The 57,671-nt window shown below is 58.3% G+C and carries 48 protein-coding genes and 9 pseudogenes (1 of these 57 cut by a window edge); 26 read left to right on the plus strand and 31 right to left on the minus strand.

From position 1 onward, the window contains the following. Positions 1–108: 108 nt before the first annotated feature. A pseudogene (locus PYH37_RS29690) lies at positions 109–1,196 on the minus strand (transposase). A gap of 443 nt (positions 1,197–1,639) precedes the next feature. Between PYH37_RS29690 and PYH37_RS29695 the strand changes: the two are divergent. Beyond that, positions 1,640–2,536, plus strand: coding sequence for a hypothetical protein (locus PYH37_RS29695; RefSeq protein ID WP_280736382.1), 897 nt, complete (start codon positions 1,640–1,642; stop codon positions 2,534–2,536). Positions 2,537–2,804: 268 nt separating this feature from the next. On the opposite strand, the pseudogene PYH37_RS29700 reads toward PYH37_RS29695, so the two are convergent. Beyond that, positions 2,805–3,379 (minus strand): annotated as a pseudogene (locus PYH37_RS29700) (IS701 family transposase); the annotation flags it as partial. Positions 3,380–3,765: 386 nt separating this feature from the next. Between PYH37_RS29700 and PYH37_RS29705 the strand changes: the two are divergent. The 4 genes from PYH37_RS29705 (at position 3,766) to PYH37_RS29720 (ending at position 9,546) form a co-directional block, all read left to right on the plus strand. Next, on the plus strand, positions 3,766–5,496 hold the full coding sequence (locus tag PYH37_RS29705) for a two-component system VirA-like sensor kinase (RefSeq protein WP_280736381.1): 1,731 nt from the start codon (positions 3,766–3,768) through the stop codon (positions 5,494–5,496). A gap of 932 nt (positions 5,497–6,428) precedes the next feature. Beyond that, positions 6,429–6,644 (plus strand): hypothetical protein, encoded by a 216-nt coding sequence (locus PYH37_RS29710; RefSeq protein WP_280736380.1) that lies wholly within the window; start codon positions 6,429–6,431, stop codon positions 6,642–6,644. A 965-nt stretch (positions 6,645–7,609) separates the two neighbouring features. Next, positions 7,610–8,344 (plus strand): response regulator transcription factor, encoded by a 735-nt coding sequence (locus PYH37_RS29715; protein ID WP_280736378.1) that lies wholly within the window; start codon positions 7,610–7,612, stop codon positions 8,342–8,344. Positions 8,345–8,355: 11 nt separating this feature from the next. Next, on the plus strand, positions 8,356–9,546 hold the full coding sequence (locus PYH37_RS29720) for an EAL domain-containing response regulator (RefSeq protein ID WP_280736376.1): 1,191 nt from the start codon (positions 8,356–8,358) through the stop codon (positions 9,544–9,546). A gap of 51 nt (positions 9,547–9,597) precedes the next feature. Here the strand turns inward: PYH37_RS29720 and PYH37_RS29725 are convergent, their stop codons facing one another. Further along, positions 9,598–11,925, minus strand: coding sequence for a PAS domain S-box protein (locus PYH37_RS29725; protein WP_342394762.1), 2,328 nt, complete (start codon positions 11,923–11,925; stop codon positions 9,598–9,600). Positions 11,926–12,315: 390 nt separating this feature from the next. Between PYH37_RS29725 and PYH37_RS29730 the strand changes: the two genes are divergently transcribed. The 9 genes from PYH37_RS29730 to PYH37_RS29770 all read left to right on the plus strand — a co-directional run bounded on the left by PYH37_RS29730 (position 12,316) and on the right by PYH37_RS29770 (position 19,875). After that, entirely contained in the window at positions 12,316–12,972 is a 657-nt protein-coding gene (locus PYH37_RS29730; RefSeq protein WP_280736374.1) for a GntR family transcriptional regulator, read from the plus strand. 206 nt (positions 12,973–13,178) lie between these two features. Next, positions 13,179–14,198, plus strand: a complete 1,020-nt coding sequence (gene bioB / locus PYH37_RS29735) for a biotin synthase BioB (RefSeq protein WP_280736372.1) — start codon at positions 13,179–13,181, stop codon at positions 14,196–14,198. After that, positions 14,195–15,340, plus strand: a complete 1,146-nt coding sequence (locus PYH37_RS29740; RefSeq protein ID WP_280736371.1) for an 8-amino-7-oxononanoate synthase — start codon at positions 14,195–14,197, stop codon at positions 15,338–15,340. Before bioB ends, PYH37_RS29740 begins: the two co-directional genes overlap by 4 nt. Further along, positions 15,337–15,975 (plus strand): dethiobiotin synthase, encoded by a 639-nt coding sequence (gene bioD / locus PYH37_RS29745; RefSeq protein WP_280736370.1) that lies wholly within the window; start codon positions 15,337–15,339, stop codon positions 15,973–15,975. Before PYH37_RS29740 ends, bioD begins: the two co-directional genes overlap by 4 nt. Beyond that, positions 15,972–17,240, plus strand: coding sequence for an adenosylmethionine--8-amino-7-oxononanoate transaminase (locus PYH37_RS29750; protein WP_280736368.1), 1,269 nt, complete (start codon positions 15,972–15,974; stop codon positions 17,238–17,240). The genes bioD and PYH37_RS29750 overlap by 4 nt, the downstream gene beginning before the upstream one ends. Next, on the plus strand, positions 17,237–18,226 hold the full coding sequence (locus PYH37_RS29755) for a beta-ketoacyl-ACP synthase III (RefSeq protein ID WP_280736367.1): 990 nt from the start codon (positions 17,237–17,239) through the stop codon (positions 18,224–18,226). Before PYH37_RS29750 ends, PYH37_RS29755 begins: the two co-directional genes overlap by 4 nt. A gap of 221 nt (positions 18,227–18,447) precedes the next feature. Further along, positions 18,448–18,900: an aspartate 1-decarboxylase gene (gene panD, locus PYH37_RS29760; RefSeq protein ID WP_280663485.1), complete on the plus strand. Its 453-nt coding sequence runs from the start codon at positions 18,448–18,450 to the stop codon at positions 18,898–18,900. Between the two features lie 206 nt (positions 18,901–19,106). Further along, complete coding sequence (locus PYH37_RS29765; RefSeq protein ID WP_280736366.1) at positions 19,107–19,373, plus strand: hypothetical protein; 267 nt, start codon at positions 19,107–19,109, stop codon at positions 19,371–19,373. Further along, complete coding sequence (locus PYH37_RS29770) at positions 19,291–19,875, plus strand: hypothetical protein (RefSeq protein WP_280736365.1); 585 nt, start codon at positions 19,291–19,293, stop codon at positions 19,873–19,875. Before PYH37_RS29765 ends, PYH37_RS29770 begins: the two co-directional genes overlap by 83 nt. Positions 19,876–20,016: 141 nt before the next feature. Here PYH37_RS29770 and PYH37_RS29775 read toward each other — a convergent pair whose 3' ends face one another. Next, the gene (locus PYH37_RS29775; protein ID WP_026617575.1) at positions 20,017–20,226 is read right to left on the minus strand and encodes a hypothetical protein; all 210 of its coding nucleotides are present in this window, start codon (positions 20,224–20,226) and stop codon (positions 20,017–20,019) included. A 577-nt stretch (positions 20,227–20,803) separates the two neighbouring features. Here PYH37_RS29775 and PYH37_RS29780 point away from each other — a divergent pair. After that, positions 20,804–21,043 carry a PLP-dependent transferase gene (locus tag PYH37_RS29780; RefSeq protein WP_280736646.1) on the plus strand — a complete coding sequence of 80 codons (240 nt, stop codon included), beginning with the start codon at positions 20,804–20,806 and terminating at the stop codon, positions 21,041–21,043. 200 nt (positions 21,044–21,243) lie between these two features. Here the strand turns inward: PYH37_RS29780 and PYH37_RS29785 are convergent, their stop codons facing one another. Both PYH37_RS29785 and PYH37_RS29790 read right to left on the minus strand, forming a co-directional pair. Then, positions 21,244–21,411 (minus strand): hypothetical protein, encoded by a 168-nt coding sequence (locus tag PYH37_RS29785; protein WP_280736364.1) that lies wholly within the window; start codon positions 21,409–21,411, stop codon positions 21,244–21,246. Positions 21,412–22,551: 1,140 nt separating this feature from the next. Continuing rightward, positions 22,552–22,824 (minus strand): annotated as a pseudogene (locus tag PYH37_RS29790) (beta-barrel domain-containing protein); the annotation flags it as partial. A gap of 572 nt (positions 22,825–23,396) precedes the next feature. On the opposite strand from PYH37_RS29790, the gene PYH37_RS29800 reads away from it, so the two are divergent. Together PYH37_RS29800 and PYH37_RS29805 are read left to right on the plus strand one after the other, a co-directional pair. Further along, on the plus strand, positions 23,397–23,615 hold the full coding sequence (locus PYH37_RS29800; RefSeq protein ID WP_280736645.1) for a hypothetical protein: 219 nt from the start codon (positions 23,397–23,399) through the stop codon (positions 23,613–23,615). Positions 23,616–23,666: 51 nt separating this feature from the next. Beyond that, positions 23,667–24,257, plus strand: a pseudogene (locus PYH37_RS29805) (glycoside hydrolase family 19 protein); the annotation flags it as partial. A 139-nt stretch (positions 24,258–24,396) separates the two neighbouring features. On the opposite strand, the pseudogene PYH37_RS29810 reads toward PYH37_RS29805, so the two are convergent. The 3 genes and pseudogenes from PYH37_RS29810 to PYH37_RS29820 form a co-directional block, all read right to left on the minus strand. Then, positions 24,397–24,788 (minus strand): annotated as a pseudogene (locus PYH37_RS29810) (Hsp20 family protein); the annotation flags it as partial. 49 nt (positions 24,789–24,837) lie between these two features. Next, positions 24,838–26,073 carry an acyltransferase family protein gene (locus PYH37_RS29815; protein ID WP_342394763.1) on the minus strand — a complete coding sequence of 412 codons (1,236 nt, stop codon included), beginning with the start codon at positions 26,071–26,073 and terminating at the stop codon, positions 24,838–24,840. Next, on the minus strand, positions 25,976–26,464 hold the full coding sequence (locus PYH37_RS29820) for an acyltransferase family protein (protein ID WP_280736363.1): 489 nt from the start codon (positions 26,462–26,464) through the stop codon (positions 25,976–25,978). The genes PYH37_RS29815 and PYH37_RS29820 overlap by 98 nt, the downstream gene beginning before the upstream one ends. A gap of 1,119 nt (positions 26,465–27,583) precedes the next feature. Between PYH37_RS29820 and PYH37_RS29825 the strand changes: the two are divergent. Continuing rightward, positions 27,584–27,836, plus strand: a pseudogene (locus PYH37_RS29825) (hypothetical protein); the annotation flags it as partial. Between the two features lie 313 nt (positions 27,837–28,149). Here PYH37_RS29825 and PYH37_RS29830 read toward each other — a convergent pair. From PYH37_RS29830 to PYH37_RS29860, 7 genes are all read right to left on the minus strand, one after another. Then, entirely contained in the window at positions 28,150–29,544 is a 1,395-nt protein-coding gene (locus PYH37_RS29830) for an amidohydrolase family protein (RefSeq protein ID WP_280736362.1), read from the minus strand. A 31-nt stretch (positions 29,545–29,575) separates the two neighbouring features. Beyond that, the gene (locus PYH37_RS29835; protein WP_280736360.1) at positions 29,576–29,785 is read right to left on the minus strand and encodes a hypothetical protein; all 210 of its coding nucleotides are present in this window, start codon (positions 29,783–29,785) and stop codon (positions 29,576–29,578) included. Between the two features lie 61 nt (positions 29,786–29,846). Continuing rightward, positions 29,847–30,842, minus strand: coding sequence for a substrate-binding domain-containing protein (locus tag PYH37_RS29840; protein ID WP_280736359.1), 996 nt, complete (start codon positions 30,840–30,842; stop codon positions 29,847–29,849). Between the two features lie 20 nt (positions 30,843–30,862). After that, a complete protein-coding gene (locus PYH37_RS29845) occupies positions 30,863–31,645 on the minus strand; it encodes an ATP-binding cassette domain-containing protein (RefSeq protein ID WP_280736358.1) in 783 nt (260 codons plus the stop codon). Beyond that, positions 31,645–32,670, minus strand: a complete 1,026-nt coding sequence (locus tag PYH37_RS29850; protein ID WP_280736357.1) for an ABC transporter permease — start codon at positions 32,668–32,670, stop codon at positions 31,645–31,647. The genes PYH37_RS29845 and PYH37_RS29850 overlap by 1 nt, the downstream gene beginning before the upstream one ends. 29 nt (positions 32,671–32,699) lie before the next feature. After that, positions 32,700–33,719 (minus strand): inositol 2-dehydrogenase, encoded by a 1,020-nt coding sequence (iolG, locus tag PYH37_RS29855; protein ID WP_280736356.1) that lies wholly within the window; start codon positions 33,717–33,719, stop codon positions 32,700–32,702. After that, a complete protein-coding gene (locus PYH37_RS29860; RefSeq protein ID WP_280736355.1) occupies positions 33,712–34,632 on the minus strand; it encodes a sugar phosphate isomerase/epimerase family protein in 921 nt (306 codons plus the stop codon). The genes iolG and PYH37_RS29860 overlap by 8 nt, the downstream gene beginning before the upstream one ends. Before the next feature lie 160 nt (positions 34,633–34,792). On the opposite strand from PYH37_RS29860, the gene PYH37_RS29865 reads away from it, so the two are divergent. From PYH37_RS29865 to PYH37_RS29880, 4 genes are all read left to right on the plus strand, one after another. Continuing rightward, positions 34,793–35,812 carry a substrate-binding domain-containing protein gene (locus PYH37_RS29865; RefSeq protein ID WP_280736354.1) on the plus strand — a complete coding sequence of 340 codons (1,020 nt, stop codon included), beginning with the start codon at positions 34,793–34,795 and terminating at the stop codon, positions 35,810–35,812. A 670-nt stretch (positions 35,813–36,482) separates the two neighbouring features. After that, positions 36,483–37,844, plus strand: a complete 1,362-nt coding sequence (locus PYH37_RS29870) for a carbamoyltransferase C-terminal domain-containing protein (protein WP_342394764.1) — start codon at positions 36,483–36,485, stop codon at positions 37,842–37,844. A 500-nt stretch (positions 37,845–38,344) separates the two neighbouring features. Beyond that, complete coding sequence (locus PYH37_RS29875) at positions 38,345–38,524, plus strand: shikimate kinase (protein ID WP_280736352.1); 180 nt, start codon at positions 38,345–38,347, stop codon at positions 38,522–38,524. Between the two features lie 58 nt (positions 38,525–38,582). Then, on the plus strand, positions 38,583–38,960 hold the full coding sequence (locus PYH37_RS29880) for a shikimate kinase (protein WP_280736350.1): 378 nt from the start codon (positions 38,583–38,585) through the stop codon (positions 38,958–38,960). A gap of 236 nt (positions 38,961–39,196) precedes the next feature. Here the strand turns inward: PYH37_RS29880 and PYH37_RS29885 are convergent, their stop codons facing one another. The 5 genes and pseudogenes from PYH37_RS29885 to PYH37_RS29905 all read right to left on the minus strand — a co-directional run bounded on the left by PYH37_RS29885 (position 39,197) and on the right by PYH37_RS29905 (position 42,236). Further along, complete coding sequence (locus PYH37_RS29885) at positions 39,197–39,436, minus strand: DUF4158 domain-containing protein (RefSeq protein ID WP_280736349.1); 240 nt, start codon at positions 39,434–39,436, stop codon at positions 39,197–39,199. A 2-nt stretch (positions 39,437–39,438) separates the two neighbouring features. Beyond that, positions 39,439–39,703 (minus strand): annotated as a pseudogene (locus tag PYH37_RS29890) (cytochrome P450); the annotation flags it as partial. Then, on the minus strand, positions 39,670–40,902 hold the full coding sequence (locus PYH37_RS29895; protein WP_280736348.1) for a cytochrome P450 family protein: 1,233 nt from the start codon (positions 40,900–40,902) through the stop codon (positions 39,670–39,672). The pseudogene PYH37_RS29890 and the gene PYH37_RS29895, both read right to left, overlap by 34 nt. Before the next feature lie 648 nt (positions 40,903–41,550). Next, a complete protein-coding gene (locus PYH37_RS29900) occupies positions 41,551–41,988 on the minus strand; it encodes a type II toxin-antitoxin system VapC family toxin (protein ID WP_280736346.1) in 438 nt (145 codons plus the stop codon). After that, entirely contained in the window at positions 41,988–42,236 is a 249-nt protein-coding gene (locus tag PYH37_RS29905) for a type II toxin-antitoxin system VapB family antitoxin (protein ID WP_280663494.1), read from the minus strand. Before PYH37_RS29905 ends, PYH37_RS29900 begins: the two co-directional genes overlap by 1 nt. 386 nt (positions 42,237–42,622) lie before the next feature. Here PYH37_RS29905 and PYH37_RS29910 point away from each other — a divergent pair, with 386 nt between their 5' ends. Further along, complete coding sequence (locus PYH37_RS29910) at positions 42,623–44,014, plus strand: ISNCY family transposase (protein WP_280736345.1); 1,392 nt, start codon at positions 42,623–42,625, stop codon at positions 44,012–44,014. On the opposite strand, the gene PYH37_RS29915 is transcribed toward PYH37_RS29910, so the two are convergent. From PYH37_RS29915 to PYH37_RS29925, 3 genes are all read right to left on the minus strand, one after another. Beyond that, on the minus strand, positions 44,001–44,732 hold the full coding sequence (locus PYH37_RS29915) for a hypothetical protein (protein ID WP_280736344.1): 732 nt from the start codon (positions 44,730–44,732) through the stop codon (positions 44,001–44,003). The two genes, PYH37_RS29910 and PYH37_RS29915, sit on opposite strands and share 14 nt — an antisense overlap. 246 nt (positions 44,733–44,978) lie before the next feature. Further along, positions 44,979–45,251, minus strand: coding sequence for a hypothetical protein (locus PYH37_RS29920; protein WP_280736342.1), 273 nt, complete (start codon positions 45,249–45,251; stop codon positions 44,979–44,981). A gap of 6 nt (positions 45,252–45,257) precedes the next feature. Next, positions 45,258–46,490, minus strand: coding sequence for a metal-dependent hydrolase family protein (locus tag PYH37_RS29925; RefSeq protein ID WP_280736341.1), 1,233 nt, complete (start codon positions 46,488–46,490; stop codon positions 45,258–45,260). 240 nt (positions 46,491–46,730) lie between these two features. Between PYH37_RS29925 and PYH37_RS29930 the strand changes: the two genes are divergently transcribed. The 3 genes and pseudogenes from PYH37_RS29930 to PYH37_RS29940 all read left to right on the plus strand — a co-directional run. Beyond that, on the plus strand, positions 46,731–46,871 hold the full coding sequence (locus PYH37_RS29930; RefSeq protein WP_280736340.1) for a hypothetical protein: 141 nt from the start codon (positions 46,731–46,733) through the stop codon (positions 46,869–46,871). A gap of 139 nt (positions 46,872–47,010) precedes the next feature. Continuing rightward, on the plus strand, positions 47,011–47,898 hold the full coding sequence (locus PYH37_RS29935; RefSeq protein WP_280736339.1) for a hypothetical protein: 888 nt from the start codon (positions 47,011–47,013) through the stop codon (positions 47,896–47,898). A 315-nt stretch (positions 47,899–48,213) separates the two neighbouring features. Further along, a pseudogene (locus PYH37_RS29940) lies at positions 48,214–48,789 on the plus strand (IS30 family transposase); the annotation flags it as partial. Here the strand turns inward: PYH37_RS29940 and PYH37_RS32570 are convergent. From PYH37_RS32570 to PYH37_RS29970, 7 genes and pseudogenes are all read right to left on the minus strand, one after another. Continuing rightward, positions 48,787–48,921 (minus strand): annotated as a pseudogene (locus PYH37_RS32570) (type IIL restriction-modification enzyme MmeI); the annotation flags it as partial. The pseudogenes PYH37_RS29940 and PYH37_RS32570 overlap by 3 nt on opposite strands. Positions 48,922–49,454: 533 nt before the next feature. Then, positions 49,455–50,777, minus strand: coding sequence for an HlyD family type I secretion periplasmic adaptor subunit (locus tag PYH37_RS29945; protein ID WP_280736338.1), 1,323 nt, complete (start codon positions 50,775–50,777; stop codon positions 49,455–49,457). Positions 50,778–50,884: 107 nt separating this feature from the next. Beyond that, the gene (locus tag PYH37_RS29950) at positions 50,885–52,663 is read right to left on the minus strand and encodes a type I secretion system permease/ATPase (protein ID WP_280736337.1); all 1,779 of its coding nucleotides are present in this window, start codon (positions 52,661–52,663) and stop codon (positions 50,885–50,887) included. Between the two features lie 27 nt (positions 52,664–52,690). Beyond that, positions 52,691–55,705 carry a beta strand repeat-containing protein gene (locus PYH37_RS29955; RefSeq protein ID WP_280736336.1) on the minus strand — a complete coding sequence of 1,005 codons (3,015 nt, stop codon included), beginning with the start codon at positions 55,703–55,705 and terminating at the stop codon, positions 52,691–52,693. A 234-nt stretch (positions 55,706–55,939) separates the two neighbouring features. Continuing rightward, on the minus strand, positions 55,940–56,221 hold the full coding sequence (locus tag PYH37_RS29960) for a hypothetical protein (RefSeq protein ID WP_280736335.1): 282 nt from the start codon (positions 56,219–56,221) through the stop codon (positions 55,940–55,942). A 283-nt stretch (positions 56,222–56,504) separates the two neighbouring features. Beyond that, positions 56,505–57,239, minus strand: a complete 735-nt coding sequence (locus PYH37_RS29965; RefSeq protein ID WP_280736334.1) for a hypothetical protein — start codon at positions 57,237–57,239, stop codon at positions 56,505–56,507. 218 nt (positions 57,240–57,457) lie between these two features. Further along, positions 57,458–57,671, minus strand: partial view of a calcium-binding protein gene (locus tag PYH37_RS29970; protein ID WP_280736333.1) — the 3' end only. The gene runs 1,262 nt beyond the window's last position; 214 of the gene's 1,476 nt are visible here — the last part of the coding sequence; its start codon lies off the right edge, out of view; it ends in the stop codon at positions 57,458–57,460.

Consider the following 57,671-nt stretch of genomic DNA (forward strand, 5'->3'; position numbering starts at 1 on the left):
CACTATCTCGCTTCCGACGGGCAACGGCTCAGGAGAACGGGACCATTCTTCGGGGCTGTTGAAGCTAATGTGCCAGTCGGTCCGTTCACCCCGATCCGACAGCACTGATCAGGTCCCGAGGATTGGTAGAATTTGGATGCGGATAGCCTCCGGCAGCCTTCTGACCGCGCCTTCGATGACTATGCCTGCCGTAACATACTTCCAGAGCGCGACGAGGAGTTTGCGGGCGAGCGTCACGATCCCTGCCTTCTTGAGCCGCCCGCTATTACGTGCGACCCGTTCATGAAACCAGCGGGTCAGCATCGAATCTGGCTCGGTGTGTAGAGCGACAATTTGGATGAGATCACGTCTCACCTTGTTTGTCGGGCTTCATTGGTGACGCAGCCATAGCCAAGCAAGCTGGACCGTGTGTCATTCGCAGCCGCGGATTGCACGCTTTATACGGCCTGCTCACGATCAAATGTACCGCCCTGCCATGGCGACGGGAACGAGCCCCGCATAGGCGGCGACCTGCCTTAATGCCCGCCAGTAGGGCCAAGGGCGCGAGGGTTCTCTGTCGCCGCCGAGGCCACCAAGGCATCTCGCTCAACTTCCACAGCCATGATCTGTTCGAGCGGCAACTCGAGACGGGCAAGTTCGCGGCAAATCTGCGCCCTGGGAAGCTGGAGAGAATGCGGCCACCTCCCGTCTGAAGCTCTTCTACGCGCTTGCGGCGATCGTGATGCATGGGTTCGTAGCCTTGAATGACTTGGCTCAAGAGCTGTCCTGATCGAGTTGACGTGCAGAACCCGCTCGGCGACCAGCGCTTCACGCTCTCGGCAAATCCGGCGGTGATCCTCTTCTTCGGGCGTTGGCGCCCTCACCATAGAGCAAACCCGTGGCTCTGTATGCCATCAACGTGCGGATCAGCGCCTCGCCATCAATTCGATCGGTCTTTGCCCGTCGGTGTCGGCGCGACACCGCAAACGACGCGGCATCGACAACGTGACTCTCGATCCAGCCTTCACGATGCAGAATCCGCGGATCCAGAACCCGTCAAGCCCCGCTTCCTCGACGACCACAAGAGGATAGAGCTTCCCCAGTCGTGCTTGTGCCCTCATCCGCAAATCAGTGAAGACGGTGAGGCCGAATATCACCGCCCGCGATCGAAGGGCGGGGGACATCTTGTCGCTTCCCGGAGCGAGCGACGTCGCCAGCGAGGTCTATTTACTCAGTTTCAACGAAACGAAAATTACGCCAAGATCGACACGGACAGCGGCCGGCGCCTTAGGTTCAACTGATACCTTCTCCAACGCCATCTCCTGTTGAGGGAGTGTTTCGACTGCAGCCACACTCTGCCAGAGCACTGACCGCTGTTCACACCTCATGCACCTTCGCGCAACGCCGATTGCGGCAAGGGTTATAGGAATGTAGAGCGTTGCGCAGCCTTGGCGTTGTTGGGCATGCCCCCCAGCCGAGCCGCCCGGAACTCTCAACTGCACGCACCACCAGGCGACATGCCCGAGATCGACGTCGCATGGTCGACGCTCTGGAGTTGGAAGAAGCCTCTTCAGATTACAAATGTAACGCTACATCGGTTTGGCAGACCAGGCTTCGATGGTACGCTCATAAAGTAACGAAATAACTTCGGAGTCCTATCATGGATCGCGATAGTAGACGGGTACGTACAGCTGAAAGTTCATCCCGCGCCGCCGCTGGCGTCACACGACTAACTGACCTGCCGACAGACGCACTTTCAGAAGTGGCGAAAGGTCTAACCCCCGATAACCCGCGCGAAGCGGCAATCAACCTTGCCCATTTTAGAATAACGAGCCATGCGGTGCAAGGCGAGTTCGCGAGAGGCAACGCAGCGCAGTTTGAAGCGCGGCTCAATCGGCTCGGCACTTCATTTGCGACTTTGTCTGAGAAGGCGCTGCCCGAATTGCCGGACGGTACTCCCGAGGCCAACTTTAATTTCGCATGCAGGCAAATTCCCGCGATCCAGCCACTACTAAAATTTTACGAGGCCAATGCGCAAACGGCAATAGTCGACCACGTCATCTCCAACGATGACAAATGGCATAAAGCCGCCGCGGCCGCCGTACTATCCACCAACCTGGGGGACTTTTATCATGATCATGATAGAAGGCGCATTATTGATCGAGCGCTGGCTTCTTTCGCGGACGATGACCCAGTAGTTCGCGACAACGGAGCCAGGGCCCTTATAAGGGGACATGACCATTTGAACGCAGGCGACAAGGCGCAACTTGCCGCCATGTTTAATCATACTCCGGAGTTGGTCCCGCTTTATAACCAGTTGATGCAAGATCAGCAGGAGTGGTCCCGCAGGCAGGCTGTACAGCCGCAGAGGTCAGTGGACAGGAGCATCGACGCAATTGAAGCTCAGGTCCAAGGGCTCCCAGCAGGAGTCGGTTCATTGGAGCAAGCGAAGGCGATGCACGACGTCGCGAAATCCATCACTGAAACCTTTGATCGCGCGCGTGCGGAATTCATTAGTTGCGGTAGAAGCAGGGAACGTTCAAGCTCGGGGCGATGAGTTCATCGGGAGCTTGCAGCCGCAGGTAGCCAAGCTTGGACACCACGGAGCGCCCGAACACCCGATGGGCGCTTCCAGGAAGCTCTCTAGCATTACAGTTGCATTTTAGTTCTCAGATGAGCTCGTCGAGCGGCCGCCTGATGGCGCGCCTCCAGCATGACCATGCGATGACGTAGGCGGGGGTTTATGCGACGCTCGGCGAGCCTGAAGGCGATGCGCCGGACTTCCTGGATAGACGAGCGGATCCAAATCCTGATGGTCGGCATCCTGACTTGACCCCAGCAACGTAGCCTTTGCAGGGTCGCCGCAGGGCTCTTTCGACGTCCCCGACGCCATACACCGCATCTGCGGCCACCCATGAAAACGGCACATCGGCTGCCAGCGCACGCCGTATCACAGCCAAGCCCGGCTTGGTAGCGAAGGCTGTAGCCTCAGGAACATGAATTGCTGCCAGCCTTGCCGGATCGTCCAACTCTTGGGCAAGTACATGGCCCGATCGATAAAGGTATGACCGCGAACGGACACATAGGCGGCGAACGCACCGATTTGGCAGTTCGTTATCTTACCTGCCGAACCTGTATATTGACGTGCGACGCGCACGATGTTTACCCTGCTTGAGGAAGCCCGTCTCATCAATGACCAGACCGAATCGGTGGCGCGGTGTCCACTCTCTCACGATGTCGCGAAGTCCATCCGCGTCCCAACGCCCGCGACCCAGAATGGCTTGTTGCCGCCACGGGCCGGGGTCACCGGCACCTCAGCGGGCATCCAACCTGTCTTACGCCGTTGGTCATCGAGCGAGTCGTCCAGGAAAAGGTTCGCAGATGCTGCCACTCGCTCCTGCTCGCTGGTCGCAGGTGAAGCGGCAGCTTGGGGCTTGCCGGTGCAGGTAGCTCTTGCGTTCCGCAGGATGACATCATCGAGATCGGAATGATTATGCCGGGCACCCTGAATCGCCGCGGTTCCTAAGCTCCGGCGATGTCGCAAAAACAATTCCGATTTCAAAAACGTGCTCTGGAGTTAGAGAAGCCCAGATTGCAAATGTAACGCTTTATCGGTTTGGCACACCAGGCTTCGATAGTAGTAGCCTCGTAGGGCAATATACCTTCGGAGTTCGACTATGTTGAAAGTGCACCCCGCCTCTCTGGCCTTTCAGACGGGCCACTGACCAATGCTCAAAGCGCGACTTTGGAAGGCCACGCCTTGTCAAATCTGAGCGAGTGGACGGCATGATTTTCCTGGTCGCGCTTTCGATATTCCTTTGTGTTTCTCTAGTTGCTCTAATTTCAAGGTTGCGTCTGCAGACCAATCGGTTGGCAAGGCACTTGGAGTTTGAAGCGGCGATGAAGGAGATTGGGACTTGCTTTAGAGGTGGTGAAGCAAGTAAGGCGTCGCTAACCTCCTCGACCCAAGCAGCACTTCGAGTTCTTCAGCGCTTTTTCAATGCTGATCAGTGCGCGCTGGCACTCTTGGACGTTCGCACCGGGGGGGAAGCTGAGTGTTTCGCCGCAACCACTCCTGGGCCTATCTGGAAGAATGTTCGGCTGCTTGAAATCGCCTCTCGTGCCAAGGGAGAGGAGAGGAAGCCAGTCTTTGACATCGTTTCCGCGCGAAAAGTTCGCTCCGTTGGTGAGGGGATTTCTGGTCTTTGTCACATGCTCGCCTTGAAGGCTTCCGAGGAGCTAGTCGCGGTTTGTTGCCTTGTCTATGAGCGGGATCGTCCACGGCCCTGTTCCAGTGAGCTCCAATTTCTTGAGAGCGCTACTGATCGCGTCTGCAATTACCTCGATCTTCGACGTAAGGAGACGGAGCGTAATCTTCTGGAGAGGCAGTTGGAACATGCGGAGCGCCTAAAGACTGCCGGCACACTTGCAGGTGGCATCGCTCATGAATTCAACAACATCTTAGGTGCAATCATCGGCTATGCCGAGATGGCCCACAGTCTTCTGCATCGCCCCTCGAGGACTCGAGGTTACATCGGCCAAATTATCTTGGCAGGCTACCGAGCGAGGCTGATCATTGACCAGACCCTCGCTTTAAGCCGAAATCGGGCGCGCATAGCCAAGCCCTTCAACCTCTCCGAGGTGGTTATGGATTTAGCTCCGTTGCTGCGCGTTGCGTGTCCTGCGGACGTAGAGCTGAACTTCAAAATTGACGAAAGACAGAAGGTAGTCGAAGGGAGCCCATTGGAAATACAGCAGATCTTGATAAACCTCTGCAAGAATGCCTCGGAGGCTTTCTCGAATGAAGGCCGCATTGAGGTCAGGGTCTCTCACACTGTGGTCTCACAATCGAAGACACTTGCTCGTTGCACTTTACCGGCCGGAGACTATGTCCTCCTCTCCGTATGCGATGACGGCGAAGGCATTGCTGAATCGGTGCTACCACATATTTTTGAGCCGTTTTTCACCACGCGCTCTCGTTCCGGCGGAACCGGACTGGGCCTCGCTGCGGTGCACGGCCATGTGGGCGCACTTGCAGGATACATTGACGTTGTCTCAAGGGTTGGGCGAGGTACGCACTTCAACATCTACTTACCGCGATCCCCGAAGGAGCCGGTCAGTATTGACCGCTTTTTTGGACCTTGCAATACACCGTTTGGTAATGGAGAGATCGTCGCAGTAGTGGAGCCAGATCCAACGACGCTGGCGGCGTTTGAGGACAAGATTGCCGCGTTGGGCTACGAGCCAGTCGGCTTCAGGACGTTCGAACGTCTTTGCGACTGGATCTTGAGGGGCAAAGCCGCCGATCTTATTGTGGCGGACCATTCGTCACTTCCCGGGCGACAACACGCTGACGAAGTGCGCGCCCCCCTCAAGACAGTGCCCGTTATCATCGTGGGAGGAACTAACCTTAATATGCCACTTGCGGCTGGTGACCGGGCTTCCACCCTTGCAGTGCCTAAACCAGTGTCATCTAGGGTCCTGGCGCATGCAATTCGTACGATGATCAGGACCTGAAATTGAATGGCAAACTGAGACCGCTCGGCATCGCTGCGCTAGAGGATAAGATCGTCCAGCAAGCGGTGACGACGGTCCTGTATGCCTGATCAGCCTGTCCGATGCGGTAAGGATGCAGATGTGGTGCGCGAATTCGACGTTGCCAAGGGTGAATTTGTAAAGGAGGGCTTCGTCCTGCCCGAAGGCAAGCAGTCGGTGACCTGGGTGGACGAGAACACCATGTATGTGACCCAAATTCGAGGGCTGGAAGTCATCGTTTCCCTTCTGGCACCGACGCTCACATGCTCGCCTCCAAATTGGTCGCAGGAAGCTCCCCCGCAAAGACGTTGGCAATTATGGTCCAATCGGAAGAGACGGGGAGTGGGGTCGGGCATGCTTTGGCTATGCATTCTCCGAACCGCGAGAGTGGTGGAACAACGGTTAATCCAGCGGATCCAATTGATGTTAGATCGATAGCAGTTCGCATGGAGTGTTCCAGTCTCCGACCTATGGCGGCCGTCGATGATGAACTCGAGGCAATAGTATCGGCTGCGATAACACGATACAGCCGTATTTTGAAAAGAGTTCCCGGCGCAGGTCATTATTCTGCGCCAGCACACGAGAGGCGGGTGCTCTGGCCGGGACTGCTGCGGAGACCTCAAAGCGGGTGATAGATCCGGAGCAGTCGGCAGGCTTTCCCATGTTCTGCCGAGCCCTCGAACTGGCGCGGGGCGTGTCAATCGGCACTGAACTTTTGCATGCCGGTTCACAACGTGGGCGACGTCCGACGGCGAGCCCCTCTTGAGGCATTCGGTCGCCAACCACGGTTACCGCCAAGAATACCGCCTGGTGCGCGCAGGCCTTTGCCGATGGTTGAGCGGTCAGCCGGGTCAGCAAAGGAAAGGTGGGCCGTTGCTCGCATTCACTTTTGACCGCACCTTCCGGATCGTGGTGTGATTGACGATGTTGAGCTCGAACGAGGGCTTGGACATATGTCGATTTCACAGCTTACGCCTAAGTCCAAAGATGAGGAGCCGGTGCGCCGGTTCGAGGTTTTCACGGGCAGCGGCCGACGGCGCGAGTTGAGCGACGAGCGGAAGGCGCAGATTGTTGCGGAAAGCTATGAGCCGGGCGTCACGGTCTGCGCGGTGGGCGGCGTCATGGATTGACCTCTCAGCAGTTGTTCACCTGGCGTCGGCTCGCTCGGAAACCGCTCGATGCTTTGCCCGTCGCCGAGGACGTTCCGATGTTTGCGCCAGCGATGCTGGATCGGCCCGCGAAGCCTGTAGCGAAAGAGCACGACTTGACGTTTACGAAAGCCGCCGGGTCTCTCTTTCCGAAAACCCCGGGGACCGGTCAATTCCTCATCCCGATCTGTCCACCTCGAGCGGCGCACTCCACATCGGCTCTGATTGACGCGGATTTTTTGCCGGGAAACCCAGCGCGTCGCTCAGCGTAAGCTCCAATTCACTTCTTTTTACCCTTTTTAACATTTGCGAAGCCCCGAGTTAACCGCCGGCATGACACTACCGGGCCAGCTCTTCTCTCTCGCAACGGCGTCTGAGAAGAGCGACTGTCTCCAAAACGGGTTACTGCTCATGGTTGTTGCCGCTCCTCGGAACCGCCTTCACTCGACCTACCTATCCCGAGTGGCCGCCGAAGCCAGAACACGACTGCGGCTAAAGAGAAGCTGCCATTTCATGGTGCGCCTAGTCTATCCGGCCCGGGCTTTACGGAACCTGACGGTGGTCAAGGCTGCCGTTGTCGAGATATCTGAAATCGGTGCCCGAATAAGAACAAACTATTCTGTGGTTCCGGATCACTTTTACATAGTGCTTGGAAACTACGACTACTTTATCGGAGCGACCGTATTTCACCGTTCAAAGAACGAAATTGAGGTGGAGTTCATCAAAGAGCAACCTTCGCGACTTGTTAACATTCTTTCGCGTGTCCAGTTTCCACTCGCGACTATCCATGATCTGAAGAGGGTCCTCGAGACCAATTGATACGCTTCCGCCTCACCTTTAGCCGATGTTGCGGCGCCAATAGCGCGGCTGCCAGCTTTCCTTACGTGAGGGACCATTTCCGGGAGTGTGGGCTTTATCAGGTTTGGCCTAACTGGGAGCCTGACGCATTGGATATCCTATTAATCGAAGACGACGATCTGGTGGCAAAGACGATCATCCACTGCTGGCCGGTGCCGGGAGACAATATTCGTTTGCTTTCAAGCTACAAGCAATGCCTGCGGACGATCCATAGTGCTGAAATTGACTTCTTCGACGGTGCGATCGTTGACGTAAATTTACCGGACGGGAACGGCCTGGAGATACTCCGCACAGTCAGGAGGCACTCGGACATCCCTCTGATCTTGATTTCGGGGACAGGAAGCCCGGAGAGTCGGGCAACCGCCTTGGATGCGGGCGCCGACGACTATGTGATGAAGCCGTTTTCGGTTCGTGAACTTCAGGCGCGCCTTACGCGCGTTGTGGTAAAATCAGGCAGCATGCGCTTCGATGTTCCTCCGGGCGAGTTGGCGATTGGAAGCGTTAACTGCGATCTGGCCAGGAGAGCCTTAATGTGCGGCGGCAAAACGTTGCCCCTTACCGATCTTGAAGCACGGCTGCTGTCAGAACTCAACAGAAACCGCGGACGGGCCTGTAGCAAATCGCAGCTTTCGAAGCACGCCTGCTTCAGGGAATATGACCCTGGCGACAAGACGGTGGATGTGTACATCTCCAGACTGAGAAGAAAGGTCGGGGAGTTGGATTCGAAGAGCGTGGAGTATCTGCAGACGGTCCGTGGTGTCGGATATCGTCTACTTACTTCAGTGGAGAGCAATCGTGCCCCAAACACGCCGACACTCAAGTGAGGAGGTTCGAAGTGAAAGCGGTGATTGTTGATGACGATGAGGAGATCTGCGAGCTTCTGGCATGCCAACTGCAGCACCTGGGAGTCGAGGCGCGCGCGGTTGCAAATGCCAGCGACGTGCTCGACACTGTGAAGCGGGAGAGCCCCGACATTGTGTTTGTCGACTTATCTCTCGGCGATGCCGACGGAATTGATGTTTTTCATGTGCTCCGGGATATCGGGTTTTTGGGGGCTCTCGTCATAGTGAGCGGTCATCCTGATATCGTGCTTCGTCACGCGAGGGACGTAGCCCTCCGCGCGGGCTTGGACGCAAAGGCACCACTAAAAAAGCCGTTCCGGCTACAAGATTTGAGAGGTGTTCTAGACGAGGCGAGGAGTGGCCCAGCGGCGAATCTGGCGCGCGTGTTGAAACGAGTTCCCGACGGGCTCTTGCGGGAGGGGCTTCAGAAGGATTGGATCGAATTCTGGTTTCAGCCGAAGGTTGAGCTCAAGACCGGGCTCATAAAGGGGGCAGAGTGCTTGGCTCGAATCAGACACCCGACCGCAGGTCTGCTCTTTCCCGGCCAGTTCTTGCCCTCGGCTGACGACAACGATCTTCATGAACTCGCCATCAGGGCGGCGAAGGCCGCGGCAAAAGCCGCAGCACTCGATTTACTTGATGGTGTCCCGCTCCGATTCTCGATAAACGTTTCCACCCGAAACATGAAGCAGCCGGCGTTGATTTTTCAACTCAAGAGGATTAGTGACGGTGCGGTTAGGCCCGTAGACCTGGTCCTGGAGATCACCGAAAGCGATCTTGGCGGTGATAGCTCCGTTTGCCAAGCGTTTGCGACACGCGCTGTCTTGCATGGCTTCAAGATTTCAATCGATGATTTTGGCTGCGGTTACGCCACCTTTGAACGGCTGCGGCACACACCCTTCTCTGAACTAAAATTGGATCGATCTGTCGTAGATGGATGCTCAGGCGACCGCTCTTTGAAAAATATCTGCGTCGCGACCATCCAGTTGGCTCACGGCTTTGACGCACTCGCAGTTGCGGAAGGCGTCGAGACGCAGGAGGATGCCGCCCTTCTTGCCGACATCGGCTGTGACATAGCGCAAGGTTATCTCTTTGCACCCGCATTGCCTCTGAAGGAATTTGCGGCATACGTTCGAGCCCCATTGAAGCCCGTTACAGGACCAAAGTATTCACTCAAGTCCTGAGCTGTACCACCTGCTCCCGATGATATTGGTGAGCGCAAGTCCGAACTGCGTTCATAAACTCTCCTGTCCTCTCTTGCCATCAAGTATTAGGCGAATCTTGGCAGCCAGTTCCCTTGGTCGATAAGGCTTTTTGAGTAAGTGGAGCCCAGGATCGAGCCCACCTTGATGAGTTATGACGTCCTCTGTGTATCCGGAAGTAAATAAAATGGGTATCTCCGGTCGAATCCGACGAGCTTCCTCCGCCAATTGACCTCCATTCAGACCACCTGGCATGATTACGTCGGTGAACAGAAGGTCGATGTCAGAGACCTCTCTCAGAATGTCCGAAGCCTCTTGACCGTTCCCGGCGGCAATGATCCGGTAGCCAAAATTTTCGAGCTGCGCGGCTACATAGCTCAAGACCAGCCCATTGTCCTCCACCAGAAGAATTTTCTCCGTGCCTTGAGGCACGACGGCCTTTTCCGGCCTCGATCTCGTCTCCTCCTCGCCCCGAACAGCTCTTGGAAGATAAATCTTGACTGTCGTTCCCCGGCCGGGCTCCGAGTAGATCTTGACGTGTCCATTCGACTGCTTGGCAAAACCAAAGACCATGCTGAGTCCGAGGCCGCTGCCCTTCCCAGTTTCCTTGGTTGTAAAGAACGGCTCGAAGGCGCGCGCGAGGATTTGGGGTTGCATCCCAATCCCCGTGTCAGAGATGGTCACTACTACGTATTGGCCGGGAGCAATCTCTGCGCCACAATGTGCATAATCTTGATTGAGAGAGAGATTTCCGGTTTCGATCGTCAGTTGCCCGCCGCGAGGCATCGCATCGCGCGCATTGAGGCAAAGGTTCAGGATCGCAGTCTCGAGTCCGGAGGGATCGACAAGGGCATTCCAGAGGTCGGCTGATTGGATGAATTCGATTTCTATTTCCGCGGAAAGCGCCCGCCGCAGCAGACCGTCCATATCCTTCAGCAGCGAATTAAGATCGACCACTTGCGGCTTGAGAGCCTGCCGGCGGGCGAAGGCGAGCAGGCGGTGAACGAGATCAGCACCTCGTTGAGCGGCCGCTGATGTCATCTCTGCAAGGTGGCGAAGGCTCTTGTCCTCGCTCAGCCGTTCGGCGAGGACCTCCGCGTTGCCCAAGATGACCGTTAGAAGATTATTGAAGTCATGCGCGATGCCCCCCGTCAGCCGTCCTACTGCCTCAAGCTTTTGGGCTTGCCTCAGTTGCTCCTCTATCGCAAGCCGTCTCGTTATGTCCGAGTTAATCGAGAGAATGGAATGTGGACTAGCAGTACTGTCCCGCATTAGGGAACAGCGGGCCTCTACTGTAATGCAGCTCCCATCCCTGCGCCGTTGCGCGATCTCGCCAGTCCATTCCCCAGTATCCACGACAGCGGCGGCGTAAGCGAGGGAATTGAAGTCATCGCCATAAAGCAGCGGTCCAACCGATCGGCCGAGTGCTTCTTCCGCCGTCCACCCGTAGATTCGCTCTGCCCCCTTATTCCAAAACAGAATCCTATGGTCGATACCATGAACGACAATCGCATCCCGGGCCATGTCGAGAAGCGCCGCCTGATGGGCAAGCTTATCTTCCGCTTCCTTGCGTGCCGTAACGTCAGTCATGCCACCGACACATCGAACCGGCTTTCCCTGGCGGTCGTAGATGATGTATCCAGAATCCTCGACATACGCGATCGAGCCATCGTCACGAAAGAATCTGTATTGATCCTCCCATGTTTGTTCCCTCGAATCGAGCGCCGACTGAGTGGAACGCAACACACGCTCTAGATCGTCCGGGTGAACATGTGTCTTCCAAAACTCAAAATTGCGACGACTTTCTTCAGGAGAGTGGCCAAATACTACCTTGAGGCCCTCGCTCCACCACATGGTGTCCGTAACAATGTTCCAATCCCAAATCACGTCAGCAGTTACGTTTGAGACTGCCCGAAACAACTCCTCGCTTTCACGAATCTTCTGTTCAGCAGCCAGGCGCTGGGTTACATCTAGGGCCATAATCAGCCTTGCACTTCGACCTTCGAAGTCGAAGGCATGGGACGATATCTCTACGAAGATGATCCCGCCGTCCTTGAGACAATGCCGGAAGACGCTTGGCTGCTCGACGCCAAGGCAGCCCTTGGCCACACTTTCCAACAAGTCTGGCAGGTCTTCGCGGGGACGAATGTCCCTGATGGTCATCTTAAGGAAATCCTCCCGAGAGTAGCCGTAGTGGGCAACGGCAGCGTTGTTTACCATGAGGAAACGGAGCGTTTCGGTGTCGTACACCCACATTGGTTGTGGGTGAGAATCGAATAGCTGTACGTAGTGTGATTCACTTTGTAGCGGGGCGCTGCGACTATCATGGGTCATAATCGGGGGTTGTACCATCGCGATCATCGAAGACCAAGACGATAGCTTGGCTCAGGGCTTCTTGATAAGGCGCTATTTTCGGCGAATTCGGTCTTTTTTCCGCTGGTCCCGCATCGAAAGGGTCGATGACAGAGGAGCGAAACTTACGAAGAGCCAAGGGCCGCAGTCATCGACTTGCGTGAGGACCTAAGGCGCCTTGCCGGCGAGCCAGGTCGAAAGGATCGAAATGCTTCCTGCCTGGTCGCCTCATTGATGGAATCGTCAAAAGCCTATGAGGCGCTGCCGCCGATAGAACTTTGTTTGATCACCGTACCGGAGTCTGACTCGTGGCTCCACTCCGATCTCAAAGGTTTGCTAAGGACACCGCGCACGATCGTCGGGCTCGACACCGAGCCTTGCGCAAATTATCTATAAAAAATGACGACGAACGAAGGCACGATTGCCAACCGCATCTGCCGCATTCTCGCGGCACGGATCGTGACGGGTGAGCTGGAGCCCGGCACAAAGCTCCGGCAGGATCACATCGCCGAGGAATTCGGAACAAGCCATGTGCCGGTGCGCGAGGCTTTCCGTAGGCTGGAGGCGCAGGGCCTCGCCGTGAGCGAGCCGCGTCGCGGCGTGCGAGTCGCCACGTTCAGCCTGGACGAGGTTCGCGAGGTTGCCGAGATGCGGGCAGCCCTTGAAGTGCTGGCGCTGCGCCATGCGGCGCCGCATCTGACGCCGTCGATCCTCGATCAGGCGGAGGCGGCGACCGTGGAAGCCGACAATGCGCGCGATGTGCGCTCCTGGGAGGAGGCGAATCGTCGCTTCCATCGGTTGCTTCTGACGCCTTGCGGCATGCCGCGCCTGCTCGCGGCCATCGACGATCTGCATGCGGTCAGCGCTCGCTTCCTGTTTGCGACCTGGCGGTCGGACTGGGAGGTCAGGCCTGATCATGACCACCGGGCGATTCTGGCTTTCCTTCGCCAGGGCAGGACAGAGAACGCAGCGGCGGTGCTGGAGCGCCACGTCCAGAGGATCGGACAAAAGCCGGCGAAAAACGCATCCGGCGGCGCCTTCGCCATCGTCGGCTGATCGTTGCGCTCAGCGATTGCTTTGCAGCCTTTTTCCGGCTCCGAGACGAAGCTGGCCGTAGCGCCGCCGATTCCGGAATCTCGTGATGGTTGAAGTTCCACTCCAGCTCGCCGTTTAGGCGGTTGCGCCTCCGTCACCCGCGAGATTATAGATAAAAATGCAAATCTATCTATATAGATCGTGAAGACAGGGGGAGATTGCTAAGCATGCTGGATGCACGCGCTTCAGGGGACAGAAGTTCGGCCAGTTCCGGTGCTGCCGCAGAGCGTTGGACACTCGGCGATGCAAAAAAAATCTATAATCTGCCGTTTAACGATCTTCTCTTCCGCGCCCAGTCCGTCCATCGCACGCATTTTGATCCAAACGCCGTACAGATGAGTCGGCTCCTGTCGATCAAGACCGGCGGCTGCGCGGAGGATTGCGGCTATTGCAGCCAGTCGGCGCATTACCCGACCGGGGTCAAGGCTTCGAAGCTGATGGAGGTCGAGCGGGTCGTTGCGGGGGCACGGAGGGCCAGGGAGGGCGGTGCGACGCGCTACTGCATGGGGGCCGCCTGGCGCAGCCCGAAGGAGCGCGACATGGAGACGATCGTCGCCATGGTTGAGCGCGTCAAGGCGCTTGGCATGGAGACCTGCATGACCCTCGGCATGCTCACGCCGGCGCAGTCGGAGCGGCTGGCGAATGCCGGTCTCGACTACTACAACCACAATCTCGATACGTCCGAGCGCTTCTACAGCGAGGTCATCACCACACGGACCTTCGCCGACCGGCTGGAGACGCTCGCCAATGTGCGCGAGGCGGGGATCAAGGTCTGCGCCGGCGGCATCCTGGGGATGGGGGAGACGGTCGACGACCGTATCGCAATGCTGGTGACGCTCGCCAATCTTCCGGCCGCTCCGGAAAGCGTGCCGATCAACATGCTGATCCCCATCCCCGGATCGAAGCTCGCCGACCAGCCGCCGGTCGATCCGATCGATTTCATCCGCACTATCGCGCTCGCCCGTCTTCTGATGCCGCAATCGCATGTCCGTCTCTCGGCCGGGCGCACGGAGATGAGCGACGAGATGCAGGCGCTCTGTTTCTTTGCCGGCGCCAATTCCATCTTCGTCGGCGAGACGCTGTTGACGGCTGGCAACCCCGGCGAGGACCATGATGCGGCGCTGTTCCGCCGCCTCGGGTTGAAGGCGATGGAACTGCATCTGGCCGAACCGGAGCCGGCCGAATGACGCTGCGCGCTCTCGTCTGTTACGAGAGGACGCTGGCGGGGCTCGAGCGCAAGGGACGGCGCCGGGCGCTTGCGGCCCTGCAAGGCGTCGATTTCACCTCGAACGACTATCTGGCGCTCGCCGATTCGCCGCGCCTCAAGGCTGCCATTGCCACGGCGATCGACTATGGCGTGCCGGTCGGCGCCGGCGGTTCGCGGCTGTTGCGCGGCAACCATCCGGAGCATGAGGCACTGGAGGCGGAGGCGGCCGAGTTCTTCGGCACGAGCCGAACGCTCTTTTTCGGCAGCGGTTATACGGCCAATGTGGCGCTTTTCTCGACCCTGCCGCAGCGCGACGACATCATCGTCCACGACGAGCTGATTCATGCGAGCGCCCATGAGGGCATTGCGGCTAGCAAGGCGCCGAGGGTAGCGGTGCGGCACAACGATGCGGATGCCTTTGCCGACGCGATTCGCAGGTGGCGCGACGCCGGCGGAACGGGGCATCCGTGGATTGCCGTCGAAAGTCTTTATTCGATGGACGGCGACCGGGCGCCGCTTGCCGAACTCGCGGCGCTCGCGGACCGGCACGACGGCTTTCTGGTGATCGACGAGGCGCATGCGACCGGCGTCTTCGGCCCCGGCGGCCGCGGGTTTTCAGCTTCGCTGGAAGACCGGGAAAATATCGTCGTACTGCATACCTGCGGCAAGGCACTCGGGGTTTCGGGCGCGTTGCTGGGGGCGAATGCGATCCTTTGTGACTACCTCGTCAACCGCGCCCGCGGCTTCATCTATTCGACTGCGCCATCGCCACTGACTGCCGCCGCCGTTCGCGAGGCATTGAGGATTCTCGCGGATGAGCCGCAGCGCCGAGCGGCTTTCGATGAGCTCAGAATATTCGCCAATGAGGCACTTGCCGTAATGCTCGGTGTAAAGGGCAGCGGATCGCAGATCCTGCCGGTTATGATCGGTGACAATGCCAGGGCGGTGAGGATCGCGGCGCGCCTGCGCGCCGAAGGCTTCGATATCCGCGCCATCCGCCCGCCGACGGTGCCTGAACGTACGGCGCGGCTCCGGATCGCGATAACGCTGAATGTCGATAGGTCGGCGATCGCTGACATGCTGGAGAGACTGAAGATCGCGATGGCGGAGGAGCAGCCATGACGCTTCGCCTTTTGATCACCGGCACCGATACGGACATCGGCAAGACAGTCTTTGCCGCAGCACTCACCGATGCGCTTTCCGGGTACTATTGGAAGCCGGTGCAGTCCGGACTCGAGGACGCAACAGACAGCGAAACCGCGCGGCAGCTCGGGCAAATAGCGCCCGACCGCATTCTGCCGGAGGCCTACAGACTTACGACACCCGCCTCGCCGCATCTCTCTGCCAAGCTCGACGGCGTCACGATCTTGGCCGACGATCTTTCACCGCCTGAGACCGACGCGCCGCTCGTCATCGAAGGCGCCGGCGGGCTCATGGTGCCGCTGACGGACCAGACGATCTTTGCCGATGTCTTCGCGCGCTGGCGGATTCCCGTTGTCCTCTGCGCCCGCACCGGGCTCGGGACGATCAATCACACGCTGCTATCGCTCGAAGCGCTGCGGGCTCGTTCGATCCCGGTCCTCGGCGTTGCCTTCATCGGCGACGAGCAGGCTGACACTCAAGCCATTATTGCCGTCCTCGGGCAGGTCCGCGTGCTCGGTCGGTTGCCGCGGCTCGAGCCGCTGACGCCGGATGCTCTGCGGCAAGCTTTTCGCGCGAATTTCGATATCGACCGGTTCCGCGAGGCCGCAGTATGAGAACCTCGCCCGTCTGGCATCCCTTTACCCAGCATGCGCTCGAAGCCCCGATGAAACGGGTCGTCGGCACCGAGGGCGCCTACCTCATCGATGAGGATGGCGCGCCGATCCTCGATGCAATCTCGTCCTGGTGGGTGATCACCCATGGCCATCGGCACCCGGCCATCATGGAAGCGATCCGTCGCGCCTCGGAGAGCTATGACCAGATCATCTTCGCCGAATATACCCACGCGCCGGCGGAGGAGCTAGCCGACGGGCTGATCGGGATTGCGCCCACTGGCCTCAAGCATGTCTTCTATTCCGACAGCGGCTCGACTGCGGTGGAGGTGGCGCTGAAAATGGCGCTTGGCTTCTTCCACAATATCGGTGCCCCGCGCAGCCGCATCTGCGTGATTGAGCACGGCTACCATGGCGACACCATCGGCACGATGTCGGCCGGCGAGCGCGGCGTCTTCAATGCGGCCTATGAGCCGCTTCTCTTCGCCGTCGACCGGTTGCCGTTTCCCGAAGCCGGCCGCGAGCAGGAGACGCTCGATGCCTTCGAGGCATCTTGCGCGTCCGGCCAGGTGGCGGCACTGCTCGTGGAACCGCTGGTGCTCGGCGCCGGCGGAATGAAGATCTATCCGCCCGCCGTCCTTGCCGAACTGAAGCGGATCGCCGAGCGGCACGGCAGCCTCTTGATCGCCGACGAGGTGATGACCGGCTGGGGCCGAACGGGTAGACTCTTCGCCTGCGAGCAGGCTGGGGTTGCGCCCGATATCCTCTGTACCTCGAAGGGGCTCACAGGCGGCGCGCTGCCGCTGGCGGCGACCCTTTGCGCGGCTGCAATCTTCGAGGCGCATCTTTCGACCGACCGCCGCAGGACGTTCTTTCATTCGAGCTCCTATACGGCCAACCCGATCGCCTGCGCGGCCGCCCTTGCCAATCTCGAAATCTGGAAGACGGAGCCGGTAAGGGTGCGCATCGAGGCGCTTGCGGCGAAGCAGAAGACCCACCTGCGGCGCTTCGAAGGCGACCCGCGCTTCTGCAACATTCGCCAGGCCGGCACCGTTTCCGCGCTCGATCTCGCCGTGCCAGTCGGCGGCTATCTTTCGGAGGTCGGGCCGCGGCTTCGGGGCTTCTTTCGCGAGCGCAAGCTCCTCATCCGGCCGCTCGGCAATGTCATCTATCTGATGCCGCCCTATTGCGTCTCGGATGCAGATCTCGACCGGGCGTATGACGCGATCGACGAGGCGGCGTCGGCCTTCGCGGCGGGGTGGCTATGAGCAGCGTCCGGTCATCCCGCCTTGCCGGCTTCGGCCATTACGTGCCGGCGCGGCGCGTCGAAAATGCCGAGATCGAAACGAGGCTCGACCTTGAGCCGGGCTGGATCGAGCGGCGGACGGGCATCCGTGCGCGGCGCTGGGTGGAAACGGGAGATACGCTGAGCGGACTTGCGGCAAAAGCGGGGGAGGCGGCGCTTCAGGACTCGGGCATCTCACGGGGTGACATCGCCTTGACGCTGCTTGCGACCTCGACGCCCGATCACCTGCTGCCGCCATCCGCGCCGCTGCTCGCCCATCGGCTCGGGCTTGCCAATTCCGGTGCAATCGACCTTGCCGGCGCCTGCTCGGGCTTTCTTTACGCGCTGACGCTTGCCGATGGTTTCGTCCGCGCGCAGGGGAGAGCGGTCCTTGTCGTTGCGGCCAATATCCTCAGCCGCCGGATCAATCTGGCGGAAAGCGCGAGCGCCGTGCTCTTCGCCGATGCGGCCGGCGCCGTCGTCGTCGCGCCTTGCGACGTTCAGGGCAAGGGGCTCATCGGCGTCGATCTTTCATCGGACGGGAGCGGCTACGACCTGATCACGATTCAAGCCGGCGGCAGCAGCCGTCCCTTTGCGCCAGGCATGGCAGCGGAGGATGTCCTGATGACCATGCGCGACGGGCGGGAAGTTTTCGTCCGGGCCGTGGAAATGATGACGGTTTGCGCAAAGCGCGCGCTCGCCAATGCCGGTCTTGGCGCCGGGGACGTCAGCCGCTTTGTGCCGCATCAGGCGAATGTCCGGATCTTCGATGCGGTTTGCGACAATCTCGGCATCGATCCGTCAAAGACCGTGCGCACCATCGAGGAGCACGGCAATTCGTCGGCAGCGACGATCCCGCTCTCGCTGTCGCTTGCGCACAAAGCCAGGTCCTTCGTGCCTGGGGAGAAGCTGTTGTTGGCGGCGGCCGGCGCGGGGATGACCGGAGGGGCTGTGCTCCTCAGCATTTAGGGGATTCGGAACCTCGCCGGCTATATGAGGCGAGAGGAGGAAACGAGGTGAGACATGGCAATGGCATGTTGTGGGTCGACTGTTCGAATCTCTTAAGGCGGCAGAATGCTGCTATCGATCGGTAACCTCCACCTGGTGCCTGACAGTCTGGCATACGAGTGCCTTCCGGTCTGGCAGACTTTCCTCTAATAAAGGCACGACGAAAGTAACGGTGAGGGAACATGAGAAAGCTTGTCGCAGGCAAACTGCATGGTATCTACGTGACTGAGGCAAACCTCAACTATCACGGATCAATTACGCTGGACCCGGACCATTGCGAGGAAGCTGGTATCCTGCCCATGGAGTTTGTCGAGATCTGGAACAGGAATTCCGGCGCCCGAATCTCAACATACGTCATTCTTGGTGAACGCGGGTCGCGGTGCTGCGTTCTCAACGGAGCCGCAGCGCGCACCTGCCAGCCCGGTGACCAGATCATCATTTGCAACTCGGTCTATCTCGACGAAAGCCGGATTACGTCGTTGAAGCCGAAGGTGCTCACGTTCGACGAAAGCAATCATATACGCGATCGCCTGAGCTATTCAGTTGACATCAATCCGGAGGGAAAATACACGTTCGATATCCTCGATGAGGCAAACACCGTGTTGCCTGTACCGGTGTTGGTGTGTGGTACATAACAGCTCACTAAGCGCCGACGCCCCCGCGCGCTTGCGCCTTAAATGAAGCAAGATTGGACGCTTCGTCGGAGAGTTGGGGATCGCGGAAATCTCAGACGGCCGAGCTTTGCCCAAGATTGCGGGCGTCTCTGTAGATAGGAGAGCTTTGTTGACTCGGTCTTTCGCTCGGTCGAAAACAGCCTTCCGCTTCCAGAGGGGATCATCTGATGGCTGAAGAGAAGAGTACAGACCCAATTGCCGGGATTGTCGAGACGGTCGCCACGGAAAAGACACCGGAGACAAAGAAGCAGATTGCTGTCGAACCTGTCCCAGCCGCATACAAAAGATGCTTGGGTGAGAAAAAACTAGCTCAACAGGATCGCAGTCCGGCTTGCTCAAGATGGGAAGACTATGAAATCACCGTGGAAATTTGTTGCCCAATTGATGTCCCGGCGACCATCGGCGGAAGCGCAAGAGAGTTCAATCAGGAATGACACCGGGGCTCTCGAGAGCGAAGTGGAGCATACGTCCGCACTTCCGCCCAGTTCGACGCTCGCTGCCAGCCCACCTGAGGACGTCTCGGTTGATCAAGGGTCGGTCGCCTCGGATAAGGCGGAAGGCGATGGCGCACAGGCATTAACACCGCCGACCGATGCTGAAGAGGCTCAAACAACTGCGCGTCATGAAGGCGACCATTCGGGTGCCGAAGCGAATTCGTTGGTTCCGAAAAGGGCGGCAAGCACAAAGTCGCAAGGCAAACCGTGGATCAAGCGTGGAGAAGGTGGCAAGAGAGCCAACGCCCACGTGGCTACGCAGAGCGTTGTCGCCCAAAAGCATCATCAAGGCTTGCGATCCTCGTCGTCACGAGACTTGTTTTTCCATGAAATGGCAACGCTCGACGAAGAAATCAAAATGCTGAGGGCCCAACTCGCTGAAAAGCTTCATCTGCAGAACGTTCAGCTTATGAAGATGCTTGAGCGATTCGACGTTTCATGAACTCGGCGGCGCTCCACACTTGCGTCGTCTTTACTTGGCGGCGAAGCCCTCGCCGGCACTCAATTGAATGAGTGCGAGAGCCTGCTGAGCAGGCAGCCATCAATCGGCTCAGTCTGTATTCGCCGCTGCGCGCGCGGCGCCTCAGGACAGCCCAGCGACAATACTCAAGCCCAGGTCGTCGCGAATCCCTGCTTGATAAGCGTTGATCAGTTTTGCGGCGAGCGCTTCAGCTTCTTCAGACTTGCGTGACAAAGCGCGCCTTTGCAGCTCGTCTTGGAAGGCCTTTCCGATCATGTCCAACTCGTCAGGCCCAATTGGATCGAAACTCAAGGTTTGAGCTGAATTCATCATTTCCCCTCGCTCCGCCATCCGATGCGACGGAAGACCCTTTGTGCCTCTGCGTTTCAGTCTGAATTGAACGGGTGCAGCTTCGCTGGAGAACTATCGAAATTGAGCCGTCCTCACGGCCGAACCATCCGTATCGGTCCACTGCAGTGCCGCAATGGCGGAGCCGAATAGTAGAGCAGGTATAGCCAGAGCTCCCATGAACCTGAGCATTTGGAGCCGACGTGTGCGCTTTCCATCCCAGTCGTAAGCCATTGCTACGCCCTTGCTACTCGGAAACAGTACCCCAGGATAGAACCAGAGAACGACTTTCCGGTCGAGTCTATTTTCAAGTATTACTTTTAAGGGAATTCCGTACCCGGCATTTATATTGCGCGTCCAACGGGCGTCGGTAGAAGATGACAAGTAGAGCTGGCCAGGCATTGAAGCATGACGACCGCATTGGCCGCCGTGACGGCGGGCGTGATTTCTGAAAGGTGGTGCCGGGTGGCATCATACTGCGATACCGGTCGCCCTCGCAGACATCGGCGTGAGCTACCCTTTCCTGGAGTCGCATGCCGATCATGCAATAGCCCGCAAGCAGATGGCCCAGGGGTCCGGCATGATCGCCTTCGGCCTTTATGCGGGATTCGATGGTGCACGAACAATGCTGGACCGCTTGAAGCTGCTGACACGCGCGGTGAGCTTGGGCGACACGGACAGCCTGATCTGTCATCTGGCAAGCATCACTCGAGCGCGGCGAACGATCCGAAAAAAGACGCCCACTTGGTCTCGGGCGTTGGGGAAGACCTTTTCCGGCATTCGGTGGGCCTGGAGGACGTAAACGACCTAGTTGCCGACCTGCGCCAACCCCTTCGTGGTACAGCTGCTACTCAATGCCGTCGCGCTGTTCATAGACTGCCAACCGGACGACGTTTTTGGCATGGATGCAGCGGGACTGCTCCACTCCATCACTCTCTCCCTCCTTGCCTCAAAGCATCCGGTCGCGCTTACGCCGAGGTGGATGCGAGCCTTTCTGCCCCATCACTTGCCGAGGCCGCGCGTCAATTCCAGGCAGCACTCGGTCAATTCGACCGCACCGTAGTCCTCGCCTTCGACGAGATTGACTATGTCACACCGCGTGACGGCGGCGGCGAGCGATGGCGGGCCGGGTTCGTCGAGTTCTGGCGCAACGTTCGGGCGGCCTACCATGCGGCCGCTCGCGATGAGCGACGAGCGTCGCTGTTAGTCAGCGGCGTCTCCAGTCGCTAGGTTCGCTGTGGGGTCGGTCTATGGGCCGAAAATGCAGCGTTAGCATCCATCCCGGAGGAGTACCTCAGTCTTGTGCAGCGAGGCGCTGCCAATGCAATGATCAAGAACATTGGCGCGCTGGCAGGACTCCGCTTCGAGGAGCCAGCGCTAGAAGCGATATCATCTTTCTGCTCAGACATGCCGTTCTGGATCAGGAAGGCCTGCTCCTCAATACATGGAAAAATCGAGACGGCTATCAGACCGGTTACGCTCCAAGAGCCTGCCGTCTCCGGGATGCTTGAGGCATATGGTCGGGACGAGGGGCGGCCCTCGCCAAGGTCGTACTGTAACATCTCTTCCGCGTTTATCCCGAGCTCCGGCCACCTTCACTCACGCTGCTTGTCGAAGACTCAGAACTCCCCAGTGGCGTAAAGCGCACACTGAACCGCTACGGCGTTGCTGATGCTGCGGGCAAGGTCTCCGGACAATGATGCGTATGGCCCTGACATGGTAGCCGAAGAGCTGCCGTTAGTGGACGCTGGTTTGGTCGATCGGAGGCTCGTCCGCTTGTGAACGAGTGGCGGAAGAGCTTGCAGGTATCTGCTATCGCCGCAACACGATGGAACGCGCACTTCGTTCGCCCGTCATCAACTTGCGAATGTCGGCGCTGACAACGAAAAATAGCGTTTCCGCAAAGTCATCTCTACTATCTGCCATTTCGCAAAAGTACCAGCCTGCTCGCATTTGGGGGCACAAGACTGTCGGCCGAATCATCTGATCGCCCGTCCGCTTGCGTTGCTCAGTCGTTGAAAACGGCTTAGCGGGAAACGACCCCTTCCTGCCCAATCCTGTTGCGCAACCCGACTGGCGGCTTTCAGGAAACGGAGCGGCACCGGATAGAGCGCGGAACCCGACTCGGGCAAACTTTGCCTGAAACCGGGCCGCGCGGATCGTTCGGTTTGAAACGGGCAACGGTGGCGTTATCGTTGAGAGATGCTCTCAGGGGAGGGAACTTACGAGCGGGAGAAACTGGCGGCCACCCAACCGCCACCATAACGTCAACGTCTCGCAAAAAAGACTTCCGCGCGAAACGGTCCAATTTCATTCCTCCCGGAATGCCCGACTGATTTGGTCGGACAGCGGCTTCACAAGATAAGAAAGAGCCGTTCGCTCACCCGTCTGGACCATCGCTTCGGCCGGCATGCCGGGCACGAGCGTCAGGTCCTTGAGCTTGGTCAGTTCCGCATGCGGAACCGACAGGCGCACCAGGTAGTAGGAAATGCCGGCTCTTTCGTCCGTCGCCAGATCGGCAGCGACCCGGCTGACATATCCGTTCAATTCCGGCGTGGCTCTCAGATTGAAGGCTGACATCCTTATGATCGCAACGTTGCCGCTCTGATGGGTGTGTGTTTCAAACCATGCCCGAGAATTTCTGGTGCTCGTGAATGCATGCGAATGCCGCTTTTGCACTTCTTCTCGGAACGGAGCAGGGCGGTATTGTTTTTCTGTGGTGAGCATCGAAGAACGCCGCGATGCAAGCGCGCCTCCTCACACACCTCGCATAACTTCAAAAAAGACGTAATCCTGCGGCATCCACGCATGATCGCGCAACTCAGGGGCCGCCAAAAACAGCAGCGCCATTCCTGCCGTCTGCACGTCCATAGCTCTCCTCGCTCGCTCTCTTTGACGAGCCAAAGACGGGGTTGCTTAGGAAAAAAAGTTCCACGCCGGCAAAGCGCCCCTCGGATAACACCATGCCGCGGAGCGCGGCGATCCTGCTAGACTTCATCCGTGAAAAAGGAAGCCGGACGGGGCAATCGAAACCAATCTCTCTAAAATTTGGCGTTCAACCAGCCGCGCCCGCGCACCGCCCATACTGGAAACGAAAGTTCCCCCTCCCAATATATGAAAATCATCGCAACGTTCCTTTAAAAGTGGAGGTTCAAGTGGCTCTTCGCTTTTCGGACATGGGGATTGGCGACGAAGAAATAAAGATGCTTCGAAGGGTGCATTTCTATGCATGCGGAGCAAATGATCTGGAGCCCGACAGCGACGGGGGCACAGAATTGGGCAGAATGCTCTTTCACTTGTATCAGCAGGGAGTTCGAAGCGAACTGGCTTTGATGCAAATGCTAACGAAGGGGAGTCTCGCGATGGATGAGTGAGCAACTAGGCGGCCTACCGCTCAGCAGGTTCGCTCTGCCGCAAAGGGCAGGGTGAACGAGGGCAATCTCGCGTCCGTGCTCGTGCTTTGGTCAAATACGGCGACCGGTTCGGCATGGATCGGCCGCACCGGCTCGCTCAGTATTTCGCACAGCTCATGCATGAGAGCGGCGACTTCCGCTACGATCGCGAGACCTGGGGGCCAACGCCGTCACAGCAGCGCCATGACACTTAACCGCTGGGCCGACGAAGGCGACGCTGAGACCAGTACGAAGAAAGTCAACGGAGGTAAGAACGGCCTGTCCGATCGGTTAGACCGGCTGGCACACATCTCGCTCTCCTCGGGTACCGCGCCGACAACGTGGTCCAGTTCCAGGCCGATCAGCGGCTTGACGTAGACGGCGATATCGCGCCGAAAACGCGGGCTGCCATGCAAGGCGTCACGGCCGGAGGTTAAACGGCGCCTGTAACCGAGGAGAAGCGGTTTCGGTTCCTGTGACGCCTGCCAGCCTTGATGCGCCGTGGTGGAAGCCGAACGAGGTGCTTGGTCCCAGTACGATCGGCGGCGTGGTTTCGCTATCACGGCGGTCGGCGGCCTTCGCTGGCAAAACCTCCTCCTGATCCTCGCCGCGTTCGGCGCGCTACGCCTCGGCTCCACGGGATCAGGTTGCGTACACTCATGGCTGTCCTCCTTTCTTCGGTTTCTTTTGCTCCAATTTTCGGCGCAGCTGGGTCCTTCGCCCATTCGGCAACAGGCGAGGATCGAGCGGCTGAGGGACGGCATCAGGCGGCTTTATCGCCTTCGAGCTGCTTCGAAGCCGGTTTCGTCATCTCGGTTTCGATGGCGATCCGACGCGGCTTCATCTCCTCGGGTATTTCCTTCTTCAGGTTGATGACGAGTAGCCCGGTTTGGAGCTTGGCGCCCTCGACGACCACATGATCGGCGAGTTCAAATCTCCGCACAAACGGTCTAAGTGGGAGTTTTTGATGGAGGTACTGTACCTCTTCTTCCTCCGATTTCGCGCCGTTGACCCCGAGCATGTTCGCGCCTCGTGGGTGATCGTCAGTTCGTCCGCGGCAAACCCCGCCACCGCGATGGCGATGCGGTAAGCATCTTCGCCAAGTTTGACGATGTTATAGGGCGGCCAGTCGTCAGCGTTGAGGGAGCGCGGTTCACTCCGCCTGAAAAATTAGTCTTGAAACATTATCCATCTCGAAAATGCTCTAACGAGCAGCCCTGATCAGCCTCTCAGCAAGTCCTGTCTTTCGAGCGATAATCTCTGATCCTTCATAGGAAAGATGGCCGCTGTCCCGGTAGAGGAATTTGCCATCGATCTCGGTTCTGCATTTTGTGTCGTCGCAGAGAAAGTCGTGGTAAGAGACAACCTCTACGTCAGCTTTCACGGCCACCTGGTTCAAGAGCTCGAGAGTGCGGGATCGCATCCGGCGGTAGTCGATGACATAGATTTTGCAATCACTGTGCCGCCCGAGCATAAGACTTCCCCTCACCTTTCGCTCAAGGCAATCTCCGATATCGAAGCCTGCGACTGGCGGGGGAGCAACTACGACCACTCGCCTGCCTAAAGCGCGAACCGCCTCGACGAGAGACTTGATACCCTCAACGGCTCCATCTACCGAAGTTTCAACTTCCGTGAATGTACCGTCACGCCTCTTAAGCAGCATGAAGTCTTTGGAGTCAGGGGCGTCAAATGGGCTCGAAATGACAACGGTCCTTATCTCCGGCCGATTTTTCAGGATACCCAAAACACTGTCATTGAAGCGGATACAGTCCTCGCCGAAGGAGGGAGACGCTGCGCGCTTGGAGACGGCAGCAACGCCGATGGCGGGGAAGCACGCGCTCATTGTGAGCTGAGCCAGGCCGGCCTCTCCGACCGTTTTGGCCAAGCCGGGAACCAGTGCCATGGCAAATGAATCGCCCCAGACCAGCAATTCGGGCCTGTCCGTCGTCTGGCAGGCCTCCGGAATTTCCTGAGGAGGCGATCCAGATGTGAAATCACATGCACTTCCCAGGCCGTAATTGATCCGTCGGCTCTCGGAAAAGCCAACCCTACTTTCGGCTGCGCCAATGTCGACTGACGGTGCGAAGCCGAGAAGAACCGTCGCCGCAACGAGTCCTGAGGCCATCCGTCCACGAGATGCGACGAATCCCTGCCGGAACGGCCTTTCCACGAAACGGTGAAGAACTGAGCTCGCTACAACTGAGAAGGCAACTGCCGCATAGATCGCAAGCGCAGGAGGCTCTTCCAGCCAAGCAGCCCTTACATATACAAGCACCGGCCAATGAACCAGATAAAGCGAGTAGGAGATATCCCCGATCCTTGCCATGCTTCGAACCGCCACATTATCCCTGCTGGGCGACAGCAGGAGGATCACGGTTGCCAAGCAGACCAAAGCGGCATCCACGATCGGGTTCTGCGAACCAGAAGGTCCAATGGGAATAAGGAGGACAAGGACGAGCGCCGGGAGGCGAGCCCGCCTGAGTCCAGAGAACGATGTTGCCGGTGAATGTGAGCGCCCCGAGGATCTGACTTCGGAAGTCCCGCAGGCCTACATCTGAAAGGAAGAAGGGTGCAGCGATCGTCGTGAGCGCAATGACCACATAGGCCGCGGGCAACAGACGCTTCGCACGACGATAATAGAATTCATAAAAGCTGAACCGTGACTGCTCAAGCCGGGTCGCGATGTGGCCGGTGATCAGAAAGCCCGAAATTACGAAGAAAATATCAACGCCGAGATAACCAAACGGCGCGAGTTGGGTATGATAAAGGACAACCAGTAGGACAGCTGGACCCCGCAAGGCCTGGACATCGGCTCGAAAGTCTCGCGGCATAGACGACCTGATGAAATTCCCGGTTTAATTGGATGAACTGAGGCGTTAGGCACGTTGGTCAGCCGTAGGTATCCGCAGCAACGATGTGAAACTGGTGCTTTCTAGAATCATTCGCTGGATTGATTTCGGCCGATCTGCTGCACTCGCCCATAATTAAGAAAATCGCCGGCAGCAGGTGTAGGCGTACTTGCTTTTCGTCTAATGGAGCATGGACGGCTAATTCGCAAAGTCGATTGTTTGGATGCCATACATCCACGCTATGGATCGCTTGCACACGCCTTTGGCTCGACGCTTTGACGGAGGCCAAAAACTTACGGACGGCAAGCAGTCGGTAACCTCGCCGATGCCATCAGAGCGCCCGCCACGCGCGTTCGCCATTAGGCTTCTGCATCTGGTGCTTCGGACCGCATTCGCGGGACCAACAATCACCACCACGACTCGCACTATCGGCTTCCGCATGCCGGTTTAAGGCCGCTGGATACCTACCGCTGTCGATACCGGGAACAATACTCCCCAAATGTGCCGTTTGAATCTTCCCCACTTTGCGCTGTGACCAGTCTTCCGGGGGCGCGCCCGGAAGACCGGTAACATGTCATCACCGATACTGCTTCCGATGGTCGGAAGGGGATTTCGGTGATCAAGCTGCGGGAGATGATGATGATCCTGGATCTACGATCGCCAGGCAGGCTGGTATTCGATCGCAAGACGGTGCGACAAGTACATCGAGTGCGGGCTGGAGGCTCCGGTCTATTGGCCCGCAAGCCAAGAGCGACGGTGATCGACCCTTCGCGGCCTTTCTTCGCAGACGCGTGCAGACTATCCCGGCCTGACACGCGCGGCTGCTTTTCCGCGAGATCAAGGATCTCGGCTATTCCGGCGGCTACACGGCGCTGACCGACGTCTTGCGCGACATTCGGCCGCCGAGCGAGCAAGGTTTTGAGGTTCGCTTCGAGACACCGCCGGGCGAGCAGGCGCAAGTCGATTTTGCCCAGTTTCATGTCGTCTTCACCGATGAACCGACGACCCCCAGGATAGTCTGGTTTGTTTTCCATCGTGCTGGGTAACAGCCGCCTCATCTGGACGCGCTTCGTCATGCATCAGAACCTGCCGACCGTGCCCATGTTAGCCGCCGCTGGCATAGCGTTGACCGCCTGTGCGGGGGGCGCCTTGGCCGATCCTTGGAAAGACGAAAGTGGTCACGAGCGCTGGCGTTCGTACCGTTATTATGATGAACCGCAATACGAGCGCAGAGCCAAAGAAGAGTATCGCTGCGGGGGCGCTGCAAGATCGAGCGCAAGTGGACGACGACGAATACAAGGAAGAGATCAAGTGCAAGCGCGGCGCTCCACCTATTTATGGGTATTATCGATACTGGGAAGTCGCCCGTGTGTTGTGTCGCGCGGGTCCTGCTTCGAGCGCCAGCGGAACTGGCCCCTCGAGAGTCTAATCATCCGTACCAGCTACGCGCGAGTCTATTCGAGCTGAGTTGGGCAGCAAAAGCGACGGCGCTGAAACCTCTGACCAGAGGTTTCAGCGGGTACTAAATGCGATCAAACCTTTCGGCAAAAAAGGTGTCGAACCAACTTCGACTGGACTACCTGAAGATCGAAAAGGTGGATTTGGTAGTCGCCGAGGACAGAGGTGCGGCACCGACCTCAACTAACGAACAGAAAGCGGCTCGTCCGCTAAACTCTATAGTCTCCTGGATTGTCATTCCACGCGGCATGTGTCGCCTTGTCAAAAATGGCAATTGCCTGGTCCGGATTCAGCTGGGGCATAGTGCGGGAACTTCGCATCCGTGCTTTTTTTATCTCAATATCAAAAAAAGCGTACTGATTGGCATTCATGAATTGATGGGCTAGCGCGATCGCCCCCCGTTCATCTATGAACCCATCATTGATCTCCTGCTCCAACGTTTTAAGTAACCAATTCCTCGCCTGGAAGGCATACCCAACCGATGCCGCCGGAAGGCGCGAGTCGCCTCCGAATGCGAAGATTTTATGGGAGGGAACAGCATGTATCATTCGGCGCACGAATTCCGACGTGGCGCGTGGGTTTAGCGCCCAAGCCCAACATAAATCGATTGCAACATTCGGGAACTGTTTCGCAACCGCAACAAGTTCGTTCTCGTAAGGGTAGGCAATGTGCATGAGTACAAAATTCGTATTGGGGTGTGCGTGCAAAAGTTCGTGAAGCATTTCAGCACGAGAGACGGTGATTGGAAATCCGCCAAACCCGTTGAGATAGCCAGTATGGAGTTTAAACGGCAATTTGTGCTCGGCAGCCAAGCGCGCGATCAGGTCGATGCACCAGTCACCAAGACAGTTTCTCGTCTCAGCCGCAGTACCGGGCCCGTCACGCCTCCATCTGTCAAGTGCTTCGGCCGCACTCGACTCATCACGGACCTGCCACCGCAGTGTGCGGTGATAAGCGTGCTGGGATTTTATTGCTACGGCCAGGTTGCCGTTGCTCTCGAATATCGTCGAAATCGCTCGCTCCAAGCTCGATAGATCAGAGACGTCCACACCTGTCGTTCTTGCGATTCTCTCAAAATCGGGAGTGCCATCGCAGAACCGGCATAGGTTGATATCGTACAGGAAGAAATCCTGGCCCAAAGCCTCCGAGGGAATGTTCCAGTCCATCGCGTCTATCTGGACATGGTCAAGATTTCCTTGATTACGTAAGAGTGTAAGGCGTTCCCCAGGAGAGCCGCAATATCTCGTTTGGTTATGTTCAAGTGCCAATCCGTCAATTTCTTCAATACCGTAAAGAGCTTTTGCGATCATTTTAACGGCTTCACCGTAACCAGTGTACTGCGCCCGGCTCCAGGCTTCTGCTACACCAGCAAACCGGATCGCAATACTGTCAACACCTTTCGCCAAAAGGCGTCGGAGGCTCTCCGGATCAGCACCCGCTACTGCAAGATCATTGATGATATAGTTATCGAACAGGTTGGCTAATATGTCCGGAGGGTTACGGACATATTCTGACTCAAATTCGGTGTGCTCGTGGGTGCTACACATCTGGAGGGACGTGACATAGTCCGCTAAATCGCGGAACTTCGTGACATCAAACTGCATTTTCTCGTCGCTTCTCGAGTTGTCGCCGCGCCTATGTCAACCGCCGCAGCTCAGCCTGGTATTTGGCGATAGCCTGGTTATTCAGATCGAAGATCGCATATGAAATTTTCTCGCGAACTTCGAACTTGACGGATGTATCGTTCTTCAACGCGCGATGCACAGTAGCCCGGTCAAAACCGGTTTTCTCCACGATTTCGGAGATCGTGCAAAACCTGGTTTTGGGGATATGAACCAGTTTCATTGTGCTGCCTCAAAACGTGTCGGGCGCGACAAACACGTATGTCGCGCCCGAAGCTAACCGGTTAGTTGAGACCCCCCTCCATCAAGCGGAACTTGACCTTGTCGAGATTGGACTTGTCGATGATGGCGGGGCCAGTGGAGATGTCAGCGCCCGGCATCATGCCGTAGTCCAAGTAGGTTCTAGCGATTACCGCAGGAAGATAGCCCTGCAGGTACATAAGTTGGTCGATACCAGCAATCGCCTCGCCGCTCGCGATTGCGTCGAGCAAAGCTGGCGAGACGTCGAATGTCACATTCGACACGCTCTTGGACAGGTTTTCTCGGCGCTCGACGTCGAGCAATGTTTCGAAGCAGAACGGCCCCGAATTCATGCAGAACACAGCGTCGGTATCCGGATGGGCCAGGAAGTAGTTCGACAGCATCGCAGAGCTTTGAGACACGTCGGTGCCAATGGCGATAACCTCCGTCTGGGCACCGGCTTTCGCAAGCGTGTCCGTAAATCCCTTTGCCATTTGCTCCAAGCCGACGTGACCGGGAACATGATTTGGAACGACTCCGCGCTTTGGATGAGGATTGACCTTCAGGACCTGCTCGGCGGCTGCAACGCCACTCTGATAAAGGTCAGCGCCAATGCCGATCAGGTACGGCACGCGCTGATCTTTTGGGGCCGGGTCGAGCACGTTAATGGCAATCATCGGGATTCCAGCCGCTTTTGCCTTTTCGATTGTCGGCCGCATTGCTGTCGGATCGGTGGCCGTGATCACGAGCATGTCAGGCTTCTCCGTGATTGCCGTTTCCATGCGGTTGATCGTTGTCTCAATCGAGAACTTGTCGTCCTGCGTCCACTTAATCTTCAAGCAATTGTCATCCGCACCTTGCTCGGCACCCTTCTTAACGGTCGCCCAAACCGGCTCCGCAATTGCGTGCGTTGCGTAGTAAATGAGGTATGGCTTTTTGCCCTCGCAGCGGTCGGCTGCCAGTGAAGTCCCCGCAGCAAGCGTTGCTGCCGCAGCCGCCAGAATGCCCGTTGTCATCAGTCTTACAGAGATATTGGCCATGGTTTCCTCCCGTTAGCCTCCTAGACGGCAAGCTTGCTGCTCGCTCGTGTTCCCGTGTTGATAAGATTTGCCAGTTCCTGCTCACTGACGTCTTCGCGAGACGTCGTTTCCGCGACCTTGCCGTGATAGAGCACGGTGAACCGATCGCAGACCTCATATGCGTGGGAGATGTTGTGAGTGATAAAGACGACCGATACGCCCTGACGCTTGGCTTCCTGAATATAGGCGAGCACTTTCGCCGTTTCCTTCAGGCTCAACGCCGCAGTCGGCTCATCGAGGATCAGCAGCTTGGACTGGAAATGCACCGCCCTTGCGATTGCAATCGACTGCCGTTCGCCGCCGGAAAGGCGGGCAACCGTTAAATCGACATCGGCGATGTGAATTCCCAACTGCGAAAGCGATTTGCGAGCGATCTCGCGCATCTGCCGTTTCTTCAGCAGCATCAAACCCGGCAATTTCACCGACACTTCCTCTTCGCGGCCAAGGAAGAAGTTCCGGTAGATGCTCAGGAGCGGGATGATCCCCAAGTCCTGATAGACAACCGAGATCCCCTTCGCCATGGCCTTTCTCGGAGAGTCGATGGACGTCTGCTGACCCTGCCAGATGATCTGACCGCTCGTCGGCTGATGGACGCCAGCGAAGACCTTGATCAGCGTCGACTTGCCTGCGCCGTTATCCCCAAGCAGTCCCAAGACCTCACCTGGCCTCACGTCCATGTTGATGCCACGCAGAGAATGAACGCGGCCGAAGGACTTCGTGATTTCCTTGAGTTCGAGAAGTGGAGAAGCTAAATCCTTGGTCATCACACGCCGTTCCTTATTCTCACGCGTTGATTGACAACAGCAGCGACGATCAGCAGCAAACCAATGCCGGCTTGGTACCAGTAAACTGAGATGCCCATCAGAAGCAGACCTTGCTGGATCATGCTGATGATCAGGACGCCCAAAGCTGCACCCACAATGCTGCCGTATCCACCATTGAGAGACGCACCACCGACAACCACCGCCAGAACGGCTTCCAGTTCCATTCCCTGTCCACGCAGCGCATCCACACTTGAGAAACGCGCGACGGAGACATACCCGGCAAGACATGCCATCATCGAATTCAGGGCAAACGCTGCTATTTGGACCCCCTCGGCCGGAACACCCATGCCTCGCGCAGCCTCAGGCGACCCCCCTGTAGCAAAGAGCCAGTTGCCAAATCGAGTGGAGGTCAAAACGAAAGCGAATATGACAACGAGCACGAGGAACCAGAAGAACGGCCCCGGTATCCCGTTCCAATTGAAATCGAAGGCTCGAAGGAAGGGATCGGGAGTTTTCAACCGGATCGGAAACCCTTGGGTTAGCGCCAGGAGTACACCTCGGTAAAACATCAAGCCTCCGAGCGTGATGATCAACGAGTGTATCTGCAACCTTGTTACGAGAACCCCGTGGAACGCCCCCACCAGCAGACCGGCGACCAAAACGATCGGCAGCATAACGATCGCCGGGATTCCGGCGTTTACGCCCATGATCACCATCCCAGCTGATAGACCGTAGACCGAACCAACTGACAGATCGAATTGACCGGCGATCATCAGGACGGCGACACCGACGGCTATGATGCCGAGCGTCGACGAACTGAGCAGAAGGTTCGAGGCAACCCGGTCCGAGAAGAAGTGCGGAGCGAACGCTGAAAAGAATAGGTACACGGCAATAGCAGCGATGACGACGCCCGACTCAGGCCGAAGCATCAGCTTGTCGATGAAGGTCTTCTCAGGCCGTTTAGCGCTGATCGCTGCTGCTTCGCCATTGCTTCCTGTGACGGTTTGATGTGTATCCAAGGCCATTGGCTTCTCCTCCCTAGACGAGCCATCGGTCATTTCAGGCTCACTGGCGAGCCGCTTCGCGCTGACTTAAGCGCCTCCATGCTGATGTGCAGCGCCTGACGACCGTCCCACACATTTGGAAAATTGGTGGTCTCGCCGCGGACGGCTCCGACGAATTGATCGATCTCGCGAACATAGGCATCGGCGTATCGATCGATGAAAAAGTTCTTCAGGGGGTCCGTACGGATCGCATCCGCGCCGTAGACTTTTACATTGGTCTTGCCGTGGTTTTGCGACTGCACCATCCCCTTAGAACCGAAGACCTCGATACGCTGGTCGTAGCCGTAGACGGCGCGTCGGCTTGCGGACACTTGGCACACTGCTCCAGATGTGGTTTTCAGCGTCGCGGTTGCAGCATCGTACTCCCGGTCCGGGTTCAGTTCCCCATTGATGTGACTGCTCGCCGTGGCGTAGACTTCGGTCGCCTCGACGCCGAGAACCCACCTCGCGATATCGAAGTCATGGATCATGGTGTCATAGAAGATGCCGCCGGGTGTGGCCTTCATGTAGGCCGGTGGCGGCGGATTGGGGTCACGGCTCGTGATGGACACCATCTCGACCTCCCCAATCGCACCACTTTCGACAATTTCCTTGAGCCGGGCATGGCTGGCGTCGAAGCGCCGATTAAAACCAATCAGGATCGGTTGCTTATACTCGCGCAATTCCGAAACGAGGACATCGACGTCCTCCATATTCATACCGACAGGCTTCTCGCAGAAGATCGCTTTGCCTGCTTTGGCGGCGCGCCGGATAAAGTCCGTGTGTGTGTTGGCCGGAGAAGCAATCCACACCGCCTCAACACTCGAATCCTCATATGCTTCTGCCGCGTCGGACAGCCACCTAGCCCCGGTCGCGTCTGCCACCTTTCTGCCTAGCGCTTCAGATGGCTCTACGACATACTTTAGCGCCACATCAGCGTGCCGCGCCAAGTTTTTCGCGTGAAGCTCACCGATAAATCCGGCGCCGATCAGCGCCACTGTGATCTTTTGGTTCGTCATTTCTTCAACCAATTCCGACGTCGTTGAGATATTTGCGGGTGGCGCGTGCAATAGGGAAAGGCCGTTCGGGGGGAGCCGGATACATGTCTTGTTCCACGACCGCGTAGCCTTGGTACCCGATTTCATCGAGGACCGATTTCAGCTGTTTGAAATCGACCAATCCCTTCCATGGTTCGCACATGATGTTTTTCGTGACGGCATGCGCGAACGACCAACCCTCGCGCCGCATGTCAGCCAGAACATCCGCGTCGCAGTTTTTCAGGTGAATGTAGGGGATGCGGTTCGCATGCTTTTTCAAGAAGGCGCACGCGTCACCGCCGCCATACGCATGGTGCCCGACGTCAAGGCATAGCGCCACATCTTCGGCGGGAGTCAATGCCAAGAGGCTCTCGATGTCTTCCTCTGTTTCCAGATGACTGTCGACATGCGGATGTGCGGCCAAAACAAGCCCGTACTGTTCGCGGATAAACTTGCCGATCCGGCCAATGTTGCGGTTGAAGCGTTCACGCTCTTCCGCAGACAATTGCTTGTTGAGGACGACTTCACCGGTGAACAGGTCGGTGAACATCTCAGGAAGCAAAACGACGAACTTTGCACCAAGCTCTTTTTGAAGCGCGGTGATCGCGGGAAGCTGAATAAGAAGGCTCTCGATGCTCTCTTCATTGAGCAAATTGCATCCAACCGTGGACGCCGCTAACGTCAAATTGCGCTTCGATAGTTCGGCCTTCAGTGCCGACGCCTCAGTCGGCAAATATCCCCATGGGCCCAGCTCAATGCAGGAATAGCCCGCTGCCGCGACCTCATCCAGGAATACGTCCCACGGTACTTGGCGGTCATTATGCGGAAACCACACGCCCCACGAGTCCGGAGCGTTTCCAACCTCGATACAAGCCAAGACGACCTCCCAAGCCTTGCGATGTCTCATTTTGTTTCTTATACTGAGACATTGTCGCAAACCTTACATGCGGTCAACCTCTTTTTCGGTCAAAAGGGCATAAACGTGACAAATCGTAGAAAAAAGGCCCGATTGATGTTGCGTAAGCGCCAAGATGAGGTAATTTGAGACATTCAAGGGAGAGCTAGCCGTGACGCGTCGGGTAACGATGAACGAATTAATAAAGGTGACCGGACTGTCCCGCGCGACGATAGACCGCGCTCTTAATAAACGAGGCGGCATCCATCCCCGTACCGAACAAGTCATCAATCGGGCGCTCGAACAGCTCGGCCGGGCTCCACAGGAGAATGGAGGGCTTCCCGCAAGCAGCGCCGCAGATGCCGTGCTCCGAGTAGGCCGTGGGTTTGCGATGCAGATTCAGGCCTCATGCCAAAACCGCGCTATTCCTCTAAACTTCGTCGACATGTCTCAAAAGAACGAAGACGAGATGCTCGATGCGGTAAACGATGCTTGCAGAGACGTTTCACGCCCGCTGATCGTCACCGCAAAAAACACTGAACGGATGAACGCGCTGTTGTTGCAGGCGCGAAAGCGCGGCAAGCGCGTCATTACATTCGTCTCCGATCTTCCTCACGACAGCCGCGATGCTTTCGTGGGCATTGATAATAGGAGTGCCGGGCAGACTGCCGCCTATCTTATCGGCAGCCTCTTGAAAGAACGCGAATCTGCTACCGTTGGCGTTGTTCTTGGTGACTATGCATTTAATAATCATGAAGACAGAGAAATCGGGTTCCGTTCGCACCTTCGGGCAAATTTTCCAAACATAAGACTCACGGATGTGGCTAAGGGGGAGGATTCGCCTGAACAAACCTATCTGGCGGTCCGCGATCTTTTAAAAAAACATCCAGATGTTGCCGCGATCTACAATGTCGCAGGCGGAAATGCAGGCATGGCCAAGGCGTTGGAAGAGGCCGGTCTGGCTGGTCGGACCCGCGTAGTAACCCACGAAGCAAACTCAATCACAGTTCCACTGATGCGTGACGACGTCGTTCAATATGTTCTCGCGCAAGACCCGGCCGAGATGCTAAAGCTGGCTGTGAATGTTGCCCTTGCAAAAAGACCTCAACCCCTCAAGGAGCAGCATCTTGTCGATTTTGGCCTGCATACGCGCTTCAATTTGCCAAGATTTGCGTTGGACATAGTCGATTAGGCCGCAAACTTTCTCATCGAACTCGGTAGCCTTTTCCCCGATAGAGTAGCAGCGCCTCATTCAGAGCATGGCTCGATTTCCAACTGGAAGCCAACTTCGCTCGCTAGCGTGATGAGTAGCGCTCGAGCAGATTGGCAGGAGGCGCGCGACCTCGTGTACTAACTGCCGCTAATGGTAGGGATGCACATCCCCCGGTGGCGCGTTCTTCGGAGCAGCGCCGCGTCCAAGAGTGACCGACATCCCTGTCGTGAATGTCGCGCCTGCGACGTAGCGGTCTGTGGGCCAATTTCATAGCACTCCGGATTAAGTCATTGATTTGACAGGAAAGGCAGCTTTTTCGAAAGTTGGCACGACTTTTGAGTCCCAGAAGAGGAACTGCGATGGGAGAAGACAATGAGCGTTGATCGAAAGGATCTTTCCCGAAATCCACGTGTGTGCCATTTACAACTAGGAGTTTGGCAACATGAGAATAATTTCGATCAAGCCGGATCATGATGGCGCAATTGCAGCACTGGACACATCGGCAGCCGAGCTCATCTATTCATACGAGCCTGAGAAAGATAGCTTTCCTAGATATTCGGCCATCAACCCAACGACGGTTCTCGACGCCGCTGGCCGCCTCGACGCCATTCCGGATGTGATTGCTATCGGTGGGTGGCGGAAGACGGCGATGGCAAGCGACAGCGCCGTCACGGCAGGCTACGAGGGCGTAGCCCAAGGGTCGGAGGTTGTCGGCGAGAAGACCTTGTTCGGCAGGAAGGTGCACTTCTATTCCTCGACGCACGAGCGCTCCCACCTCTGGGGCACATACGGCATGTCGCCGTTCCCCGCCGGAATGCCCTGTTATTTGCTGATCTGGGAAGGGGTGTTCGGGGATTTCTATGAAATTGATGAGCGCCTGCGGGTCGTGCATTTGGGAAAAGTGATGGCGAGCCCTGGCGACAAGTATGCCTTCCTCTATGCGCTGGCCGACCCGAACAGAGGACGGTTGCACGTCGAAGACGCGGGTAAGCTAATGGCGCTTTCCGCCTATGGGCAGACCGGATCGCCAGACCGGGACGAGCAAGCGCTGATAGATTTCCTGCTTCCACGCCACGGCATTCTGAGCTCCTCAGTGAGAAAGGAGGATTTGCGGAGTTCGCCCTACCATAACATTGGCGTAACCCATCAGAAGTTCACCAATCTCGCCAAGCGCGTTTCGGACGCCATCTTCGATTCGTTCCACACTTTTGCAAAGAAGAATCTGACAAAGGGATTCCCGCTGCTGATTGCCGGCGGGTGCGGATTGAATTGTGAGTGGAACCGCCGTTGGCTCGAAACAAACCTTTTTTCTGATGTTTTCATACCGCCGTGCGCAAATGATACAGGCTCGGCAATCGGGACCGCCGTCGACGCGATGCGGCATTTCACCGGCAATGCTAAAATCAAATGGAATGTCTATTCAGGCCAGCCATTCATACTTGACGACTTCGACAGGACCGGAGTCGAGGTCCACCCGCTCGACTACCATCAAGTCGCCTCGGCGTTGCTCGATGACAAGGTGATTGGTTGGGTACAAGGGAATTGCGAAATCGGACCGCGCGCACTCGGCAACCGGTCAATTCTCGCGGCGCCCTTCTCAAAGGCAACCCACGAGCGGTTGAATCGCATCAAGAAGCGGGAGGGTTTCCGTCCGATCGCGCCGGTTTGCCTGGAGGAAGATATCGCGCGCCACTTCGACTTGACACGCCCGTCGCCCTACATGCTCCTTTTCCAGAAGGTTATCGATAGCCGGTTGAAGGCTGTCACGCATGTTGACGGCACAGCGCGGGCCCAGACAGTTTCGCGGGAGCAGAACTTGCACCTCTTTCAGTTGTTGACCTCGTTTAAGGCGAGAAGCGGGGTCGGCGTTCTTTGCAACACATCCCTGAACTTCAATGGCGCCGGCTTCATCAATCGTGCAAGCGATTTGCTGACCTATGCCCAGGCTACAGGTCTCGACGGATTTGTTATCAACGACGCTTTCTATCTCCGTAAGATGCCCATTGCGTAATCCATCGACGGGTCTGCCTGCTACCTCCCGCGCCGCCGGCGACAGAGTTGACGAGTTCGCCCAGAGAGCCGGAAGCGAGCTTCATCGAGAATGCAGTCGGCGGTGATTGTGCCTGCACCTCGTCCTAGTCACGGCGAGCCATCTCGCGCCGCGTCTCCGCGACCGAAACGGGGACGGTCGCTGTGGAGAGAGCCGAAGGGCCTCTGGCCCCTGGCTTATAACTTAGGTTAGTTCACGCTGTTCACTCGCGATATAGCGAACGCAAGGAAGAGGCAGACACATCCGATCAGTAGCTCAAGTCCTCGGGTATCGTCAGCATCTTGCCGTGCTGTGAAACAGGAAATCCGATTTGACTAGCCATTCTCAGACGTGCCGCACTCTGGGATCAACCGTGATGAAGGAGGCGTTGTTCGCGACGCCGAGAAACTGCTTCGAGTCCATCAGCGCTTCGGGTAACAAGCTGTACAGCTGTGCAAGATCGTACGTGTTATCAGGGCGCCATGAACAAGTCTCTCAATTCTAAGCCGGAAGCGGCTCTGCTCGCCGCTTTAGGTGGGCGCTGCATTGTGCTCGTCGGCATGATGGGCTCGGGCAAGACGTCGTTCGGCTGGCCGCTCGCGGCGCGGCTCGGGCTCGATTTTGCTGACGCCGATGCCGAATCGAAGCGGCGCACCGCATGACGATCCGGAAAGCTTGCCCCGGCACGGCGAGTCCTATTTTTGCGACCGGGAGCGGCGGATGCTCGCTAGGCTCTTGGCCGAAGGACCGAAAGTAGTGGCGACCGGCGGCGGCGGGTTCATGAATGCCGAGAGCCGCTCGCAGATCTCGGAGCAGGGGGTGTCGATATGGCTGAAGGCCGATTTCGACGTATTGATCCGCCGCGTGCGTCGGCGCGCCAACCGGCCGCTGCTGCAAACGCCCGACCCCGAAGGCGCCCTGCGCAAATTGATCGATGACCGTTACCCAACTTATGCTCTGGCCGACGTGACGGTGGTGTCGGACGACGGCCCGCACGAAATGATCGCAGCGAAAACGATGCAGACTTTGATGCCCTATCTGGACGTTCACCCCGTGCCGCAGGCCCGCCCGGCCGCGACGGAAGAGGGTATTTCCTGACCAAAGGTGCAGGACGATCTCGGATAGCGCGGATGACGAGTGGCTGATTTTCGCACCGAGCGGGTGGGAGGAGAGCGCGCGAGGGGAGGGGCCGAACAAAAGCTTCGAATCGATTCCGGCAAATGCCGGACAGTACAGCTCGCCGGATCGACTTTCGCCCGCCTGGTTGATGTCATTTGGTGTATTGATTTCGGCGTTTCGCGCGTCGGTCAAGAGCGGGGTTTGCTTTTGTTTCCTCATGCTATCGCCTTCGGCCCGCCGTAGCTCTGAAGAATTTGAGCGAGGGGCATGCCCGGGCGGCGAAACAGCGCAAGCTGAAGGGCAACGCCGAGGCGATTGGGGCCCTCTCGGCGACGCCGGGTCAGATCGAGGTCGCCGGGCTCAAAGGTGTAAAGTCGGGCCAGGTCGTCACAATCCGCCGGGAATCCCAGTAGTTGTTCCCGCTCGGCTTCGCTCAGCAGTTCGTGCTTGCGCATTCGCCCATCAGCGCGCTGATGACCATGGCCGGAAGCGGAAAGGAGAGGTGGCGCCGCAGGTCGGCGGGCTGGGGCTGGGCCGCCAGCGTCTCGAACAACTGCGCGGCGATCGCCTCGACCTGCTGCGCGAGCAGCTTCACCCTGCCGTTGCTGAAGACCGGCGCCACGATCGTGCGAGACCAGCAATACCGGCGAACCGAGAATCACCGAATCCGGGGTGAATGCCGCACTCTCTAAGCGATGGAAGAGCGGAAGGTGACCGGCAGGCGCTGCGGGCAGCGAATGACGTAAGACGGCATGTAGACGACGTCCTCCGCGGCGATGGTCAGCGCCAGATCCTCCAGCCGCCGGAACAGCGCGGGAAAGGCGCAGCGCAATTCCAGGCGCGCCAGCGCAGCGCCCAGGCATAAATGCGGCCCTTCGCCGAACGACAGGTGCGGGTTGTGCCGCCGGGTGACATCGAACCTGTCGGCGCCGGGACCGAAGGCCTCTTCGTCCCGGTTCGCCGCATGGAACGACATCAGGACGGCGTCGCCGCGGCGGACCATGCATCCGTCGATCTCCACGTCCTGGGTGGCATAGCGGAACGGCAGATTGGCCACGGCGCTGCCCCAGCGCAGGATCTCCTCGATCGCCTGTGACCACGGAACTTGGCCGCTGCGCACCAGGTGCAGTTGCTGCGGATGCGTCAGCAAAGCAAGCACGCCATTGCCGATGACGCCGGTGGTGGTCACGAAGCCCGCAGAGAGCACCATGAATAGCATGTCGATGAGCTCGGTGTCCGAAACGAGCTCGCCGTTGTCGCGCGCGACGATCAGGGCCGAAGCCAGATCGTCGCCGAGCTGGCCCCGCTTGAGCGCGATCAAGCGACGGAAGAACTCCGGGATGCGCTGCCGCGTCTGTCGCACCTCTGCGGCTGTGGCGGAGGTGTTGGCCAGGCTGTAGGTGAGCGCGACGATCTCCTCGCGCTGTTCGTACGGCAAACCGAACAGCTCGGCGATCACGTTGGTGGGCAGCGGAACGGCGAACTCGCTCATCAGATCGGCACTGCCGCCGCGCTGCGCCATCTCGGCCAGGAGTCGATCGACGCATTGTTCGATACGTGGCGCCAGCAAGGCGATACGACCGGGCGCGAAGCTCCTGGACAGCAGGCCGCGCAAGCGCCGGTGATCGGCGCCATGCGCCGTGACCATGTTGTCCACTTTGCACATCCCGATCAGCGGATGATCCTCGGGAATCTCGCCGTCCTGCAGCGCCCGCCACTGTCGCCAGTCCCTGTTGAAACGCTGGTCGGAAAGCATCCGCCTGAGCGTCTGGTGACCACCTGCCGCCCAGGTCACCACATCGCCTGGCAGCGACACTCGCGCCATCCCCCCCTGCTGCAGAATCGCAGAAGACAGATTATCAAGTTCAGTGGGAGCGGCCGACACACCGATCATATCGCAATGATCGTTTTCTACGCGCATGCCAACAACTCCTTAAAGAACGCTCCCGACAGCCATTGCAAATCATTGTCCGACAAACTTCTCTCCTACATGAGCGAGGCGTTCGCGGACACCCTTGCACCTACCGTGCCAAAGAAGAAAAGTCTTTTAAAACAATCATGGATCTAGCCGTGCCATGTAGCATATCAGACGTCGCCAGACACGGAACGTCGGAACAAGAACAGCGCGAAATTGGCAGATCGGCCGCCTTTGATGCCGAGAAACAGACAGCGATTGAGACCCATTCCACGCTGCGCGTGAAAGTGTGTCGTTCAACGGCCGTGCGGATGGCAATTTTGACAAGGAAAACCTGATGATGATGTACGGCCTGGTGCCTCGCCGTAAGCGCATGCGCAAGAGGGTCTAGCGGCTGCGCATCGCGCGAGCGCTGGCCCGGCGGCTTTCAGGCCCGATTTAGGCGAGAGCGGCGTACGCCATAGATTGGACCACATCATCTACTGGACCCCATCGTGGGAGGGCTGAGGCCGATCCCGGAGAGAAGCGCGGCCGCGAAAAGACGTTAAACGCCGAACAAACGGGGTCGGCGTGCAGAAACGATCAGCTGTTTAGGGGTCAGGGGGAAGCGCTGGGAAGGGAGCCGTCCCCCGTCCCAACACGCTTGCGGCAAGCCTAGGCCGCCTCGATGTCTGTTTTTGAGAAATCGTCGCCTTTGAAGAGCAGGGGGATGCGGTACGCTTTCGCGCACGCATAGGAGAAGCAGTCTCCGAAATTGAGCCTTGCCGGATGGGCGACAACGCCCCCATAGGTTTGACAGGCTTCGACCGCCTTGCGATGCATAGCACTGCCGATAGCCATTTCTTTCGCGCCGATCGCCTCAAGGAATGCGTCAATGTGTTTCTGCGCCAGATCAATCAAATGAGGCGGGATCGGCACTTGGTTGCCGAATGCCGCGTCCCGCTTTTTGCGAGCAAGGCTGATGACGGCCTCGTAAATCGAAATCGATGAGTAGTAGATCTGATTTTTCGAATTTTCGATTCTGGAGATCAGAAAATCTGCGTCTTCCTCGTTGCCCACGATAGCAACGATGGCGGAGGCGTCCAGAAACATCAGATGCCGCCCCACTGTTCATCAGTGAATTTCTTCATATCGAAATTCGGGTCATCCGGACCCATAGCAGCGCGAACATCATCCTGAATCTTTTTAATACGTTCTTTCAATGGTATAGCTTTCTGGGCGCGTTCCAGCTCGTTGAGCAGCGCTGTACGTACCGCCTCGGTCTTGTTGGGAGCCTTGATGACCTGCTGGACCTGCTTCGCCAGTTCGTCAACCGCATCATCGCGAATGTAGAGAGACATCGGGTTTCTCCTGAGGACGGATATCCCATTTGGGAATATACGAATATTTCTAGCTGGAATATACGGGATTTGCAAGGTTAGGGCGCACCCAGCGATAGCCAAGCACGCCCTCTGGGCAGTTCGGAAGGAGAGAAACCAACTGCCCGTCTGAACACGCGGTTTGGGCCGAACCTGGGATGTGTGAACGGCACGCCTATCGCATTCCGGAACGCCAAGCAGGAACACAAGTTTCAAGATTAGATATTTGAGAAACAATATCAAGGCCTCAGTTCCATAATAAACCTTATCTGATCCGTAATGTTATAACATTTGTAGAGGTTAAAGTGTGCAGTCCTGCAAAGTTGGATGTCACACTCCCCGCGATTTGATGACGTGGGAGATTGCGGATGGGATTGATTGCGATGAGCGAGCGCGATCTGCAGCGGATTGAGGTTTTGTCGAAGGTGATCGACGGCCGCATGACGATTGTTTCGGCGGCGCATGTCCTGGGCTTGAGCACGCGCCAGGTTCGCCGGCTCCTGGAGCGGATCCGGACGGATGGTGCAGCATCGATCCGGCACAAGGCGCGCGGCCGACCATCGAACAATCGGATTTGTGACGGCGTGCGCGATTATGCCATGGCGATCGTGCGCGAGCGCTATGCGGACTTTGGTCCGACGCTGGCGGCCGAGAAGCTTGCGGAGCTTGATGGTCTGACGGTGTCGCGCGAGACCTTGCGCCGATGGATGGCGGAGGCCGGCCTGTGGCTGTCGCGCCAGCAGCGGCGCACGTTTCATCAGCCGCGGTTGCGGCGCGAGGCCTATGGCGAACTGGTGCAGATCGACGGTTCCGAGCATCGCTGGTCCGAAGATCGCGGTGACCCATGTTCGCTGCTGGTGTTCATCGATGATGCGACCGGCAAGCTGATGCAGTTGCGGTTCGTACGATCGGAAAGCGCGTTTACGTATTTCGAGGCGCTGGAGCTCTATCTGAAGGCGCATGGTGCTCCGGTCGCCTTCTATTCCGACAAGCATTCGGTGTTCCGGGTGGCGAAGAAGGACGCCAAGGGCGGCCAGGGCATGACCCAGTTCGGGCGTGCGCTTTCAGAGCTAAACATCGAGATTCTTTGCGCAAACTCGAGCCAGGCGAAGGGCCGGGTCGAGCGGATGAACCGGACGCTACAGGATCGGTTGATCAAGGATCTGCGTCTGGAGGGCATCTGCGGGATGGACGACGGCAACGCTTTCCTGCCTCGGTTCATGGAGCGCTATAACCGGCAGTTTGCCATTTCCCCTGCCCGGCCTGATGACCTGCACCGGCCGATGAACCTTGCCCCGGATCGGCTGCGCGAGTTGCGTTATGTCGGTGCGCAACTGACGTTCTCCTACGAGCGCCAGCGCATCATGCTGGAAGAGAACGAGGTGACGCGCGGGCTGGTTGGTCGCTATGTCGAGACCTATGCCTATGCGGATGGCCGGCTCGACGTGCGCTGGAATGGGCATTCCCTGCCCTACCGGGTGTTCGACAAGGACCAGCGGGTGACGCATGCGGCGATCACCGAGAACAAACGGCTTTCCGATGTGCTGGCCTATATCAAGGAGCGGCAGGACGAGCGGCCGGCGCCGAAGGTGAAGACGAACAGCGAGAAGATTGGCTACAAACCGCGGGGTCGCAAGCCGGGCAAGCGGACGGATTTCATGAACGATCCAGCGGTCATCGCTCGGCGGCGGCAGGCACTTTCCCAGCAAAGTGCGGTGGAGCAAGGGCAACCCTACCCGGCACAGTTCAATGGAGAATAAACTCGGGATGCATGTCTGATTTCAGCTTTAAACAGGCAGGCCACAAGGGTGTCTTGTGGTAGGTTCCGTGCTGCCAAATGGTCAGCCCCTCGCGGTCTTCGTGCAGCAATCCCAGCCAGCACAGCGGGCGAATGATATCGTAGCGGAGCGCCGACCTTTCCGCCCAGGTTTCGACAGTCATTTCTGCTGGCTCTGGGTACGATTCGCTCGGGTATAGCTCGTTCGCCAGGTCGTCCAATGAGCAGCCCGTTTCTGCTTTCATATTGGTGAGAAAGACGTGCCACCAACGCATCCGATTGCGGACAGCCTCCTGCGTCTGCCCGTGGTGGATATAAGCATAAAGATAATCCGTCGCGATCAGATCGAAGAAGGCCTGCGGTCTCGCCAGAAAGTCCTGGCCACGTTTTGTGGGCAGCAGGACGTCTTTTTTCCGGCGAAGAAGCTTTAGATGTCGGACCATATCCCGCACCACCCAGAGCGGCGGCATGTCGGCTTCATTGAGGACCTTATTCATCCTGTACAGGTCTTCGGATGTGTACCCGGGCCAATCGAAATGAACGGCGGCCCAGTGCACGAACTTGCGGTTCATGGCGCCCGTCGCTGTTAATCCAATGCCATTGTGAGTATCGGCATAGGATATCGTCACGATCATCCCGCGAAGCAGCGGCGACAGCGCGGCTACATCGACATCACCCATCAGCCTGATTTCCGGAAGCATCGCGAGATCCTGGCCCTGCACATACAGCTGCCTGCAACATCTACCAGGAACGCAATAAATGAAACTGAGAAAGCTAAAGCCGAAGGGGTGCCCCTTCAGCCGCCCCCTCCCTTTCCTTGCAACCCGGCCCAGCCGGTCCGGTCGGGGGCTTGCCTCAGCGCAAGTGGAGATGCCGAGTGTCGTATTTCTAACTGGCTGGCGGCGTCGCATCTCTAATCAGCTTTGACACCTTGTGTAACCGCAAAGTTAAACTGTCCTGTTTCTGCACCCTGCGGCCGCTGCAAAGGCCGCGACCAGAACGCTAAGGATAAAGCCGTTCAGAAACTGCGGCTGGCGAGAAGCCTCCTGGTACCAGTGCAGCGAATAACCTTCCACCGGCAGTGACAGGATCTCGTTCGAGATCACCGACAACCAACTAACCAGGATCAATGGCAAGAGCATCAATCCGAGCGCGAAGAGATTAAGACCGCCGACGAGCAAGCGCCCCAATCTTTCAGGAAGCGTGCTTCCCCTAATCATCGCGGATCATGCAGCAAGCGTGTTTTTGTAGAACTTGCCGCCGCGAACGATTGCGGCAAGGTTTTTCTCCGGACGCGACAGGATTGTGACGTCTTCAAGTGGATTGCCATTCACGACGACGAAATCCGCATAGGCGCCCTCGGAGATGACGCCGATCTGGTTCTCCATCATGCAAAGCCTCGAAGAAACGCGGCTTGCGGAATAAAGAATGTCGTGCGCCGTGAGCACCTTGGCCCGGATCTCGAACTCCATAGACTGGTACTTGTGCAACTGGCCAAGCAGATCCGTTCCAAAGCCCATTGGCAAACCAGCTTCCTTCATCAGGCGCAGGGATTCCAGGCCCCCGGTTCGCACCGTTTCGATCTTGGCCTGGGAATCCGCACTCAGACCGAACGCGGCACCATCTAACGCCAGCCCTTCATAGGCGGCAAGGGTCGGGCATGCGATCGCACCGGCTTCCGCGGCAAACTTCGCGGTCTCCAGAGTGATGAGGTTGCAGTGTTCGAGGGATTTCACGCCGCATTCCACCGCACGCCGGATGGACGCATCGGAATAGGTGTGGGCGGCAACGTAGAGACCGTAGTTCTCCGCTTCCTCGACGATGACGCGGATTTCGTCGCGGGAATACTGCAGAACGTGGATCGGATCGTTCGGCGAGGACACGCCGCCATTCGCCATGATCTTGATGAAATCGGCACCGCCCTTGATTTCGTCGCGGGTCGCGCGGCGCACTTCATCGACCCCATCGGCAATTCGCCCCAGCGCGCCGAGCGATGCAGGATGCAATTGGCGCTTGTCGTTGCGAGCGCGGTAATCGCAATGGCCGACGGTCTGACTGAGCGCCTTGCCGCAGATCACCAGTCTCGGACCGTCGATCAGCCCCTCTTCCACCGCAAGCTTCAGACCGAGATCGGCGCCGGCGAGATCGCGAACCGTGGTAAAGCCGCGCATCAGCATTTCATGCATGATCTCGCGGCTGCGAAGAGCGATCAGAGAAGATGGAAGTTCGGCGTTCTTGGCGAGATCGACGAGCGTGGCGATGACATGGACATGCGCGTCGATAAGGCCGGGCATCAGCGTCCGGCCCTTCAGATCGATGCGCTCCACTCCAGCAGTATCGAGCTTCTCCGAGGAGACGCGGACGATGCGGTCGCCTTCCACATGGACCTCGAGACCGTCGCGCAGCGTTCCGTTGTCAACGTCTAGAACCTTGCCGCCGTGAAAAATGTAACCGTTCATGAAGTCGCCCATTTAGTATTTTCAAGAATGATAAAAACGATCATTTCTGTTTGTGATGAGTCGCCCTGGTGCCCATCGCACGAAAAACGTACTTGCCCGCCGAATATGGCACGTCAAACAAAGTTTTCGCCGTTAACGCCGATGGGTGACGACTGGCGTGTTCGACGCAATATACGATACGGGACACCACCGCCGCATAGTCGACAGCAGAGTGGTCTCAGCACATCATTGCACAGCACGATGCAGATGCTACTAACTGTCGCCTTGCCGGCACATCTGATAGATCAGCGCCTGATGGAACCCTTCGGCTCCTCGGTCCAGTCGAACAGCGGCTTCGGAAATTCCTCGATCGGCCTGGCTGAACGCCCGGTTTCGCTCTAGTCTCCTCGATGACTAGGTTAACTCTCTGCAGAGTTGGGGAAGGCTTTGCAGGACTACACATGTAACGCTAAGTAGGTTTAGCGGACCAATCTCCGATGGTAGCTTCATAGGGCAGAAGAAAAAACTTCGGAGTCGACCAATGGATCGCGATAGCAAACGGATACGTACAGCTGAAAGTTCATCCCGCGACGGCGGGAGGGCCGAGGCACGCACTTATCTCTCTGACCTTCCAGATGGACCGCTGACCAATGTGGCAGAACGATTAGTAACCACCAACCCGCGCGAAACGGGACGCAATCTTGGGAACTTTAAAGCCGTGCTGGGCGAAGCGCCACAGGCAGCTTGGAGAGACAGCGCTGGGCAAGAAACTGCCTTGGGAAAATTTGACAGGCGGAACAACCAGCTCGGCAGAGCCGCCAATGATCTGTACAACGAAAAGCTGGCACAAGTCGGGCACAATTCGAATGATATATCAACGTATCAAGCTGCAGCGGGCGGTCATATAGGTGATTTTCTATCACCTGAGAAGCAAACTGATATCGTTAATCGGATCATCAACCTGGATCCGGTCAACCAAGCTATTGCAATTAACTTGGTTGCGACGCAGCTTGGCAAATTTGAAAGCGAAAACAAAAACCGTCTTGTTAATCGCGCCATTGAATTGCTTGAGGCGCCTGATGTCGACCCTCACGTCCGTCTGTACGCGAGAAATGCCATGTTGAACGGGTATAGCCACTTAGGTGCAAGTGAAAGGGCCCGAGTTAGCTTAGTTCCCGGCTTCAATCGAGACCAGGAGATGATGCAAAGGCTCCCTCAACAGGAGCGCTCAGCAGATGCGGATTTGGACGCGACCATAAGGGCTATTGATGCTTCAGTCCGTTATACAGTAGGACAGCCAATGTCGGTTGACGTGGTGTGTGGGGCTGTTACAGGAGTAGCGCTGCCCATCAGCCAAGCCTCCGATCAAGCCCGAGCCGAGCTAGTGGCTTCCTTCAGAAGCAGAGAGCGATCTGACTCGGGGCGTTGAGTTTCATTTGTGACCGCCGTCAGTGACTGCATAAGAGGCTCTGTCATCGGTAAGAAGAAAAGGTAACAGGGCGTCGCCTCTCAAAGCTAAAGCCGATGGGTATCCCTCACCCGCCCCGATCTCACCTTGCGGCCCGGACCAGCCGGTCAGATCGGGGCTGATCGTGGTGCGGTATGGCGGATCAAAGTGACATTTTAACATTGCGCCACGGCGGACATTTCAACATGGCCGCCACACGCCATGTAGGGGGTGGGTTCAAGGATGAAGTGCGACTTGCGATAGATACCAATGGGTTATCGCTCGCAAGGAATGTTCATGAGACGCACCTACTCCCAGATCGATATGGATGAACGTCGTAGGATCGCTCGCTGGCGAGCAGCCGGCCTGAGCGTCACCGTCATCGCCGAGAAGCTCGGACGGCATCGCTCGACGATTTTCCGCGAGCTCAAGCGCAATGCTTTTGAGGATCCGCAAATGCCGGATCTGAGCGGCTACTATTGCGTGACCGCCAACGAGATGGCACGTGAGCGCAGAGCCAAGCTGCGCAAGCTCGCCCGGTTCTCCCATGTGCGCCAATCGGTGATCGAGCGGATCATCCATGGCTGGTCGCCGCAGCAGATCGCCGGCCGCATGCGGCTGGAGCGCCATCCGATTTGCGTCAGTTACGAGACGATCTATAAGTTCGCCTATTCCGCAGACGGCCAGGCTATCAAGCTGTGGCGGCACCTGCCGGAGCGTCGTGCGAGACGTCGGCCGCGGCATGCCCGACGGCGTCACGGTCGCCGCTTCAGCCCGGAACTCAACATTCTTCATCGTCCTGGCACTGTCGCCGAACGCAAGCAGTTCGGGCACTGGGAGTGCGATCTCATCCAGTTTCGCAAGAAGTTCGGCACCCGAGCGCAGCCGCCTAATCGTCGTTTCTTTGTTTCCGAACGCTTGCAAGAATGCATACGGAAACTCGGCAGAATCGAACGCATGCTCAGCGAGAGCTGAGATAGCCTCTTCGATCTCAACGGCGTTCATGCTGTCCCTTCCCCCAATTCACTTCTGACCGGAAACGGTCCCCTCCACCGAATCAGGGAACCTGGTGATCGATCGCCTCGCCCTTGTACGCCGTTCGCCGGCTTGGATGAACAAGATGTACATGTTCCATGTCACCAAACTTGGGGATTGCTAATGCGTTGAGAACAAGCAGCGACGCTACTGATCGCGCATGATCTAAATCGCATGGAGCTTCTTCGCTTTGTCGTTGCACTTCAAGCCCCGATTAAACTTCAATCGTGTGCCAATCCATTAGTCCGGATGCGCTAGATCGAATCGGATGCCAGATGCGCATGCGCGCGATCACGTCTTCAATTTGCGAGCTCATCGCGGGCTGCCGTCAGCGCCAGCGGAGATGCTGAGTGTCGCATTTCTAACTGGCTGGCGCCGCCGCATCTCTAATCAGCTTTCTGCGTGCTCCGCATGCAGGCAGCTCTCATCCGCCCCCTGCCGGTGCTTGCTCGCGGCAGACGGCCGGATGCCAGTAGGCCGATACGGTTCTCTGGTCAGCGGCCTCAGCTTTCCCGCAAGCCTCTGCGAAAGGCTGCCCGGAAAGGTTCGATCATGTAGTCGAAGGCGGTTTGCTCGGCCGTCACGATCAAGACCTCCGCAGGCATTCCCGGAACGAGGGAAAGGCTTTTGTCGAGAGAGGCAAGCTCTTCGTTCGGCACCTCCACGCGTGCGAGATAGTAGGCTTGGCCTGTCGCCTCGTCGACGATGCGATCGGCAGAGAGAGTTCGGACCACGCCTTGCACACGGGGCAAGCCCCTGTTTGAAAATGCGGTGAGGTGAACAGTCGCGGTAAGCCCCACCGTCACGACATCGATATCGCCAGGAGCTATCCGCGCGTCTATGAGTAGCCGCTCCTCCGTCGGCACGATCTCGAGGATCGGTTCGCCGGGCAGGATAACCCCGCCGACCGACTTGAAATGCAGATTCACGACCTTGCCGCTTACCGGAGCGGTCAAGGTCGTTCGATTCAGGACGTCCTGGCTAGCATTGAGGCGCTCGGAGACGCTCGCCAGCTCGGCCCGCACTCTTTCGAGTTCCGTCGACGTTTCCTCCGAGCGCATGGCGCGGAGTGAGATGCGTTGGGTCTCGATCTCGCCGATCTTCTGCCTGATCTCGGCGATCGAGCCGAGATACCGACCGCGTTCGCCCTGGAGGGCGGCTTGGAAGCGCTGAAGCGTAAGTATTTCTGGCTCGGTGACAAGCGCCTTGCCGAGCAGTTTCCCCTTTCCTAAAAGCTCCTTCGCGATAAGTTCGATCTGCCGGTCGGCGCTTTCGACTTGTGCCTCCAAGGCGCTGATTTGCTCCCTCAACTGTTTCTCCCGGTCGTCGAGAACCTGCAGCTGGGCTGCAAATGACGCACGGCGCATTTCAAAGATCGAGATCTGCCCCTGAACGACCTCGCGCAGCCCAGGATCGCCCTCGGCCAACATTTCCTTCGGGAAGAGGACCGCATCGTTGCCCGCCTGTTCCGCAAGCAAGCGCAGCCGCGTTGCCACAAGGGTTCTCGACTGCTCGAGAAGCAGTTCGTTTGCCGCGGCCGCCTGAGTGCTTTGAAGGACCACGATCGGGTCGCCGGCCCGCACTAAATCCCCGTCCCTGACTTTCAGCGCCTGAATGATGCCGCCTTCCAGGTGCTGTACGGTCCGCCGGCTTCCGTCCGGGCTGATAATGCCGGGAGCTATCGCTCCGGCCGCGATCGGGGCAAGCAGCGACCACGCAAGGCCGCCAAGGATGAAGATGACGATTACGGCGAAACCAAGCCGGACCGGACCCTTGATCACCTCGCGCACCGTGAGGGATTCCGGCAGGGCCTCTTGGCGTGGCATCCTGTTCCCTGGAAGCGCAACTACATTCGACCGGCCGTTTGCCACGGGGATTGCCTTCCCATTTGAGGATATTGAGAGGTCAGGGAAATTCTTGTCGTCCGTACAGTTCATTCGCCGATCCTTTCGGTGAGGCGCGGCGGAGCCGCGGCGGCATCGCGCAGTTGCGGCTCCAGGCGCTTTGACTCACCGCCAGCCAACTGAAGCCTGCCGAGGACATCTTCACGCGCGCCGAAGAGTTCGACGCGCCCTTCGCGGAGGAACAGGATCTTGTCGGCCTGAGCCAGGGTCGAGGGGCGGTGGCCGACGATCATGAGGGCGGCGCCGCGCTCCTTCAGCGTCCTCACCGCGGCGGCGAGCGCTGTCTCGCCGGACTGGTCGAGATTCGCGTTGGGTTCATCCAGGATGATGATCTTGGGATTTCCGAACACGGCACGCGCCAGGCCGATGCGCTGCCGCTGGCCACCTGAGAGCCGTGCGCCTGCATCGCCGATCGGCGTCTCGTAGCCTTGTGGAAGGCGCTGGATCATCTCGTGGGCGTGCGCCAGCATCGCTGCCTCAACGACTTCGTCGTCGTCCGCCCTGGCCATGCGTGAGATGTTGTCGCGGATGGTGCCGGAAAACAGCTCCACGTCCTGCGGCAGGTAGCCGACATAGCGGCCCAGCTGTTCCGGGTTCCAGTGGTGGAGTTCGGAGCCGTCGAGCCTGATTTCTCCACCCGACGGTGCGGCAATCCCGGCAATCAGGCGACACAGCGTGCTCTTGCCGCTGGCCGATGGTCCGATCACCGCCAGGGCCTCGCCAGGCGTCAGGCGGAAACTGACATCATCTATAACGTGGGTCTTGGTCGCGGGCGCGGCGTAGGAGACATGCTTGAGGGAGATGTGTCCGTGGGGTTCCGGCAGGCGTGTCCGCTGTGCTTCGACGGGGATACCCTGCAGGCGCGACTTGAGGCGGTCATAGGCGATCCGCGTCGCCAAGAAGTTCCGCCAGCTTCCCATCGCGACTTCGATTGGAGCGAGCGCCCGACCAAGGAGGATCGAAGACGCGATCATGGCGCCGCCAGTCACTTCTCCGTTCAGAACCAAATAGGCGCCAAGCCCGAGCGTGGCCGACTGGACGAAGAAGCGTAGGAACTTGGTAAACCCCAGTATCGCGGCGCCGCGTTCCGACGAGGAACGGGTTGCATCGAGCGAGGAAGCGTTGCTCGCCCGCCAGCGTTCGAGCAGTCCGGGGAGCATTCCCATCGCGCGCACCACTTCGGCGTTCCGGATCGTTGACTCAGCCTGCTGGAATGCCGCGATCTGCTTGGTGCTGGCGGTCTGGGACGCTCGCCGCGTCGTCAGCTCGTTGAGCAGGGTGAGCAGCGTCAGAAGCAGTGCCGCGCCGACTGCAAGGGTTCCCAGCGCCGGATGGAGCAGCCAGATGAGGGCGAGGAAGACGGGCGTCCACGGCGCGTCAAAAAGCGCGGTCAGTCCTTGCGAGGACAGGAAGGACTGCACCTGGGCGAGATCGCGCAGAGGCTGTGCGCCGGCATTGTCGCCGACTAGCCGGGCACGCACCCCACCCGAGATCAGCACTGGCCCCAGCCTGTCGTTCAGCCAGCACCCCATCCTGACCATCACCGAGCTGCGCAGGCTGTCGAGCACGCCCAGGACAAGCAGAGCGCCCCCGGCGAAAACCGTCAGTAGGACGAGCGTCTCTACCCGGCCGGACACGAGAACACGATCGTAGACCTGCAGCATGTAAAGCGGCGACGTCAGCATCAGCACGTTGATGGCGAAGCTGAACATGGCGAGCACCAGGAGAGACGAGCGAATTTGTCCTGTCGCGTAATCCAGGTCCGTCTTGCTGCGCCGACGCTTGTCGGCCGATGCTTTTGCTGCCATTCCCCAATCCCCCTTCTTGGCTCGATCTCAAGCAATCAGAGCCGGATCGATGAACAGGTCGTTCGCAATGAGCGTATTGAGCGCCGCGCCCGCCTGGGCCTGGCTGACCGAACTCTGGGCGCCCAGAGCGACGTATGTCTGATGGGTGGTACCGGTAAACCGGCCGGCCCATGTTGCCACGCCGCCGATGCTGATCGCGGTGAGCGCAATCCCGCCTGTTGCGTTGAGACTGTTCAAGAAGAGATCTTCACCGGTCTGATAGTCGGCAATCACATTGCCTGTGCCGCCAAGAATCCGGTACGTATCCTGACCGGCCAGGCCGCCATCGGCGATTCCATCGCCGAACAAGGTCTTGGCGCCGGTTCCCGTTGCCGAGAGAATGTCGGCGCCACTGCCACCCCGCATCTGGTCATTGCCGGAACCGCTGACCAGCTTGTTGGCCGCGGTGCTTCCGAACAGTTGATCGCTGAAATTCGAACCGATGACGTTTTCCGTCTGCAGGAGCAAATCTCCGTCGGCTTCGCCCCCTTGGCTGAGACCTCCGGATGTTCCGCTGAAGAGGCGCGCCAACACTCCGCCCGTGGAGGCGGAATAGTCGATCGTGTCGATGCCTGCTCCGCCGATGATGATTTCTGTGATCCCGCCCGCGGATGAGCCGCCCGCGCCGCTGCGGAAAGTGTCGTTTCCGCCGCCGCCGTCGAGACGGTTCACGCTGGCATTGCCGACCAGAAGGTCGTCGAAATTGGAGCCGATGAGATTCTCGATCGTGCTGAGCTGGTCGCCCTGCGCATCGCCGCCGTTGCCGAGCGCCGCGCCCGTATTGTCGAGGACGATTGTAACGCCAGCGCCGGAGGTCTGATAGAAAGCAGTGTCGGTTCCAGCGCCGCCAATTAGCACGTCCGCGCCCGCGCCGCCTATCAGCACATCGTTCCCCGCGCCACCATCGAGTCGGTTGGCAACCGATGCACCAATTAGCTGGTCATCGAACACAGAGCCAATGATGTTCTCCATCGTGACGAGGACGTCGTTCTGCGCGTCGCCACCGCTCGAAAGTGCCCCACTGGTTTGACTGTCCGACAGCCTGGCAATCACGGCAGCGCCTGAAGTCGAATAGTCGGCCGTATCGATGCCTTCGCCGCCGATGAGGAATTCGGTTCCCGTGTTGGCGCCGCCGCGTATAAAATCGCTCCCCGCGCCGCCGTCGATGCGGTTCGTCAGGGCGTTACCGGTCAAAATGTCGTCAGCGCCCGAGCCGATCAGGTTTTCGATCGAAGTCAGTATATCGCCTTCGGCGTCACCGCCGACGCCGAGCGCCGCGCCCGTGTCGTCCAGCGTTATGGAAACGCCCGCAGCGGAGGATGAATATTCGGAGGTGTCTGTCCCGAGTCCGCCATTGATGAAATCCGCGCCACCGCCGCCCATGAAGGTGTCGTTGAGTTCGCCGCCGTTCAGCGTGTCGACAAAGGCTGAGCCGATGATCCGCTCGATGAGCTGAAAGGTATCTCCCTCGGCATCGCCACCGGTTCCGGTTCCGATTGCCAAAGGATCAAGCACGGTCGTGTTTAGGTTGATGGTGACGCCGACAGCTGACGTCGAGTAGTCGGAGGTGTCGAGTCCTCCCTGGCCGACGATCTGGTCGGCTCCGGCGCCGCCGGTGAAGGTATTGTTGTTGCCGTCGCCGACCAGAATGTCGTCCTGACTCGAGGCCATGATGTTCTCGATGTTCACCAGAACGTCGCCGGCCGCCGCGCCGCTGACGACGCCAGTTCCCAGATTGATCCCGACGGCGCCGCCAGCGGCATAGCTCACGGTGTCGTTTCCCGCGCCGCCATCCATCTGGTCGGCCTCAGTGCCAGTTAACATCATGTCGTCGCCATCACCGCCATTCAGAATGTCGCCGCCGTTAAGGGGATCGCCGTCGCCACCGCCGCCGTTCAGGACGTCGTCGCCAGCGCCGCCGTTCAGAATGTCGTCGCCGGAGCCTGCCAGGAGCTCGTCATTGCCGTCGCCACCTTCAAGAATGTCATTGCCGATCGAAGCGTTGAGGAAGTCGTCGCCAGCGGCGCCGCGTAGGGTGTCGTTGCCAAGGCTCGCCAAGAGGGTGTCGTTGCCAGCGCCGCCGTCGAGCACGTCGTCACCGTCGCCGGCGTTGAGCAAATCGACGCCGTATCCGCCATGCAGCACGTCGTTGCCGAACCCGCCGATCAGAGTGTCGTTGCCGCCGCCGCCGTAGAGACGGTCGTTGCCGAAGCCGCCGTCAAGGACATCATCGGCTCCGACCTCGTCCTCATCCACCCCGTCCGGAATGCCGTCCATGTTCTCGTCGTCCGGCAAACCGTCCATATCGACGTCTACTATGCCGTCGCCTACGAGGAGATCGTTGCCGTCCATGCCGCGCAGGATATCCTCTCCGGCATTTCCGACGAGTTGGTTGTCGAGTCGATTGCCGGTGAGCAGGTCGTTTCCGGCTGAGCCAGTCAGGTTCTCGATGCTGCTCAGCGTGTCGCCGGCGGCGTCGCCTCCGTAACCGCGTGATGTCCGGCTGGGGTCGGACGGAAGCGAAACTGTCACGGCAAGGACGGAGATGGAATAATCGGCGGTGTCGATGCCCGCCCCGCCGTTCAGCATGTCCGCGCCAGCGCCGCCCCGCAAGACATCGTTGCCCGCATTACCGTTCAGGGTGTCGATGCCTGCACCGCCGTCGAGAAAATCATCGGTCCCGGCCGCATTCAGCTTATCGTTGCCTGCGCCGCCGTCGAGATAGTCATTGCCGGTGCTCGTGGCTGCCAAGGTGATGTCGTCGTTGCCATCGAGGCCCTCTATCCGGAAGCTGCCATCGGCCGCATGCGTATAGGTGTTGCCGCTGTTGGTGAGCTGGACGAGCGTGTAGGCAGGCGACGAAACCAGTGCCGACGTCGTGGCAAGGCTCGTGAAGGACTGCTGCGCCACCGGACCGACATTGGAGGACGGCGCATTGATCGACGGCGATGCGGTATTGGACGATACGGTCGATGACCCACGGGATTTCGAAATACGAGCCACTTTGCCCTCCTCTATGTCGACGTGCCTCTCGGCGTGCTCTGGACGGTATGCTAGGGGGCATTTGCCCGGACCGACACAACGCGTTGGTGGACCATTCTTCGGGCGTACACCCTTGGTGGGGTGGGTAATCCCAGGCGCCCCACACGCAAAAAAGGGACCCTGCCATAAGCAGGGTCCCTCACGCTCCGGAGAGTTGGGGCCAGCCGCTTCCCGGAGCGACAAGCTCGGCTTCGCTTAGGCGACCGCGGAGTGGCCCACAGCGGTGATCGACGACAGCTCGTCTTCAATCACGAGGACAACCAGGTCCAGCTCTGTGGAGGTATCTTTGCCGATGGCCTCAACGTCGATCGCAAAGGTCGCTTCGTTGCCGTCAATGTTGACGTCGACCCAGTAGTCGACATTGACATCAACGTCTTTGTAAAAGTCGATGTCGACGTCGGATTCGAATTCGAATTCCACGTCGACGTCGATTTCCTTCTCGAATTCGAATTCATTGGGATCGCACCAGTAGGACATAGTTTCACTCCTTTAGCGTGGTTATGTCAGGCTCCTGCGCTGACATGGGAAGATTAAGTCTGGTGTGAAGCGGAAGCAAAGAGGCACTAGGCGTACAAAACTAAGGGAGTATTCGTATACGCTTTGTAACACTATCGAGAAAATATTGCCGCTATCCGATGCATTGCGATGAAAGAACTCGCTACGTCCAATTTACGATTTCGAAAGCCAGGATTATATTTAAAAATACGTGATAGAACGCGCTCGTGCGCGATTTATCCAACCATTCACCGACGAGGGTTTCTTATCCAATGGCGACGACGACAACCGAGGTAACAGTGGAAATCTGATCCTCGACAACGAACGCATCGGCGGACACCTCAGCCCGCGTGTCGGAACCGAACGCATAGGCCTCGATATCGAATGCCGCGAAGTTTCCGTCGATGTCGACGTCGTAACCCAAGCCCCCCTCGACGTCAGGTTCGTCGCAGCCGCATTCGGGCGAGAGGTAAGGCTGCGCATACTCCTGCGGAAGCTGTGTTTCGGGAACGTACTCCGGAACCGCTTGCTCGGAGCCGGCACCTCCGCCGGCTGAAAACTGCAGCGCATGAACGCTCGCCGAGACTTCCGACACGGTCGTCGACCCTGTTTCGTCCTGGACCGTATAGGTGGTCGAGTGGCTGCTGCCAAAGTAGATGTCGGCCCCGCCATAAACCTCCATCAGGGCAGTTGCGACCGCGTAAGCATTGCCGTCGGGCGACTGCGCAGCCGCGATTACCTCTACGGAGGCGAACGCGGAGTCAACATATGTGCCGTCGGAAACGGTCGCGTTCACCTCGAGCTCGGCCAACGTATCGATCCCCAAGGCTGTGGCGTCGGCCTGGACTCCCACACCGAACCCTGTGCCCTCGGCGTTTGACAAATCCCCGACGAACACCGTGGTCTCAGAGGCATAGGAGTCGGAATAGGGTTCGCTACCGGCATCGCCGCCTGAGGTCGAAACGCCGGTGCTTACGGTGGATGTACGGGTCGTAGACATGTGCACTCCTCCATCTCGTCTATTGCGTCAAGACACCATACACCTGACGTTGGTGGATATCAGACGTTCAAATGTTGGATACGTCCAATGGTCCTGGAAGGGCCCAAGGCTCGGAATCGCTATAGGTCGTTGTGGGAGGGTCAGGCGAAAGTAGCTATGTCTTTGGAGTGGCGGCGAGGCCGCTTCGCTCGGGCCTACGGAATTCGCCGTGCCGGCCGTTATCCGAGCAAAGACAAAAGGCCGCCGAGTTGCAGGAACAGTTGAGCCTCCTGCACGTCCTGACCGTCGTCGGCCTCAAGCGAGATCGCTCCGAGCAGCGCTCCCGCTTCTGAGTCGCTGAAGATGCCCCTGCGCGGCATGCCGGCGTAACCCGGGTTGAGCGCGAAGAACTCGTCCAACGTCAGTTCGGAGCGGCGGTCAAAAATATCGAAG

Source organism: Sinorhizobium numidicum (assembly GCF_029892045.1).
In the GTDB taxonomy this organism is placed as follows: Bacteria; Pseudomonadota; Alphaproteobacteria; order Rhizobiales; family Rhizobiaceae; genus Sinorhizobium; species Sinorhizobium numidicum.

Coding starts and splice junctions, on each gene's coding strand:
- PYH37_RS29950 (WP_280736337.1), bottom strand. CDS start 52,663: ATGGCAGCAAAAGCATCGGCCGACAAGCGTCGGCGCAGCAAGACGGAC.
- PYH37_RS29910 (WP_280736345.1), top strand. CDS start 42,623: ATGGGATTGATTGCGATGAGCGAGCGCGATCTGCAGCGGATTGAGGTT.
- PYH37_RS29935 (WP_280736339.1), top strand. CDS start 47,011: ATGGATCGCGATAGCAAACGGATACGTACAGCTGAAAGTTCATCCCGC.
- PYH37_RS29930 (WP_280736340.1), top strand. CDS start 46,731: ATGCAGATGCTACTAACTGTCGCCTTGCCGGCACATCTGATAGATCAG.
- PYH37_RS29750 (WP_280736368.1), top strand. CDS start 15,972: ATGAGAACCTCGCCCGTCTGGCATCCCTTTACCCAGCATGCGCTCGAA.
- panD (WP_280663485.1), top strand. CDS start 18,448: ATGAGAAAGCTTGTCGCAGGCAAACTGCATGGTATCTACGTGACTGAG.
- PYH37_RS29755 (WP_280736367.1), top strand. CDS start 17,237: ATGAGCAGCGTCCGGTCATCCCGCCTTGCCGGCTTCGGCCATTACGTG.
- PYH37_RS29925 (WP_280736341.1), bottom strand. CDS start 46,490: ATGAACGGTTACATTTTTCACGGCGGCAAGGTTCTAGACGTTGACAAC.
- PYH37_RS29725 (WP_342394762.1), bottom strand. CDS start 11,925: ATGATCGCGATGGTACAACCCCCGATTATGACCCATGATAGTCGCAGC.
- PYH37_RS29920 (WP_280736342.1), bottom strand. CDS start 45,251: ATGATTAGGGGAAGCACGCTTCCTGAAAGATTGGGGCGCTTGCTCGTC.
- PYH37_RS29730 (WP_280736374.1), top strand. CDS start 12,316: ATGACGACGAACGAAGGCACGATTGCCAACCGCATCTGCCGCATTCTC.
- PYH37_RS29900 (WP_280736346.1), bottom strand. CDS start 41,988: ATGTTTCTGGACGCCTCCGCCATCGTTGCTATCGTGGGCAACGAGGAA.
- bioB (WP_280736372.1), top strand. CDS start 13,179: ATGCTGGATGCACGCGCTTCAGGGGACAGAAGTTCGGCCAGTTCCGGT.
- PYH37_RS29850 (WP_280736357.1), bottom strand. CDS start 32,670: ATGGCCTTGGATACACATCAAACCGTCACAGGAAGCAATGGCGAAGCA.
- PYH37_RS29870 (WP_342394764.1), top strand. CDS start 36,483: ATGGCAAGCGACAGCGCCGTCACGGCAGGCTACGAGGGCGTAGCCCAA.
- PYH37_RS29885 (WP_280736349.1), bottom strand. CDS start 39,436: ATGCGCAAGCACGAACTGCTGAGCGAAGCCGAGCGGGAACAACTACTG.
- PYH37_RS29840 (WP_280736359.1), bottom strand. CDS start 30,842: ATGGCCAATATCTCTGTAAGACTGATGACAACGGGCATTCTGGCGGCT.
- PYH37_RS29945 (WP_280736338.1), bottom strand. CDS start 50,777: ATGCCACGCCAAGAGGCCCTGCCGGAATCCCTCACGGTGCGCGAGGTG.
- PYH37_RS29905 (WP_280663494.1), bottom strand. CDS start 42,236: ATGTCTCTCTACATTCGCGATGATGCGGTTGACGAACTGGCGAAGCAG.
- PYH37_RS29915 (WP_280736344.1), bottom strand. CDS start 44,732: ATGCTTCCGGAAATCAGGCTGATGGGTGATGTCGATGTAGCCGCGCTG.
- PYH37_RS29960 (WP_280736335.1), bottom strand. CDS start 56,221: ATGTCCTACTGGTGCGATCCCAATGAATTCGAATTCGAGAAGGAAATC.
- PYH37_RS29835 (WP_280736360.1), bottom strand. CDS start 29,785: ATGAAACTGGTTCATATCCCCAAAACCAGGTTTTGCACGATCTCCGAA.
- PYH37_RS29880 (WP_280736350.1), top strand. CDS start 38,583: ATGCTCGCTAGGCTCTTGGCCGAAGGACCGAAAGTAGTGGCGACCGGC.
- PYH37_RS29770 (WP_280736365.1), top strand. CDS start 19,291: ATGAAATCACCGTGGAAATTTGTTGCCCAATTGATGTCCCGGCGACCA.
- PYH37_RS29845 (WP_280736358.1), bottom strand. CDS start 31,645: ATGACCAAGGATTTAGCTTCTCCACTTCTCGAACTCAAGGAAATCACG.
- PYH37_RS29830 (WP_280736362.1), bottom strand. CDS start 29,544: ATGCAGTTTGATGTCACGAAGTTCCGCGATTTAGCGGACTATGTCACG.
- PYH37_RS29705 (WP_280736381.1), top strand. CDS start 3,766: ATGATTTTCCTGGTCGCGCTTTCGATATTCCTTTGTGTTTCTCTAGTT.
- PYH37_RS29875 (WP_280736352.1), top strand. CDS start 38,345: ATGAACAAGTCTCTCAATTCTAAGCCGGAAGCGGCTCTGCTCGCCGCT.
- bioD (WP_280736370.1), top strand. CDS start 15,337: ATGACGCTTCGCCTTTTGATCACCGGCACCGATACGGACATCGGCAAG.
- PYH37_RS29765 (WP_280736366.1), top strand. CDS start 19,107: ATGGCTGAAGAGAAGAGTACAGACCCAATTGCCGGGATTGTCGAGACG.
- PYH37_RS29895 (WP_280736348.1), bottom strand. CDS start 40,902: ATGCGCGTAGAAAACGATCATTGCGATATGATCGGTGTGTCGGCCGCT.
- PYH37_RS29695 (WP_280736382.1), top strand. CDS start 1,640: ATGGATCGCGATAGTAGACGGGTACGTACAGCTGAAAGTTCATCCCGC.
- PYH37_RS29785 (WP_280736364.1), bottom strand. CDS start 21,411: ATGGTAGGCCGCCCGAACGTTGCGCCAGAACTCGACGAACCCGGCCCG.
- PYH37_RS29740 (WP_280736371.1), top strand. CDS start 14,195: ATGACGCTGCGCGCTCTCGTCTGTTACGAGAGGACGCTGGCGGGGCTC.
- PYH37_RS29780 (WP_280736646.1), top strand. CDS start 20,804: ATGGCCCAGGGGTCCGGCATGATCGCCTTCGGCCTTTATGCGGGATTC.
- PYH37_RS29775 (WP_026617575.1), bottom strand. CDS start 20,226: ATGATGAATTCAGCTCAAACCTTGAGTTTCGATCCAATTGGGCCTGAC.
- PYH37_RS29860 (WP_280736355.1), bottom strand. CDS start 34,632: ATGAGACATCGCAAGGCTTGGGAGGTCGTCTTGGCTTGTATCGAGGTT.
- PYH37_RS29820 (WP_280736363.1), bottom strand. CDS start 26,464: ATGCCGCGAGACTTTCGAGCCGATGTCCAGGCCTTGCGGGGTCCAGCT.
- PYH37_RS29965 (WP_280736334.1), bottom strand. CDS start 57,239: ATGTCTACGACCCGTACATCCACCGTAAGCACCGGCGTTTCGACCTCA.